Consider the following 57,317-nt stretch of genomic DNA (forward strand, 5'->3'; position numbering starts at 1 on the left):
GTGCTGCTGATCGAGCAGAAGCTCACCATCGCCATGGCGATTTCCGACCGGGCGTTGGTCATGGGGCATGGCAGCATCGTGTTTCACGGTACGCCCGACAGCCTGCGGGCCGACGCGTACATCCGAAAAGAATGGCTGGAAGTGTAAGAAAGTCCCGGAGGTTGTCACCGCTGGGACAAACAGGGGCGGTATTGTGCTTGTACGGTTGCGCAGCCACCCTACAATAAGAAAAAGAACGATCGTACTATTTTTCTGGCGGGGTGCTTAACCCCTGGGGCCGAAACAACTGAAACTTCACTCAAGGAAAGACAACCGCAATGACAACCCATTACGAAGTTCGCGGCACGGTGGCGCTGATCACGCTGAACAACCCGCCCGTCAACGGCCTCGGCTATGCCACCCGTTCCAGCATTACCGACAACCTGCAAAAAGCCAACGCCGACGCGGCCGTCAAATCCATTGTGCTGACCGGCGCGGGCAAGGCCTTTTCAGGCGGCGCCGACATCAAGGAATTTGGCACCCCAAAGGCGCTGCTGGAACCCAACCTGCTCAGCGTGATTCGCGCGGTTGAAAATTCCTCCAAACCGGTGGTGGCGGCCATCCACACGGTCTGCATGGGGGGTGGACTGGAGCTGGCCCTGGGCTGCCACTACCGCATCGTGGCACCTGGCTGCAATGTGGCATTGCCCGAGGTCAAGCTGGGCCTGTTGCCTGGCGCAGGAGGTACCCAGCGTCTGCCGCGCGCAGTGGGTGTTGAACCCGCATTGAACATGATCGTGAGCGGAGAGCCCGTCAAGAGCGAATTGCTGGCGCAGATTACGGGGCAGAAGCTGTTTGACAGGATGGCCGCCTCGCCGGAGTCGCTGACAGAAGAGGCCCTGGCCTTTGCCCAGGCGATTGCCGACACCCGCCCGCTGCCGCTGGTGCGCAACCTGCCGTGCAAGCATCCTGATGGCGATGCCTACTTCCAGTTCGCCCGCAACATGGTCAAGGGCATGGCGAAAAATTTCCCCGCACCGCTCAAATGCGTGGATGCCGTGGAAGCCGCCACCAAAAAGAAATTTGAAGACGGGCTGGCGTTTGAGCGCGAGCTCTTCATCAACCTGATGTGGACACCTGAAAGCCGCGCGCTGCGCCACATTTTCATGGCCGAGCGTGCTGCTTCCAAGATTCCTGATGTGCCGGAAGATACGCCCAAGCGCGAGATCAACTCGATTGCCGTGATTGGTGCCGGCACCATGGGTGGCGGCATCGCCATGAATTTCCTGAACGCCGGCATTCCGGTCAAGATGCTGGAGATGAAGCAGGAAGCGCTGGACCGCGGCATTGCCACCATCCGAAAAAACTACGAAGCGCAGGTCAAAAAAGGCAAGCTCAAGCAGGACAAGTACGAGCAGCGCATGAGCCTGCTCGGCACCACGCTGAGCTACGACGACCTGAAAGACGTCGACATGGTGATTGAGGCCGTCTTTGAGGAGATGGGTGTCAAGGAAAAGGTCTTCACGGAACTGGACAGCGTGATGAAGCCGGGCGCCATTTTGGCCTCCAACACCTCGACGCTGGATGTCAACCAGATCGCCGCTTTCACCAAACGCCCCCAGGACGTGGTGGGCATGCATTTCTTCAGCCCCGCCAACGTGATGAAGCTGCTGGAGGTCGTGCGCGGCGCCAAAACCGGCAAGGACGTACTCGCCACCGTGATGGCGCTCGGCAAAAAGATCAAGAAGACGGCCGTGGTCTCGGGCGTTTGCGATGGGTTTATCGGTAACCGCATGATCGAGCAGTACGGCCGCCAGGGCGGCTTCCTGCTCGACGAAGGCTGCACGCCCGAGCAGGTCGACAAGGCGATTGAAAAGTTTGGTTTCGCCATGGGGCCCTTCCGCATGGGCGACCTGGCCGGCAATGACATCGGCTGGGCCATCCGCAAGCGCCGCTATACCGAAAAACCGGACATGAAGTACAGCAAGACCGCCGACCTGCTGTGCGAAAAAGGCCGCTTCGGCCAGAAGACCGGTGCCGGCTGGTACGACTACGTGCCCGGCAAGCGCGACGCGATCCCGAACGCCGAGGTCGTCAAGATGATCGATGACCACCGCAAGTCACTGGGCATCACGCCGCGCAAGATCTCCGACGAGGAAATCGTGCAGCGCTTGGTGTATTCGCTGGTCAACGAGGCCGCGCACATCCTGGAGGAGGGCATCGCCTCCAAGGCCAGCGATATCGACATGGTCTACATCATGGGTTACGGCTTCCCGGTCCACCGCGGCGGCCCCATGCTGTACGCCGATCAGATGGGCCTCTTCAACGTGGTGCAGAGCATGAACCGCTTTGCGCAGAACCCGCTGGACGACGCAAGTTTCTGGAAACCGGCACCGTTGCTGGCCAGGCTTGCTGCAGAAGGCAAGACTTTCAACTGATGCAATGACATGACTGGCTTCTTCGCCTACGGACTGGCTTCGTTTGTGACGCTGGGTGTCCTGGGGCAGGCGTCCCAGAGCCTGTCCAGTCCGCCATTGAAGACACTGTGCTGGTACATGGCCGCGCTATGCCCTTTTTGGGTCGGCATGGCCGGCATCTTTGTGATCGGTAACTTTGACTCATCCGGTTCGCGATTTGGAGAAGAGTGGGCCTGGGCATGGGGGCTCAGCCACATGGCTTTTTTTGCGCCAACGATTTGTAGCTGGCTTTTGGTCCGGACATTTGCAGGGTCAGCCCCGAAGCTGACCGATTTATTCAAGAAGGGATAACTTTTATGACATCCGCCGTTATTGTTTCCACCGCCCGCACGCCCCTGGCCAAAAGCTGGAAGGGTTCCTTCAACATGACGCACGGCGCCACCCTGGGCGGCCACGCCGTAGAGCATGCGCTCAAGCGCGCCGGCATTGACGCGGCCGAAGTTGACGACGTCATCATGGGCTGCGCCACACCGGAAGGCGCCACCGGCGCCAACATCGCGCGCCAGATTGCGCTGCGCGCCGGTTGCCCCGTCACCGTGTCGGGCATGACGGTCAACCGCTTTTGTTCTTCCGGCCTGCAGACCATTGCGCTGGCAGCCCAGCGCGTGATCGCCGGCGAAGCCGACATTTACGTGGCCGGCGGCGTGGAAAGCATTTCCTGCGTGCAGCAGGAAATGAATACCCACATGCTGCAGGAAAGCTGGTTGGCCAAAAACAAACCCGAGATTTACTGGAACATGCTGCAAACCGCCGAGCAGGTCGCCAAGCGCTACAACATCTCGCGCGACCGCATGGACGAATACGGCGCGCTCAGCCAGCAAAAAGCCACCGCTGCACTCGCTGCCGGCCGCTTTGAAGCCGAGATCGCACCCATTACCGTCACAGCTGGCGTAGCCGATCCGGTGATGGGCCTGACCACCAAACAGGTCACCGTGAGCAAGGACGAGGGAATTCGCGAAGGCACGACCAAGGAAGGCATCAGCGGCATCAAGCCCGCCATCCCCGGCGGTGTCATCGCGGCCGGCAATGCCAGCCAGTTTTCCGACGGTGGTGGCGCGGTGGTGGTGATGCACGAAAAAGTGGCCGAGAAAAAGGGCCTGCAACCGCTGGGCCGCTTCCTCGGCTTTGCGGTGGCTGGCTGCGAGCCCGATGAAATGGGCATCGGTCCGGTTTTCGCCATTCCCAAGGTGCTGGCCAAACTGGGCCTGAAGATCAGCGACATCGACCTCTGGGAACTGAATGAAGCCTTCGCCGTGCAGGTGCTGTACTGCGCCGACAAGCTGGGCATTCCCATGGACAGGCTCAATGTCAATGGCGGCGCGATTGCCGTCGGCCACCCTTACGGCGTTACGGGTCAGCGCCTCACCGGCCACGCCCTGATCGAAGGCAAGCGCCGCGGTGCCAAGCGTGTTTGTGTGACCATGTGCATTGGCGGTGGCATGGGTGCGGCCGGCGTTTACGAAGTCCTCTAAACCGGGCAATCACCATGAATGAAACCCTGCTCCTTCAGAAAGGGCAGGCGTTTCCTGCCTTGCCGCCTTCATGTGTGCCGGGGAGCTCGCCATGAGCCTCAGGCCCACCCTTGATTTCCTGCTTTACCAGTGGCTGGACGCCGAGTCGCTGAACCGGCGCGAACGCTTTGCCGACCACTCGCGCGAGACCTTTGATGCGGTGTTTGACACCTGCGAGCGCATTGCCCGCGAAAAATACGCACCGTTCAATCGCACGGTCGACGCCCAGGAGCCCCACTTCGACGGTGAAAAAGTCATCCTCCCGCAGGCCACGCACGACGCCCAAAAAGCCTATGCGGCCTCCGGCATGCTGAGCGCCGCGCAGGACTATGAGGTCGGCGGCATGCAGTTGCCCTACACCGTGGAAGCGGCGGCCAACGCTTTTTTTGCCATGGCCTCGGTCAGCATCGGCTCGGGCATGTTGACCACAGGCAATGCCAATTTGCTGATGGTGCACGGTACCGACGCGCAAAAGGATGTGTTTGCCAAAAATGAGTTTTCGGGGCGCTTCTCGGGCACCATGTGCCTGTCGGAGCCGCAGGCCGGTTCATCCCTCAGTGACGTCATCACGCGTGCCGTGCCCGATGGCGCAGGCTTTGAAACTGACCCGCTCGGCCCGCGCTATCGCCTCAAGGGCAACAAGATGTGGATTTCGGCGGGCGAGCATGAGCTGACCGAGAACATCATCCACCTGGTGCTGGCCAAGATCCCCGGCCCCGACGGAAAGCTGATCCCGGGAACGCGGGGCATTTCGCTGTTCATCGTGCCCAAGAAGCTGGTCGATCCAGCGGGCCAGCTCACCGGCGTTCGCAATGACGTGGCGCTGGCCGGCCTGAACCACAAGCTGGGCTGGCGCGGCACCACCAACACGCTGCTCAATTTCGGCGAAGGCAAGTACCCGGTGAACGGCGAGGCGGGTGCCATCGGCTACCTGGTTGGCAAGCCGCATGAAGGACTGCGCTGCATGTTCCACATGATGAACGAGGCGCGCATCGGCGTAGGCACGGCGGCGACCATGCTGGGCATGGCGGGCTACTACGCCAGCCTCGACTATGCCCGGAACCGGCCCCAGGGCCGGCCCGTCGGCCCTGGAGGCAAGGATGCTGCCCAGCCGCAAATCCGCATCATCGAGCATGCCGACGTCAAGCGCATGCTGCTGGCGCAAAAGGCCTACTGTGAAGGCGCGCTGGCGCTGGAGCTGTATTGCGCCCGCCTGGTCGACGAACACCATACTGGCGAGCCCCAGGCCGCCGACGACGCGCGCCTGCTGCTGGAGGTGCTGACACCCATTGCCAAAAGCTGGCCCAGCGAATGGTGCCTGGAGGCCAACTCGCTGGCGATCCAGGTGCATGGCGGCTATGGCTATACGCGTGACTTTCCGGTGGAGCAATACTGGCGTGACAACCGCCTGAACATGATCCACGAAGGCACCCACGGCATCCAGGCGATGGATTTGCTGGGGCGAAAGGTGTTGATGGAAGGGGGCAGGGGCCTGCAACTGTTGGGGGCGCGCATCAATGCCACGGTGGAAAAAGCCGCCCAGGTGCCCGAACTGGCAACCCATGCCCATGCGTTGGGCAAGGCCCTGCAGCGGGTTGGCCGCGCCACCCAAGCCGCCTGGGCCAGCGGCAAGGCTGGCGAGGCCCTCGCCAATGCGGTACCCTATATGCAGGGCTTCGGTCATACCGTGCTGGCCTGGGTCTGGCTCGACGTGGCGCTGGCGGCCTTGGCCGTCGATTCTGCAAAATCGCTGGCTGCCACTGTGGGCAGACTGGCGGCCACCCGTTATTTTTATCATTACGAGCTACCCAAAATAGAAGCCTGGCTCCGGGTGGCTGAAACGCGCGACCTGACCTGTGCCGACTTGCCTGAGGAGGCGTTTTAATGGCTTTTTTCAAACCGTCGTCCACAACCGCTTCCAGCAAATCCGTGGCGCGCCTACAAGGCCTGATCTGGGTCCTGATCTATGGCGGCCTGCTGACGCTCGTCCTGGGCCTGTCGGTGGAGCGTACGGATGAGGCACTGGGCTGGTCGCTGGTGGTGGGCGGTGCGGTGGTGGCTGGGCTCGGTTTCATCCTGATCTATGTCCGCTCCAGAATCAAGGTCGGGCCATGATCAGGCACATCGCGATGCAAAAACTCAACGACACCGCCAATGCCCCCGATTTCAAGGCGCGTCTGCACCTGGACACCCGCCGCCAGCTGGTGCCTGGAATGCACGCATTTGAAGTCGCCATCAGGACACCCGGACTGGAAGCCAACTGCGATGTTGTGCTTTACTCAGAGTTTGAAAACAGCGCCGCTTTGACGGCCTACCAAAATCACCCGAACCGTGCTTGATCACGAAGTTCAACAATCAAAGGAGACGACCCATGACTGCCAGCAAGCCCCGTTCCATTCAACAGCTGTTTGACCTCACAGGCAAAACCGCACTTGTCACGGGCGGCTCGCGCGGCTTGGGCCTGCAGATGGCACAGGCGTTGGGTGAAGCCGGCGCCAAAGTCATTTTGAGCTCACGCAAGGCCGAAGACCTGGTGGAGTCCGCAGCCGAGTTGAACGCCGCTGGCATTGACGTCGACTGGATTGCCGCCGACTGCTCGAAGGAAGAAGACATCCGCGCGCTGGCTGATGAAGCCATCAAGCGCCTGGGACACGTGGATATCCTGGTCAATAACGCCGGTGCCGCCTGGGGCGCGCCAGCTGAAGACCATCCGGTGGAGGCATGGGACAAGGTGATGAATCTCAACATCCGCGGTTACTTCATCCTTGCGCAGCACATCGCCAAGCACAGCATGATTGCGCGAAAGTCCGGTCGCATCATCAACGTGGCGTCCATCGCCGGCCTGGGCGGCAACCCGCCCGAGATGACCACCGTCGCCTACAACACGTCCAAGGGCGCGGTCATCAACTTCACCCGCGCCCTCGGTTGCGAATGGGGCAAGTACAACATCACCGTCAACGCGATTTGCCCGGGGTTTTTCCCGAGCAAGATGACCGTGGGCACGCTCAAGGCACTGGGCGAAGAAAAACTCGCCGCCCACGCGCCATTGGGCCGCCTGGGCGATGACGAAGACCTCAAGGGCCTGTGTGTGCTCTACGCGTCAGATGCAGGCAAGCACATCACTGGCCAGTGGCTGGCGGTGGATGGTGGCGTGAGTGTCGTCACGGGCGGCTGATCAGGAGTTTGTGATGAATTTTGGCGCCGAAATCCCCTTCGTCACCCATCTGGGCTTCCAGCTGGAGCTGTTTGAGGGGGGTGAATCTGCCATTGGCTACACGCCGCGGCCGGAACACCTGAACTCGTTTTCCGTCACGCACGGTGGCGCGGTCATGACGTTGCTGGACGTGACCATGGCCACTGCCGCGCGCAGCGTGCAAAAAGACATGGGCGTGGTCACCATCGAGATGAAGACCAGCTTCATGCAACCCGCACCGGGCGACGGCGGCAAGCTCACGGGCAAGGGCCGGCTCATGCACCGCACCGCCACGATGGCGTTCACAGAAGCCACGCTCTACGACGACAAGGGCCGCGCCTGCGCACACGCCACGGGCACCTTCAAATACGTCAAGCGCTTGCCAACGGGGCCTAAAGCCGCCAATGGGCTCAATGCGCCCGTCAGTCCCATCTCGACGGACTGAACTTTTTTGGATGTCAAACCCGGATCAAACCCGGATCAAGCCTTTCAGGAATGGTCGCTGTAAGCTATCAAAAATATAGCATTGATAGAACCGAAAAAATCCTTTCCAGGAGACTCCCATGCCCATCAATCAACAAATCCTGCTGGACAACCGGCCCACAGGCGAAGCCGTTGCCGGTAACTTCAAGCTGGTCAGTAGCGAAACACCCGCCCTGAAGGACGGTCAGGTGCTGGTGCGCCATCATTTTTTGAGCCTGGACCCCTACATGCGGGGTCGCATGAACGACAGCAAAAACTACGCCGCAGCGCAGCCGCTGGGGCAAGTCATGATTGGCGGCACTGCCGGTGAGGTGGTGGAAAGCCGCTCGCCGAAGTTTCAGCCGGGCGATCAGGTCGTCGGCATGGGTGGCTGGCAGCAGTACAGCGTGGTCGATGCCGAACAACCCGGGGCACTGCGCAAGGTTGACACCACGCATGTGCCGCTCTCGTATTACCTCGGCGCAGTGGGCATGCCGGGCGTCACGGCGTACTATGGATTGGTGAAAATCATCGAGCCCAAGGCGGGTCAAACTGTTGCCATCAGTGCCGCGACAGGGGCCGTGGGCAGCGCCTTTGCCGCGCTGGCCAAAGCACGCGGCTGCCGCACCGTGGGCATAGCGGGCGGCCCGGAAAAGTGCCGGTATGCGGAGAAGGAACTGGGCTTTGATGCCTGTATTGACTACAAACAGCACCAGGATGCCGCATCGCTTTCCGCGGCCCTGCGACAGGCTTGCCCCAGCGGCATTGACGGCTACTTTGAAAATGTGGGTGGCATGGTGCTCAATGCCGTGCTGCCGCTGATGAACGACTTTGGCCGCATTGCCGTGTGCGGCATGATCGCGGGCTACGACGGTGAGCCCACGCCCATCACGTATCCGGCGCTGATCTTGCGGAGCCGTCTGAAGGTTCAGGGCTTTATCGTCAGCGAACACATGGAGGTCTGGCCTGAAGCCCTGAAAGAACTCGGCACGCTGGTGGCCACCGGCAAGCTCAAGCCGCGAGAGACCATTGCGCAGGGCCTGCAAGCCGCACCTGAGGCCTTCCTTGGTCTGCTCAAGGGCAGGAACTTCGGCAAACAGCTGGTCAAGCTTATTTAGCCTGTAGCCATCAGGCCAGGAGTCGTGCCATGGACATCACCCATGAAGTCTTCAACCAGCCGGAGCCGTTGGCAGGCTACAACCTGTTCGAAACCAACCGGCCATTGCGCGACGCGCTGAAGTTCAATGCACCGGCACTGGACACCACCGAGCTGGCAGCCCTGGGCGCCACGCTGGGCAGTGCAGAAATGCAAACACATGCGCGGCTGGCAAATATTCATGTTCCCGAGCTGCACAGCCACGACCGCTTTGGCCGACGGCTGGACCAAGTGGAGTTTCATCCGAGCTACCACGAGCTCATGAAATTGGCCACAGGCGCGGGCCTGCATGGCACGCCCTGGGGGAGCCCTCACCCTAGCCCTCTCCCARAGGGAGAGGGGGTAAGCGCGGCGAATTCTCTCCCTCTCCCTCTGGGAGAGGGCAGGGGTGAGGGCTCCCCGCACGTCGAACGCGCCGCTGGCTTCATGCTCTTCACGGAACTCGAACCATCGGTGCTGTGCCCGATTTCCATGACCTATGCGGTCACGCCGGCGTTGCGCAGCAACCCAGCCATCTATGCCGACTGGGCTCCCGGGCTTACCCGCCGCGCCTATGACCCTGAACTCAAGCCATGGCAGGGCAAAGCCGGCCTCACCATGGGCATGGGCATGACCGAAAAGCAGGGTGGCTCGGACGTGCGGGCCAACACCACGCGCGCCGAGCCCGCGGGCCATGACGGCTGGGGAGCGCGTTACACCCTGACGGGCCACAAATGGTTTTTCTCGGCCCCCATGTGCGACGCTTTCCTGGTGCTGGCCCAAACCCCGGCTGGCTTGAGCTGCTTTTTCCTGCCGCGCGTTCTTTCTGATGGCAGCATGAACGCCATCCGTATCCAGCGCCTCAAGGACAAGTTGGGCAACAAGGCCAATGCCAGTTCCGAAGTGGAGTTCGAGGGTGCCCAGGCCTGGCTGGTTGGCGAAGAAGGCCGCGGCATTCCGCAAATTCTGGAGATGGGCACCATGACGCGGCTGGACTGCGCCCTGGGCACCAGCGGCCTGATGCGCCAGGCCTTGAGTCTCGCGCTCAACCACACGTCGCAGCGCAAGGCCTTCGGCAAATTGTTGATAGACCAGCCGCTGATGCGCAACGTGCTGGCCGACCTGGCGCTGGAGTCGGAAGCCGCCACGGCGCTGGCTCTTCGCCTGGCCCGTGCGTTCGACAAGGCCGCTGACGCGCACGAAGCGGTGATGGCGCGCCTGCTCACCCCGATCGCCAAGTTCTGGATCTGCAAGCGCGGCAGCCATTTTGCGCAGGAAGCCATGGAATGCCTGGGCGGCAACGGTTATGTGGAGGAGGGTGGCGCTGGCGTCATGGCGCGCATCTACCGCGAAATGCCGCTTAACTCCATCTGGGAGGGCGCCGGCAACATCATGGCGCTGGATTTGCTGCGCGCCCTGCGCAAGGCCGATGCCGTGGCGGCACTGGAGCATGAGCTATCACCCGCCAAAGGTGCGCACCCGGCGCTGGACCGCCTCGCCACCGCCTTGCCGGCCCGGGTGGAGAACATGGCCACCGAACTGGAGGCCCGCCGGCTGGCGCAGGATGTTGCGCTAGCCGTGCAGGCGTCGTTGCTGTACCAAGTAGCACCGCCTCCGGTGTTCAGCGCATTTTGCGATTCGCGCATTTCCGGCAACTGGGGCCAGGCCTTCGGCACGCTGGCTGCGGGCACCGATTTCGACGGCATCATCGCTCGGGCGATGCCCCGATAGACACAGACAGATCCAGGAGACATCCATGCAAGAGCTGATTCTTCACCACTACCCGACGTCGCCCTTTTCCGAGAAAGTCCGCTTGATTCTGGGCTACAAAAACCTGCCCTGGAAGTCCGTCGTCATCCCGATGATCATGCCCAAACCCGACGTACTGGCGCTGACGGGCGGCTACCGCAAGACCCCCGTGCTGCAAATAGGCGCAGACATTTACTGCGATTCCGCCCTGATCTGCGATGTGCTGGAGCACCTGCGGCCCATGCCCGAGCTCTACCCGGAGCCGAGCAAGGGCCTGGCGCGCATCCTGGCGCACTGGGCCGACCACACGCTGTTCTGGACGTCGATGGCCTTCAACACGCAGCCCAAGGGCATGGCACAGATGTTTGGCAACGCCGGGCCCGACGCGGCCCGAGCCTTTGGCGAAGACCGCAAGGCCATGAGCGCAGGCATGCCGCGCCTGCGCCCGGCTGACGCGGCAGCGGCTTACAGGTCCTACCTGCGCCGGATATCCGACATGCTCGATGACCTGCCATTTCTGCTGGGAGAGGTGCCGTGCATTGCCGACTTTGCGATGTACCACCCGCTGTGGTTCACCCGCGTGCGCACGTCTGTGCTGGCAGACATCCTGAACGCCACGCCCGCCGTGCTGGAGTGGATGGACCGAATGGCCGCCATTGGCCACGGCAGCATGGAGAAATTCAGCTCCACCGAGGCCATCGCCGTGGCCACCGCCTCCACGCCGGCGCCGCTGCATGACGATATTTTTCAAGACGAGCACGGCATCCCCCTGGGCAGCCGGGTGCTGGTCAGCGGCGAGAGCTTTGGCCCCGAGCCCACCGAGGGCGAGCTGATCGCCGCCACTCGCATGCACTTCACCCTGCGCCGCACCGACGAGCGGGCCGGCACGGTTCATGTGCACTTCCCGCGCATTGGTTATTCACTGAAAGCGGCCACACCCGCATGAGCGAGATCACATGGCGATTTGTTCCCTTTGACGCGCTGACCTGCCGGGAGCTGTACGAGGTACTGCAGTTGCGCAGTGCTGTTTTTGTGGTCGAGCAGGCTTGTGTCTTTCAGGACATCGATGGCGCTGACGTCCAGGCCATGCATTTGCTGGGCACGGTGTCCGGCCAGCTGGCGGCCTATGCGCGCTGCTTTGCGGCCGGCGTGAAATTCGCCGAGGCCAGCATAGGCCGCGTGGTCACGCCTGGCTCGCAGCGTGGCAGCGGCGCGGGACACGCGCTGATGCGCCAAGCCATCACGAGCGTGACGCAGCAATGGGGCCCACAACCCATCCGGATCGGCGCCCAGGCGCGGCTGGAGCAGTTTTACCGGCAGCATGGCTTCGTGAAAACGGGGGCGCCTTACAGCGAGGACGACATTCCCCACATCGAAATGCTGCGCCCGGCCTAGGGTCAATATTGTTTAGTTAAGTTATTCACCCTGAATCGGAATGACCAAAACCTTGACCCGCAATCCATGGATCCCGGATCAAGTCCGGGTGACAAACCAGAGGCAAGGGCTTGACTGAACCGTATTGGGCCAAGGTCGATTTTTTAAATTTCAGGTATGAAGGAGCGATAGATGATCACGGATTTCAAAGGCAAGACAGCGGTGCTGACCGGCGCGGGATCGGGTTTTGGCCTGGAGTGCGCGCGCCTGGGCGCCAAACTGGGCATGAACCTGGTGCTTGTTGATGTGCAGCAGGATGCGCTGGACCAGGCAAGCGCCGAGATCAAGGCCACCGGGGCCCAGGTGCTGTCCTTCAGGCTGGATGTTTCCAGTGCCGAACAGATGGAGGCCATGGGCAAGGCGGTATTTGAGCGTTTTGGCGCACCGCATTTTGTTTTTAACAACGCCGGGGTCGGCTCCGGCGGGCTGATCTGGGAGAACACCGTCAAGGACTGGGAGTGGGTGCTGGGCGTCAACGTCATGGGCGTGGTGCACGGCGTGCGCATCTTCACGCCCATGATGCTGAAGGCTGCAGCCAAAGATCCCGCCTGGCAAGGCCACATCGTCAACACCGCCAGCATGGCCGGCCTGCTCAACCCACCCAACATGGGCGTGTACAACGTGAGCAAACATGCCGTGGTCTCCTTGAGCGAAACCCTGTACCAGGACTTGTCGCTGGTGACCGACCAGATCGGCGCGTCGGTGCTGTGCCCGTTTTTTGTGGCCACCGGGATCGGCATGAGTCACCGCAACCGCCCGGCGGAGCTTGCCAGCAACAAGCCCACCAAGAGCCAGATGATCCAGCAGGCCATGACGGGCAAGGCCGTCGGTTCCGGCAAGGTCACCGCAGCCCATGTTGCGCAACTGGTGTTTAACGCCATCGCGGCCAACCAGTTTTACATCTACAGCCACCCCAAGGCCATCCATTCGGTACAGACCCGCCTCGAGGATGTGCTGCAGGCGCGCAATCCGACCGACCCGTTCGCCGACAAGCCTGAAATTGGACAGCAGCTCAAGCAGGCTTTGCGCGCGGCTTGAGGTGGTTGACGAGCTGCGCGCAGCAGGTCAAGGCGAGGCGCCGCCTTGCCGGTTGGCATGCCGGGTTAGTCGGCTTGTATAAAACATTGGCCTGCAGCCTTTGCCAGGATTTTCCGGACTGAGCACTCGTGCCTGGAAGCTTCCATAATCATGATTTATGACAACCGAAGGCTTCGCGCTTTTCGACACCCCCATTGGTCACTGCGGCATCGCCTGGGGCGAGCGTGGGCTGGCCGGCCTGCTGCTGCCCGAGCACAGCCTGGCGCAGACCCGCGCCCGCATGAAGCGCTTGTTTCCGCGAATGCACGAAATGCCTCCTTCGCCCGAAGCCCAGGCCGCGATCACCCGCATCACGGCTCTGCTGAACGGCGAGCGGGACGACCTGAGCGACATCGCGCTGGACATGCGCGATGTGCCGCCGTTTCACCAGCGTGTGTACGAGGTCGCTCGCGCCATTGCGCCGGGCCGCACGCTCACCTATGGTGAAGTGGCCGCGCAGCTCGGCGAGCCGGGCGCCGCCCGCGCTGTGGGGCAGGCCTTGGGGCACAACCCCTTTGCGCCCGTCGTGCCCTGCCATCGTGTGCTGGCCGTGGGCGCCCGCTCGGGAGGCTTCTCGGCCGGCGGTGGCGTGGCGACCAAGCTGCGCATGCTGCAGATCGAAGGCGCACAGATTGGCGGTGCGCCCGGTCTGTTCGACGACGACAGGTCACCCCCGCAGGCGCGTACTCCGGCCGACCCATTGGCCGACAAGCCCGGGATGGGCCAACAACCCAAGTAGGCGCTGCGCGCAGCCTGGCTGGCAACACGGTGGCATCTAGAAGCAATACGGTTCAGTTAAGGACCCGTGAAGCTCCCTCCCCTTCCGGGGGAGGGTTGGGGTGGGGGCCAGCGACGACCAGGTCAGTACGGCGGCCCGATGCCCACGCCGTGAGCCCCCATCCCGGCCTTCCCCCAGCGGGGGAAGGAGATGAGCGGCAATGCACGCGGTGTGCTAACTGAACCGTATTGCATCTAGAAGGGTACAGAATGCGATGACAGGTGGACACCGGAGCACTGCGCTATCCTTGCCTTTATTGCTCTCTATTTCCTGCCCCATTTCCAACCCATTCCCGCTGTTCATTTCATCCCGCCATGACATTCAAATTTTTCCCCACCGTGCTCATTGCGGCAGGCCTGCTGCTTTCGGGCTGCAATGACGCTCCGAACGCAGCGTCGGGCGCAACGGCGGCAAAAGCTGCAGCCACGCCGGTCTCACTAGATGCCATTGCCGCAGAGGCCAAGGGCTTTACCGTCGGCTCAACCCTGAGCACGCGCACCGTGTATGTTTTCTTTGATGCCCAGTGCCCGCATTGCGCCGCCTTGTGGAACGCTGCCAAACCCCTGAAGCCGCAAGCCAAATTTGTCTGGATACCGGTGGGTATGCTGAATTCGTCCAGTACTTCCCAGGGGGCAACCCTGCTGGCGGCCGCTGACCCTATTGCCGCAATGGATGAGCACGAAACCTCGCTTCTCGCCAAGCGGGGCGGTATCAATCCCGGTAGCAACATTGATATGCAAAAGGCCTCGGTGGCAAAGAACACCGAATTGATGAACCGTTTCGGCTTCGCTTCCATCCCGACCATCGTTGGCACGCATGCACAGACTGGCGCCGTGGTCACGCAGGAAGGCGCCTTGCGCACCCCGGCCCTCGCGGCATTGCTCGGCCTCAAGGATCCCGGCGGACAGCCGGCCGCGCCTGCACAGTAAGAACCTGTTTACGATCTATGTGGGGTCGCGTTGGGACGCAATCGGGATGAGTTGCTTGCCAACATCACGCGGCATGGGCTGATGCCCATGCAAGGGATTTGGTGAGCAAATCGCCCGATTTCGTCCCAACCCGCAGGGCAAGTGGATTCTCGGGCGGTCTGCGGCGTTGCAACATCAGCCAAGGCATCAGCCTTGGCCTGGATGTTGCGCCTTGCATCCCATCCCGATAATCCACTTGCGCGACCCCACATAGATCGTAAACAGGTTCTAAGCGCCTGCGGGCGATCAGTCTTCCGCGGGTACTCAGTGGTTGCTGATTTCGCCTTCCCCACTTGACGCCAGTTGCGACTGGTTGGCCCATTCCTCAATCAGGGCCATGTGCGCCACAGCATCTTTTCCCAGTACCAGCCGCACATCGGTGTTGCCCGACAGGTGATTGACTGGCACCACGACCGCATGGCCCCGCAGGGCAAGTTTCAGGCCCTCTGCGGCCTGTTCGTAGCCAGTCCGGTACTGTATTTTGGTGTCCAGCTGCTTAAAAGGACGATCATTGGTCAGCCGGCTCACGGCGATGCCGTACCTGCCAAGCACACCCTTGATTCGTTTGGCCATGCCGGTGATGCCGTTGCCGTTGGCAATCTCGACCCTGGACGGCTTGGTGGCCGCGGCGAGCGCCAGGGCGGAGGGCGTGATCGCCGGCGTAGCAACAGGTGCCGTTGCTGCCACGACCGCTTTTTCGGCCTGCTTTTCTGCAACGACAGGGGACATGACAGGTTTGGGCCTGAGTTCAAACACGTTAGGCACGACCTGCACCACCTCCATGCGCGTTTGCGGCACCGAGGGTGGGATCGCAACCGCAAGCTCCTGCGTTCGCGGTGTGGGCGCGGGCGACGATACCACCGATTCGGCTGGGCGCTGCACTGCGGGTACAGGTATGGAGGAGGGGGGCGGTACGGGGGCGCTGGCTGCCGTCACCAGCATCTCATCCTTGCGGTTTGCAGTGGTGTTTGCAGAGGCCTCTGCCGGCAGCACGCCTTGGGTGCCTATCGCAGCCGGCGTGGATGACAGCGCAATGGCTGGACGCTCACCAAGTTTTGCGAGCTCCACTTTCGCCGCCTGGAGATTGTTGCGTGTCCGCGGGTTTTCCGAATCCAGTACCAGTGCGCGTTGTAGCGTACTCACGGCGGCATCGTAATTGCCCTGCAGATACTGAACATAGCCGAGGTTGTTGTACGGATGCGCAACCGCCGGGTAATCGGCAACAAGTTGAAGCAGCAGCACCTTGGCGTCTTCAAGCCTGCCCTGCTGGGCGTGAATGGCGGCGAGCGCATTGCGTGCCTCCAGTTGCCGGCCATCCAGTTCTACCGAATAAGCATAGGCGGCGCGCGCAAGATCGACATTGCCGCGCTCCTGGTGGTATTTGCCGAGCTGGTAATAGGTCGCCGCCGTCTGGTCGGCCGAATGGCGCACCCGCAACACGGGCTGCATGGCGAGTTCCTTCTGCGTGGGTGGCGCCGCACACGCCTGCAGCAGGCAGGCACCGAGGGCAATGACGATTGGGCGGAGTGTGAACATGATGTAGCTCCTTCTCAAAATTTCTTAATTGCCGCCGCTCATGGTGGGCAGCAGTACGCGGTAAATCTGGATGAATGCAGGCCCCATCAGCACGACCAGCAGGGATGGAAAAATGAAAAAGATCAATGGAAACAGCAGCTTCAGGGCAATTTTTGCCGCCTGTTCTTCAGCGCGCTGGCGACGCTTGGTGCGCAACTGGTCTGACTGAACCCGCAGCGAGTCGGCGATGCTGGTGCCGAAACGTTCAGACTGGATCAGCATGGCGACCAGGGCGTCGACATCATCTACACCGGTGCGAAGCGCGAGGTTACGCAAGGCCTTTTCCTTGGAGCTGCCTGCACGCAGTTCGAGTGTGACCAGCTGAAGTTCTTCGCTCAGCACCGCGCTCTTCAGGCCGATCTCCGCGGCAACGCGGGCGAGCGCCGCGTCCATGGCAAGTCCCGCCTCCACGCAGACGGTCATCAAATCAAGGGCATCGGGAAAGCTTTCGAAAATCTCCCGCTGGCGGCGCGAAATCATGTTCTTAAGCAAAACGTTGGGCAGGTAGTAGCCGATGGCTGCAGCACACAGCAACCAGAACAGCAGCGTATTGGTGCTGTATTTGGCGCCGCCCGTGGTCAGAAGGAAAAACGCAACCAGCGGCAGGCCGGTGGCCAGCGTCGTTTTGGTGGCAAAGTAGATGGCGGGAGCAGAAGGCTGGCGGAAGCCTGCATTCATGAAACGGCTACGGAGCGTTGACATTTCCCAGCCATCACTGGGCAAGGAAAGCTTGGCCAGCGGGCCGCTCAATTTGATGATGCGCGCCACCCATGGGCTGGGTTCGTCGCTGGCAATCGCAGTTGAACGGCCAACGGCGACATCGAGGCGATTCTGCACGGGGTTGGCGGCGAACAGCCGCAGCGCCAACATGACGACACCGAAAACAGCCACAAAAATCAGCCCCAGAAACGCAAGTTGAAGGGTGGTCATGGTGCTTTGGCTCCTGAAAAATCTGGTTTGTTCACATCACACCCGGATACGGATGATCTTGCGCATCACGAGAATGCCGAGCACCATCATGACCACGGCGACAGCGATCATCTTGCGGCCTGCGGGGTCGGTGTACAGCACCTCGAGAAACTGGGGGTTCGTCAGCTGGATCATGAATGCCGCACCGAACGGCAGCAGCGACAAAACCCAGGCAGACATCTTGCCCTCGGCAGACAGCACCCGCACCTGCCCCATCAGTTTGATCCGGTCCCGGATGATGGCGCTGATACTCGTTAACAATTCCGAAAGATTGCCGCCTGTTTCACGCTGGATCAGCACGGCAATCACAAAGTAGCGCAGATCGGTGCTGGGCACCCGCGTTGCCATGTTCATGAGGGCATCCTGCATGGCGATGCCGAAGTTCACTTCGTCAAAAGCGATGCGAAACTCGCCTGCCAACGGATCGTTCATCTCGTCGCCCACCATCTTCAGCGCCGTGGGGAAGGCGTGTCCGGCACGCAAGGCCCGGCCCATCAGATCCAGTGCATCGGGAAGTTGATGCTCGATGCGATCCAGGCGCTTGCGCTTTGCTCTCGTCACATAAAGAAATGGGAGAAAGGCAGCAGCGCCCGCCAGCGCCAGCCGCAGCAGCCAGGGCATGGCGAGGTAACTACAGGCGAAGAAAACAACCAGGAACGCCAGCAGCGCCATGCCGAAGAACTCGCCCACGCTCCAGGACAGCCCCGATTGCTGTAGCAGACGGTCCAGCCTGCCAACACGCGGAATCTCCAGTAAAAGGCGCTGCATGAACGGCGTTCCGCTCAGCAGCCGCTCCTTGGTGATGGAAATGCTTGGCGCATCGCCATGTCCGCCTGCCGACATGACGCGAAGGCGACGCGCCACGCGCTCGGCTTCAGGCCCTTTGGCAGAGTTCCAGCTGAGGTAGAGGCCCTCAACCAGAAGGACCACCGCAATGAAAATCAGCGTGGCAAAAAGGTAGTAAAGGTAGTCCATGGCCGTTCAGTAGTGCTGCCTCAGTGGTATTGCCGTGTGGGGTCAAACAGTTTTTCGGATATCGAGATACCGAACGCCTGCAGTCTCTCCAGAAATCGCGGGCGGACCCCGGTGGCGCAGAAATAACCGATAACGGCGCCGTTTTCGCCTAGCCCCGTCTGCTTGAAGGTAAAGATTTCCTGCATGGTGATAACCTCGCCTTCCATGCCGGTGATCTCCTGGATGGAAATCACCTTGCGCTTGCCGTCGGTCAGCCGTGCCACCTGCACCACCACGCTGATCGCGGAGCTGATTTGCTGGCGCATGGCTTTGGTGGGCAAGGTCGCAACGGCCATGCTGACCATGTTCTCCAGCCGGGTGAGCGCGTCGCGCGAGGTGTTGGCGTGTATGGTTGCCATCGATCCTTCATGGCCGGTATTCATGGCCTGCAGCATGTCAAGCGCCTCGCCGCCACGCACCTCGCCCAGAATGATCCGGTCCGGGCGCATGCGCAGCGCGTTGCGCACCAGTGCCCGCTGGGTCACCTCGCCCTTGCCCTCTATGTTTGGCGGGCGTGTTTCCAGGCGCACGATGTGCGGCTGCTGAAGTTGGAGTTCGGCGGCGTCTTCCACCGTCACGATGCGTTCGGCCATGCTGATAAAACCCGAGATTACATTGAGCATGGTGGTCTTGCCACTGCCCGTGCCACCCGAGATCAGGATGTTGACCTTGGCCTTGCCCAGCCCCTGCAGGATTTCCGCCATTTCAGCCGTAAGGCTCTTGTATTCCACCAGATCGACCAGGCGCAGCGGTTTGGCGGCAAAACGGCGAATCGACATGATGGGCCCGTCAATGGCCAGAGGCGGGATGATGGCATTGACGCGGGAGCCGTCAGGCAGGCGCGCGTCCACCATGGGGCTGGACTCATCAATGCGGCGGCCGACGCGCGAGACGATCTTGTCGATGATCTTCATCAGGTGCGCGTCATCGGAGAATGTCACGTCGGTCAGTTCAAGCTTGCCATACCGCTCCACGTAAACCTGCTTGTAGGTGTTGACCAGTATGTCGGATATGCTGGGGTCGGCCAGCAGCGTTTCCAGCGGGCCAAAACCGAGCATCTCGTTCTGAATGTCGCGCGTCAGGTTCTTTCGCTCGGTCTCGTTGATGACGACGACTTCCTCTTCGAGCAGGCGTTCCACGAGCATCCTCAGCTCATCCCGAATCTGCCCCTGCGAAAGGCGCTGCATGCTTTCCAGGTCGACCCGGTCAAGCAGGGTTTGGTGGATGTGATGCTTCAGTTCCTGATAGGCACGGTTGTCGATGCCGCCCGGACGCTGGCCGGAAAATGGCGCGTTATTGGTCTGAGTGCCGTTGACATTGCCGCCACCACCGTTACCGGTACCCAGACGTTCCCGAATTGAGATGTTCTCTGCATTCATGGCGATATCTCCGTTGACTGGCTAATCCTGAACTCCGTACATCAAGCGCGTTGAAAAACCCGCGAGAACCATCCCTGCGATGCCTGGTCTTCTTCTCCCGCCAGCCATTTGGCAAATTCCTGCAGGGACTTTGAAATCGGGCTGTTTTTCGCGAGCTTTAATATGGGTACTCCCTGGTTGACTGAAGCCGCCGCGGCTTCGTAGTGGTTGGGGATGCTTCTGAAGACCTCCATACCGTAGGCGGCCTCCAGATCCTGCCGCCTGATTTCGCCGCTTTTCTCGTGGCGGTTCACGATCAGATGAATTTTGTCCTTGCGGTAATCGAGAGAGCGAAAGACGTTCAGGAGCCGCTTGCCATCCCGTATGAAGGGCAGGGTGGTTTGCAGAATTGGAAAAATCATGTCGGCCTGGTCCAGCGCGCGAATGCTCACCGCGTCCAGGCTCCGCCCCATGTCAAGCAGGATGAAGTCGTAATGGCGCCTCGCGAGCTTGAGGATCACGTCGATATGCTCGGGCTTCACGTAGCTCGCGTGTGTCGGGTCCTCGGGGGCCGCCAGCACGCCATAGTTCGGATCGATGTTGAGCATGCTCGAGGCAAGAAACGAAGGATCCAGCCTGTGTATTTGCTGGCAGACTTCTGAAAGGGTTACCTGTGGTTTTTGATCAGAGACGAACAGCGAGGCGTCACCGAACTGCAGGTTCAAGTCAATAAGCGCAACCCGCTTTTTTTCCTGCACGGCCAATGTGTAACCCAGGTTGGTCGCCAGGAAGGTCGCGCCGCTGCCTCCCTTGCAGGAAACGAATGCCAGCACTTTGCCGTGGGCTTGGGCGCGACTTTCGATCTTTTCTTCAATGCGTTGAATGGCTGCGACCAGGTCGCCAGCGTTCACGGGCGACGACAAGACCTCGCGCACCCCGGCGCGCATGGCCTGAAGGAGAAACTCGGGCGTATGCTGCTGGCAAAGAAGAATGAATGCCATGCGCGGATACAGGTGGCTCAGGCGCTCAAGCCGCTCCAGGTCACCGCCTTCTACCGATGGTTGGTCCAGCACCAGTACGTCCGGCGACGAAAGGTCGGCGATACCGGCCAGCTTTTCCAGTGTGCCGGAAACGACATCCACTCCGTCCGAGGAGTTACGCTCGCGGAGCAGCCTGGCTATCTCCGTGAGATGTTTGTCGTTCCGGGAGACAACTGCGATTTTCAATTCAAGTCCTTGGCTGTGTAGGCGGGTTGTAATGCATGTCTGCTAGTTAAGTTCAAATCCCATGCTTTCTGCATGCATGATGACAACAGAGGTCGGGAGCCCGATATTCAGAAAACTGAACAGGCTGACCATTGGGCTGTATGTCACGTTGTCTATCGAGACACGCACGCTGTAAATGCAACTGGCTGCTCGGGTGGCGTCTCCACAGGCGGAGAAGTTGTCGCTGGGATCGGTCGGGAATGGGTTGACCACTGCGCCGGTCTTTGTCAGGTAGGTGACGGTGATGTTGGAATCCGCGACTTCATCACCGGCCGGAAGCGATGTACCACCGAACAAGGCGATGTTTTTAATCGCCGGTACCTGGTCAATCCAGCGAACCACAGCCGCGCGTGCGCCACGCCGGGTCACTTCCTGCATGGTGTTGTAAACGTAAAGCATCCGCCCGAACTCGAGGATGGCAAAAAGTATGGTGAAAAAGAGCAGGGAAATGATGGCGAATTCGACAGCGGCAACACCCCCTTGCCGCGTGAATGGGGATGGATGCGCTGATGGATGTGCTGGTGAATGTAAGGTTCGCATTTTTTCACTCCTCACAGCATGTAGCGCATGGTGGTGTGCGGTGAGAGGTTTGCCGTGTACGAAGAACTTCCGCCAAGCAGGAAAGGAATGAACTGACCGATGGTCATGGAGTAGCCAATGATCTGAACCCGCACGCCGCCCGGTGCGGTGCCGTTGGTGCAAGAGGCATCAGCAAAAGTCGCATCGAGGCAAGTCACACTGACGTTTGCAGTCGTGAAATTGGGCACGCCCGCATCTGTCACTGCATTAGCTACTAGTGTTTTTGCATTCGCGACGCCTGGCGTGTCGATAGTGGCCTTGTCTGTGACCGACATCAGGCGCGCGCCATCCCGCGTGGCCTTGGTCAGCGCATCGTAGTACCAGAACGCGCGGCCAAATTCAAAAATTCCGGCGAGGATACTGATCAGCAACGCAAGAATGAGGGCGAATTCCACGGCGGCACCACCCTGCTGGCTGTTGGGTTGCCGTCTCGCTGGAATGGGTTTTGCGGGGATCATTTGGTTCACCGGTACAGCTTGATGTCTGAAATGGGGATCGGCTCCACGAGACCGGCAAATTCACCGTAAACCTTCTTCGGGTTTCCCGTCAGATCCGCCCGCGACTGAAGAAAAAACCGGCCTATTCCTTTAACTGGCAAAGTTGCGCAAGACAAGCCACCACCGCCGATGCCTGCGCAATCGACAATCACCAGTTTCATCAGGCGACGGTTTCGCGTGCCGGGAGGATGTGTGGGGGGGGGCTGGAAGTATCTAAAAGTCGAGCCGGAGGCTGTCTCGTTGTACGGGGAAGCCGAAGTTCCCACGGGGAAAGGCGGAATCGCCGCCGAGGTGGGATAGCCCGCCGTGGCGGAAAGCCCTGGGTTGTAGAGCGTTGGCCAATCAGCTGGTGAAAAGGGCGCTCCCACTGTAAAAGTGGGCGTTGCACCGGCTGCCTGTACCGCGTGGGAGTGCGACCATAAAACGCCAAAGTTGGCTGCGGTTGGTGGATTCCCCGGAAAACCCACCGGTTTTTGCGTGATCGGATCCACGCTGATCGATTGCTGGGTGGGCGCTGGACTCATCCAGTCGGCTGGAGCACTCGGTGGCGACACGGTTGGCGGCAGTGTGTAATCGTATTGTTTGACATTGATGTCTGGCGGCGAAGTCGCCGGGTCGCAGGCAGACCCACCTGGGAACTCATCAAGGCGCGAATTGAATGCTTTTTCAATGGCGCCCGCCGAATAGCCGGTATTCGCATAGACCTGCAAAGTAGAGCCCACAATTGTTGAACTGCCCTGGCAGATAAAAGGCGCGGTAAAGTTTGCGCTGGAATGGCTGGGGTCGCAAGCTGCGGGTGGGCTGTCTACCGGATTGAGCAGCATCGGCACACCGCTTGCGCCCAATGGGCCCAGTTCAGGAATGTTGTAGGTGATGCCACGTCGAAACCCCAGTTCCACCAGTTCGTTGGTACCGGGCATAACGTTTGTCAGGTTCACCGGATCCAGGGCGCAGACACCCAGGGGGGTCACATCAACCACAAAATAGCCAGCAACAGCAAGACCCGATGTACTCACTGTGTCGACGCCTGCGACGCGCATCAGATAAGTGCCAAGCACTTTGAGCCCGGTATCTACCTTGATGAAAGTCTTGCCTTGCGGGGCAGCCTGTGCCGCGGCAACGCTGGACCAGGGGCCGTCCGGGCTGGGACCAAATTCAATGTTCGCCAAGGCCAAGGTCACGTCGGTAGCAAAGTTGTACTTGTTTTTCGCCGATATGGCTTGCGCCTTGCTGACCGCACCGTTGATGCCGGCAGTGGTTTCGTTGAGGTCCTTCGCACCGGCCAGCGCTGCGGCATCGGCGGCGTTCTGCAATTCCGCTTTGGCGATATAGAGATGGCCGAGGTCAAGAACAACGCCGCCCATCGCAAACAGGACGACAACGGTCAGGCCGAAGACGATGGCAACGGCGCCACGTTCACTTTTTCGATATTCCGATGTCGTTTTCATTGCCTTCACCTCCCCAGCGGGGTTTAACACAACGCCCTATTTCCCTACGGTGATGCTCAAAGGGGTGAGCGGTGCAGGCGCCTGATATGACTTCTGGTATTCGTCATAACCGCTCTTGGCTGCCTTGCCGTTCATCCCTTGGACTGGATCGGTATTGCGCGACGCCTCAGGGTTGAGTATTTGCTGCACTTTGAGCAGAGAGACAGACTTGCCAAAATCATGGTCCAGGCGCGGCGTTGGCGACACGCAGCCTGTGACTGCGAGCAAGATTCCGAATAACCCGCAAAAGGTGCAGGCGGTAGAGAGGTGAGTGCGTTTCATGATGGCTCTCCTATTTGACTTCAAAGCCGGTTGCAGAACCATCCGGTTTCTTGTCTTCCGGTGGCGCGGCGCCTTCCATTTTTCCGCCCAGGAAGAACTCGGAGCGGCTGGGCTCGACGTACGGGTCGGTCGGCAGTTTGTAATCTGACGGCAACGGCTTGACCAGGTGCGGGGTCACAATGAAGACCAATTCAGACCTGTCGGTCTGAAAATCGCTGCTGCGAAAGAGCGCGCCAAGCACAGGTACTTCCCCGAGCAGCGGGAAGGCATTGATGTTGGCTGTGACGTTGTTCTTGATCAGGCCGCCGATGGCGAAGCTTTGGCCATCGAATAGCTGGACGGTGGTGCTTGCGCGGCGTGTGGTGAAGGAAGGCAAAATTGCCGTGGTGCTCGAACCAGTGGCCGAAATGCCAACGCCCTGGCGGTTCAAATCCGACACCTCGGGTGCGACCTTGAGGTTGATGCGGCCGCCTTCCAGTACGGTGGGCAGGAACTTCACCGAAACGCCGAATTCTTTCTCTTCCAGCGAGATTTCACCGTTGTTGCCAGTCTTGACCGGGATGAAGATTTTTCCACCTGCCAGAAAGCTGGCTTCCTGGCCACTGATGGCCATGATCGTGGGTTCAGCCAATATCTTGAGCAGGCCATCACCTTTTTGTGCATCAATGGTCAAAAAATTCCCGCTGTTCTTGAAGGCTCCGACACTGCTGGCGGCGCCGGTGAGCAGGTTGGACAGCAAGGTGTAGGTCCAGCTTCCGGTTGTTTTGCGGCCGCCGATGCTGGCTCCCAACTGGTCTGCCAGCGTCTTGGAGACCTCGGCCACCTTGACTTCCAGCATGACCTGCTGCGGCGCAGCGATGGAGAGCATGTTGACGACCTTGACATTGTCGGACTGCTGGCCACCCGTCGAACCTCCCGATGCGCCGCCAGTCTGGCCGCCGCGCGAGCTGCGCTGCACGTAGGCATTGGCGACCGAAAGGATCTGGTCAGCCTTGACCACATCGGAAACCATGCCGGAGAGGATCAGGGTGTCGGCGGCCGTCGTGATCCTGAGATCTTTTTCGCTGGCGAACATCTGATCGAGCCGCGAGCGCAGCGCCACGGTGTCCATGCCGACGGCGATGTCGATGATGGTCGCATCGTTGGCTTTGTTCCAGAGGATGAGGTTGGTGGAGCCAACAGATTTGCCGAGCATGTACAGCTCGCTGGGGTTGAGCAAAATCACGTCGGCGATTCGCGCGTCACCCACGGAAAGCCGTGTTGCCGGGGAGGGCAGGCGCATCAGGGTGGATTTGCCCTCCGAGAGGGTGATTTGCGGCGCCAATTCGACCTTGCCGGTGATCGGAGCCCTCGCTTGAGTGACCACGGCCTTGGGCTGGGCGGTTGCGGCTTGTTTCCCTGGCCCGGAAGTGGCTGTCGGGGGATTTTTCGCCGCGAGATTGCCTGCCTCGATAGCGACCTGGCCATGCGCCAGTGTTGAAGCCGCCATCACGCCTGTTACGGCAAATGCCATGCGAATTAAAGCCGGCCTTGCCTGGGTGCGGAGTGTGCTCATCAAATACCTCCTTCGGGTTTTCTTAAAATTGTTGGGTGCTGCGTTCCAGACCTTTGATCACCTCAACGCGGTCTGGAGTAGTGGGGGCAGGCGCGGCCACCCGCTTTGCTACGGGTCTCACTGCGACCTTCGGCGCGGATGCGGGCCGGACTTCGGGCGCTGGAGCCTTGACATCAAGCAATGTTGTCTTGGTCGCACCTTTTGTATTCACCGGGTTCGGATCGATCTGGTTCCTCAGCACCAGCGAGAGGGAGCCAACGCTGCGTGCCAAATCCAGTTTTTCAGCTTGATCGGGCGTCAACTCGAGGGTGACAGCATTGACGACCTTGGGCTTGGTTTCATCGCGGCTTGATTCCTGGGCAATGGCCAGCACCAGAATGCGTTCCAGCACGATCTTCGAGATGGTCAGGTCCTTGCCTCCGCCGCCTTTTCCTGCTTCGTCCTGGGTATTGACGAGAATGTCCACGAAATTGCCGGGCAGGGCAAACCCGGCTACGCCGACGACGTCATTGACGCGTACCGTCATGGCACGTTTTCCATCGGCAACCACGGCAGAAAGGCCACCTTGTGTACCGGGCGGCGCAAGCTTGCCCTCCATGATGGGTTCGCCGCGCTGGATGCTGGTGCGCGTGACGCGGGTTTCGACCTGTTTGGCATCGGTGATGGCGCCGGGCGGCATGGCACTCGCCGGCCAATCGACCATGCGGACCATCTCCGGGCTCAGCCTGGCGCCGAGACTGATGTCAACAGTGGCAACCGCAACCTTGCTGGTGTCTGCTGAGGCTTGGGCACTGATCCAGCGGGCAGCCACGACGACTGCTCCAAATGCGAGGACGACCGCCACGGCGATCATCACCAATGCACGTGTGTTTCTCATTTCTCACCCCCTCTGTTTAGTCCAACATAGTCCAACATGGTCCATCACCTCTTCATTACCTATTCATTACCTATTCATCACTGCTGTTGATGATTCCGGTATGAGTTCTTTTTTCAGAGCGTTAGCGTCACGAACCCACAAAGTAGTTATTCCAGGCCCAGTCCAACACCCCGGCATCGAGAACAGGCGCCTTTCCGTCATACCGCGCCAGATCGCGAACCTGCGCGAGGATGTCACGCGGATAGCAGGCAAGCAGTGGACGCATTTCCTTGTAATGAAGCTCATTCAGCAGGTAATGGAAGGCCTCTGCTGTGTAGGGCACGTGGAACTCCTCACACACCTGGCGGAATATTTGTTCATATTGCAGCTCTGTCAGCGATCCGACGTGGATCTTGTAGCCCAGCCGCCGCAGGAATGCGCCATCAGCCAGTTGCTCGGGCGGCATGTTTGAAGAGAACACCACAATCACATCGAAGGGAATCTGAAACTTGTAGCCGGTGTGCAGCGAGAGATAGTCCACACGTCGATCCATCGGAACAATCCAGCGGTTCATCAACTCGACTGGCGAACAACGCTGACGGCCCAGATCGTCAATAACGAAAATGCCGTTGTTGGCCTTGAGATGGGGTGGCGCCTGGTAAAAACGCGTGCCATGGTCAAACTGCAGATCCAGCATCTCTAGGGAGAGCTCACCGCCAGTGACCACTGCCGGACGCATGGCACGGACCCAGCGGGTGTCAAGCGGAGTGCGTTTGTCGAGTCCACTTGATTTTTCTGACGCGTCGTTCACGGGCCTGTGCACGATCGGGTCGTAGATCTGCACGACTTCACCATCGACCACAATGGCATAAGGCACCGATATGTTGCCCTTCAAAAGGCCGGTCATGCGTTCGGCCAGGTAGGTCTTTCCGGCGCCGGCAGGACCGTGAATAAAAATAGCCCGCCCGGAGTTGACGGCGGCACCCAGTTGTTCCAGCAAAATGGGACTCACCACAACACCGGTGAAGTCATTGGCCATGTCCTCGCGGGTGATGCACATCTGCGCAACGCTTTGTGCATTGATCTGCGCGTTGTACGCGGCCAGGGTGACGGGAGCGGGGCCGGTATAGGCGTTGCGGCTCAAAAATTCCGCAGCCCTGGCGCGACCAAGGTCGGTGAGGTTGTAGGTGAGGTCCGCATCGGTACCGCTGTCGCCCCGGCGCGTGACTTCACACAGCTTCTCGGCGCGCAGGAACACGATCAGCGGGTCCAGTACGCTGACGGAAAGCTTGAGGTGGGCAGAAAGCTCGACCAGGCGAACCTGCCCGCGCACAAAAAGCATTTTGGCGACAAGCTCGACCAGAAACAAAAAAGGCAGGCCGGTTTCTTCCGGCGTGCGCGGCGCACGGGGCAAGGGAGCAACGGCCGATTCGAGGTTGATCACGGTGTGTTCCGTATTGGCTTCAGCAAGCATTTTTTACTACTCCCTGTTTTTTTGTTGGCACGATTTTTTTGATCGAAAAAAGTATCAACAATTATCAAAATACATATGGAATTACGCGAAAGCGCACTCGCTTCGCATACTCGGCATAAACGGGATCTACGGCAAGGTGTTTTTCTTCCCGGACCAGGCGGACAAACAGGAACCCCAGCGACATCATGTAAAGAAGGAGGTTCCACCACGTGGTGTTTGAAAGGATGTATCCGGTGAATAGCACCAGGTAACTCGCGTACATGGGATGACGCACAAATCTGTACATTCCCTTTGTTTTGATCTTTCGCTTGGCAGCAACGAGCGCATAGCTGCGATTGAGCGAGAGCAAGCCGAAAATCTGCAGGGCGGTGCCGAGGACAACAAGGTACTTGGCTGCTGGCAGCAGTCCCCACGATGCAGGTATGAATAAAAGCGGCGTGAACGTGCCGGCCAGCGCAAAAAACCAGTCCAACGGATCCGTTGAAACGGTGACCGGGGCGCTGCGAAAAACGAAAAGTGCGGCCGACAGCATTTCCGAAACAGAGATCACCACATAAATCCATTCCCCACTGTTTTGAAACGCCAGCATGTGGCGATAGGCAAACAATCCCCACAGCGCGGCCATGACAAATCCGGCCAGCAAGTTAACGACCTTCGAATCGAGCAACTGCTGTGGCTGCCTGGTCCCAAGCCGGTTCGCGGGCGACGCCTGGTCTGAACGAGACACTGGCGCGTCATCACCAGCAAAAGAGATTACTGGCTCTTTGGGATTCATGGTGCGCAACATCAGGTGCGCTGATTTTGTGTTTGTGTTCATACAAAGAGCGCATGCCCGCTGTGCGCCAAAACAAGGTGAATAAAAGTCCCGGCTGCTATGGCAACCGCATAGGGAAGGTTGCCCGCTAAGGTTGGTAGCGCATCTATTCGCGCGCTGCCGCCATGCAAGGCCTTGAACATCGTGTCCACCATCAGGAAGCGAACATTTGCCAGGGTGTGCCGTAAAGCGCCGCTCCACAGTGCGACCGCAATGGCAAGAACGCCTCCAGCGACGAGGGTCGTCAGGACGACATCAACGGCTGCGGCGGGACCGAGAAACCCGCCAACCACGGCCATGAGCTTGACGTCGCCGGCGCCCATGGCGCGCACCATATAAAGGGGAAGAAACAGCCCGAATCCGGCCAGGGCACCCAAGCCCCAGACAGAGGCACTGCCATTGCTAAACAGGAGTTGAATGCCAAGGCTTGCAATGAGGCCGGTCAGCACCAGCCAGTTGGGGATTCGCCTCGACTTGATGTCGAACCAGGCCGCAACGCCGAGCAGGGTCATCAAGGTGACCACGTTGACCTCAGTAAACAGGTCGCCGAACAGGGATAGCGCTTGCGGGGTCATGATGGTCCCTGAGTTAGTGAGGGTGTTCACATGGTGTTTTCAGGGGCAACTGCCGCCGCTGGTTGCCGCCGCCTCAACGCACCTTGAAACCATGTCCCACAAGCCAAGCGTTTTGCTGCCAACCAGTGCTACCGCACTCAAAATGACAACGGTGATCAATGCGCCCAAAAGGGCGTATTCAATGGTCGTGACCGCATCCTCCAGCGGCACCAAGTCGCTCATGAGATGAGTTCTCATTGTTTCGCTCGACCTTTATTATTGAAAAATGCTCCCGGTACCGACTCTCGCCAGGAGCATTTTCAAACGACAACATGAAACCGCTTAACTCGAAGCCAATGCGGTTCCGATAGAACCGAATACTTTCGCAAGCTGGGTTCCGACAATCGTCACGCTGGCAATGATGACCACAGCGATAAGTGCAGCAATCAGGCCATACTCAATGGCCGTTACGCCGTCTTCTTCGCGAATGAATTTCTTGATGAAGTTCATGATGATTTCCTTTTCAGATCAAAGAGTTAACGTTTCCCAAGGTTTGCCGCAAACACGCCTCAGTGGAAGGGCCTGGATGAGCGACATTACTGGCGACCGCCTCGCAGACTTCTCGGTTGTCTTACACCCTGTCCCATCGCCGTGGCGAGGAATGAGGCTTAGATAACCCCCTGAGCGACACCGCTTGCGTAAGAAGCGCGCCTGATGGGCTTACTTCACACTTTGGCGTTGTCTGGGGTCAGTTTGCGCGTTACAAGCAGTTGCGCCAATAGCTTTAATTGGGTACCCTGTTCCCTAGTGTTTTCAGCAATATTTTTTGGACTATGAAGTCAGCATCCATGGCTAGCCGGGCTTGATCTGCTATCAAATTAGGAGGGAAGTAAAGGGATGAAATCGGTAGTAACAAAACGTATCAAATAGACTAAAAAGCAACAATTTTTGTAGGACAGCACGAAATTTCTTTTAATCTTTTCCAGAAACGTAAAAAAATCACACCCATAAAAAAGGCTTTTGCGTTCAAATGGCTGTGTGAAATAGTCACTTCAGTAACAAGACGTATTCTTGACATGAGCCTTGCTGTTTGAGTCAACAGCCGGGCCAAACGGTGAAAGCGAGGGACTTATGGACAACTCAAGCAGGGGCGGCTCCACGTTATCGCCCACACTTGGTGGAGCCTACGGTCAGCCCCAGGCTGCACGCTCATCGCAGGAGGCTACTCCCTCGATGTGGCCCGCTTTTCTGGCAGGCCAGCCTGGCAAGCCGGTACGTGTTGTGCTGATTGATGATGATGTGCACATGCGCAGGGTGATCTCTCATGAGCTGCTGGGTGATTTGCGTACCGATCTGGTGGCCCAGGCTACCAGCATGCGCGAGGGCCGCCGGCTGATCTCGCAGCACGAGTTCGACGTCATGCTGGTTGACCTGAATCTGGGTGACGGCAACGGCCTGGACCTGATCGATCACATGAAAACCGTTCGCCCCCTGGCAGAAGCCGTGGTGATCTCGGCCATGGAAGACGAGCAGCACGCGCTGCGCGCATTTGAGCTGGGTGCCACCGGCTACCTTGTCAAGAACTCCTGGTTCGGAAACTTTCCCCAGGCCGTACTGCAGGTGGTCAACGGCGGCGCGTCAATCACTCCCAACCTTGCACGCAGGCTGCTGCATCGGCTGGAGCACACACAGGAAGCGGTCCGCCAGACTGCGGAGCAGAAAGACAAGCTCTCCGATCGCGAAAAAGAAGTGCTCAAGGCGGTTGCGGCGGGTTACACCAGCGGTGAGATTGGTTTGCGGCTGATGATCAGTTGCCAGACGGTCAACACCCACATCAAAAACATCTACCGCAAGCTGCAGGTTCGCAGCCGGGCGCAGGCCGTCAACTTTGCGGCCCATCGCGGTCTTTTGTAAAGCCCATCATGTTCAACGCGGCGCAACAGGGTCTGGCGCTGGCAGCTGCCGCGATCGGCATACCGCTGGCGTCTTTGGCGCTCAGCGGCTCGCGTAAAGCCTGGCGCCACCATCACAACCCTGTTGATCTGGCCATGGGTACGGCGGCGGGTCTATGGCTGGTGCATTTGCTGGTGACCACGTCCCTCGATTTCGTGGCCGGCAACTTTCCTTCTGTCGAGGTTCCCTCGATTTATGTGGCGCGGCTGGGCTATCAGGCGCTCATGATCGGCGTTGGTTTTTTTCTGTTAACCAGTGCCGGCGTGGCCAGTGTACGGGTGTACCTGTTGCTGGTCGTGCAGGGTGTGGCAGGCGTGGTGGCGCTGCACTGGCCTCATTGGACCGGGGGCGCGCCAGCGCCTGCTTACGAGGCCTGGCTTGCCATCAACCTCCTGTCTGCCATGCTGCTGAGCGCGGCAGTGGCCTGGCGTGTGTACCTGAGCCGCAGTTACGCCGCTTGGCTGGCACTGGCGGGCTGCGTGATTGGCCTGGGCTTGTGCATTGACCAGATAACGCTGGCTGACAATGCTCGGCGCTTTGCAACGATGTCGGATGACTTATATGCGGCTTTTTTGATGGTGATATGGCACTTGATGACGCAGCGCGTGGGATCACCTGAAACGCGCTCGGCCTCGATGCATGATTTTCAGCACAGCACCGGCTTTGAACCTCTCACAGGTTTTGGACCGGCGCACGATGCAGCCGTGGTGGCCCTGGAGCGCCGCCGCATTGCGCAGGACCTGCATGATGGTGTGGGCTCTCAAATCGTGAATATCCTGTCGTCGCTTGACAGCCATGCACCGCAACAGCAGGCCGTGGCGCTGGCGCTGGAGCAATGCCTGGTCGACCTGAAGATGACGGTAGACGCCATTGACAGCGCCGACGACAACGTGCTGGAGGCGCTGGGCCGTTTGCGCTACCGGATCCAGCACACCCTGGACAAGCTCGGCATTCGCATGGTCTGGAAGGTGGATGTCTGCGACGAGCTGGAAGCCGTGCGGGGGGTGCAGGCACAGCAACTGCTGCGGATTGCGCAGGAGAGTCTGTCCAATGTCATGCGCCATGCCCATGCCTCGGTGGTCGAGGTTGTGTGCCGCTTTGTGCCGGAAACGCAGCAGCTGGTGCTGGAAGTGCGCGACAACGGCGAGGGCATTGCCCGTGGCAAGGACGGGCGCCCATCCGGCAAGGGCCTGGAAGGCATGCGCCGCCGCGCCCAATGCATTGGCGGTGAATTGGTGATTTCAAGCAAAACTGGCAGGGGCACCCGTGTGCGCCTTGTCCTGCCGCTGGCAGGAGACCGGATCTTGCCCAAGCCCCAGCCCCTCGCTGTGCGGGATAGCGCGCACGCCCACTGAAGGCCACTGACGCCCCTGACGCCTACTGACAAAGCGGGCAATAGCGAGGGTAATCTCAAGTGTTCAAGTGTCAGCTCGCGCACTGCAGGCTGACAGCCTGCATCGTGTTTCCGGTTTTCGTGTCGAACACCACCAGGTTCACCTGCCGTGCGTGGCCTGGCGCAGGTGCAATGCTGCGAAAGGTCAGCTTTTGCGGCGCCGCGCTGCCAGCCTTGTAGTCGCCGGCCCGCGCGTACTGGCGCACCACAAAATCATGCTTGAGGAATTCACCGGCGTTCTCACCGGCTTGCACCCTGGAGCTATGGCCATGCTCGGTGATGGTCCAGTAGGCGGACCAACTGGCGATCGGTTGCTGTCCGGGGATGTTTGCGGGGAGGTTTGTAACGGGTGTCACGCTGGCTTCGAACTGGTCTGCACCCAGTTGTTGCACGGTGATGCTGGCGCGAGCAGGTTCCCTGGCACTGGGCTGGTTAAGCCAGGCGGACGAGTTGGACCAATTGGGCCAGTCGCGGCCATTGAGCACGACTTGAGGTGTGTAGATGTTGCGCAGATTGTTTCGGGCTGCCACCTCGCGCTGGCGGTTCGTGTAAGCCGGCGCGGCAAAGCGATCGACCCAGCCTATGTAGTCCCAGTAGCCGACATGAAAGGCCTGGATCACCACGCCCTTGTCTTTGAGGCTCGATGCCCATCTATCGGCGGGTGGGCAAGAGCTGCAGCCTTCGGACGTGTAGAGCTCAATCACCGGTGTGATGGTGGCGCCGGAGCTTGCGGCGCATTGGTATTGTGCTGAAAAAGTACTGGAGGCCACCATCAACAGGGCAGTGGTCGTCATGAGTTTTGTAGCGGCCGGCAGCATGGTTTACTCCGTGGTTGAGCTACGCGCCAAACCGAACCTGGCAGAAACCCGTGACCAGCGGCGGTAGCCCTTATTGGTCGCTCATCAAGCCGCTTTCTTACTCCTTCCCGCCTTTGGGGGAAGGTAGGGATGGGGGCTCTGTGGACTTCTTTCAGGCAAAGCATGTGCGCTTGCTGTGCCTTTCGCCCCGTTTTGCGTCGGCTGACAAATGCTTGCCTCGTCTGCCCCCATCCCAACCTTCCCCCAGAGGGTGAAGGAGCCACGAGAGGTTCATCGGCGGTAAAGCCACTCAAGTTTCAAATTCCAATGAAAAAATTGGCTCAAGAGATTGAGTTTTATTGGCGTTAGCAAGGAAGGTTCATTCCTTCTTTAGTGAATTGGAATTAGCTTGAGAAGAACTTGCCTTACTTGAAACTGTACCTGGGTCGACAAGGGTTCTTACATGAACCACGGCCATTTCGTCGGCATAAAGGCGGCGCCAATTGGGAAGGTGATCAAGCAAGGCAACCGCTGGGCTACCAGGCTGTAACAGGGTCCACCCTATCTTGTACTTGGCCAGTAGATCTTCCAGGCCAGCCGACTTTGTCAGGGCGAGCGCATCCAGATACTCCTTAAGAAAATCGTCCTTGTACATGTCGGAACGACCGTCTATGAAGGGCGGAATACCTGCATAAATGAGATAGCCGCCCCAGCCGTTGTAATTGAGCACGGGCCCTTTGACGCCGGCTTCATGAACTGTCCGGATCGCCTTAGCCAGGCTGGTGGAATCTGGCGGTTGCGGTGGGCGGGTATGAGCAATCCATTGGGTAAGTAATAGCAAGAAGCCGAAGGCCAGCATGACTGCCCACTTACCTGCGGGCGTCGCCAGTTTATGGAAAAATCGGTCCACGGTTTCTACGTTCTGCTGGGCCTGCATGGACTGGCGCCACTGGGCTGCAAAAGGTGTCGCAAAAATGAGGGGCGCGAGCAAACCAAGCAACTCGATGTTGCGAACGTGTTTCAAGGCGAGATGCAGCAAGCCGAGAAGCAACAAAAGCCTGATCGGCGGAAGTTTAAAACCCTTGTGTATGACCAGCGCTAATCCACATAGCAACCAAATTTCCAGAGGTTGGAACATGTGAAAATCTGGCGACTGCCATTCACTGATGCGCGCCAATGCATAGCTTTGCTCAAACAGGAATTGCCAAGTGAAAGAAATGCCTTGTATCCCATGGGGTGTGATGAGGGCACTGGTTATTGCAAGGACGATGAATAGGGCCCACGACCTCGCTGTGCTTGCAAAGTAATGTGTGTGTTTGCAGGCGAGTAAGGCTTCCAGCGCAAAAACAAAAGCGAGTGCGAGCCCCAATGTGAAGCCGCCGTGCAAGTTTGCCCACAGTGTCATCACGGGTAGCAACCACAGGCGCGGTGCACGGCCAGATTCACTGGCATGCATCAAACCGACGACCCAAAGCATCATCATCGGCATGGCGAGTATGTGTGGTCGAGCATGCAGGTGACTTGCCGTCATGAAAAGAGCTAAAGCCGCAAACATCACGGCATGAACTGGCTCCAGAGACTTCAGCAAGGTCCGGGTCAGCAGCGCCAAGGCTGCCGCAAACGCTAAAGCCGTGATGGCGACGACACCCGTCCATCCCCCTAGGTCATGGGCACTGGCCAGGAGGACTTGGGACAACCACTCATGTGCCGTCCATGGTGTGTTGGGCATCGTGTGTGAAAACGGATCATGCGTAGGAATGGACCGGTGCTGAAATATCCACTGACCGGTGGCAATATGCAGGTAAGTGTCGTCATCTCTGAGCAGCCCATAGCCGCGCAGAAGAAGGAAACAATAAACCAGCGTCCCAACAATCAGCGGCCAGGAAAAAAGCCAGGCGGCGCGCTGCGCCGGAGTTCCAACATCGACAACAGTTGTGGTTTTTAAATCCATAGAGCAGGCCCCTTGGTATATCGAACCCCTTTCCTCGAAATGTATATCAAGGGCTTGGCGAACGTTCAAGGGACGTTACCCGTGGACTGAAAAAGAATGCTCCCCGGGCGTTACTGTCTTGGCGCTGGTCAATATTTACCTTAGCCGATCAAGGCTGACGGCACGGGTTCGTACAGGTTTGTCCATGGGGGCGGTAAAAGGGTGAGAAACCTCGTGCAACAGGCCTGAGGCCATAAAAAGACCGCTTGCACAAAACTACGCTGCAATCATCCCGAGGGGTCGCTTTGACGGTTCTTATTCAGCGCAGCCTTCAGACGAAGCTCGTGCTCGTGCTCGTGCTCGTGCTCGTGCTCGTGCTCGTGCTCGTGCTCGTGCGCTTGTCGCGCCTTTCGGCCTGCCTTGCGTCTGCTGACAAATGCTTGCCTCGCTGGCCCCCATCCCAACCTTCCCCCATAGGGTGAAGGAGCCAAACCAGCAGAAAGTTGATCTGGTACAAAACAGACCTGCTGAAGGCTCTGGCTACCTGTTTTACTCCTTCCCGCCTTTGGGGGAAGGCGGGGATGGGGGCTCCCCAGGGGGGCGAAGGAGTCAAACCAGGGGAGTGTTGACGCTGTCGTCCGCGTGGCTGTTGTACCCGTCGGCGCGCCGCTCCAGGCGATCTTCGAGCTGGCCCATATAAGCGGCCAGCGCGTTGTCTGACTGTTCGATGCGATCCAGCAAGGCCCGCTGTTGCTGCGCAAAGCGCTCTGCCAGTACAGTGTCTGCGGCCGCCTCGCGTTGCTGGGCGGCGATGGCCTGTACCTCCAGGTAATTGCGCAATTCGGTAAAGCGCGAGGCTTCGGCCCGGTCGGCCAGTTCGCGCTGGGTGTTCAGCTCACGGGCATATCGCCGGGTTTCGAGCAGGTTGGTGCTTTGCATGTAAAGCGTGCTGGCCAGAAAAACAACCGTGGCAACCACCAGCAGCAACAGCATGACAAGGCCTAGCGGAACCTGGATGGTGGTAAAGCCCAGGCTCAACACGCTGACACGGGTGAATTCATCCACATTGAGCGCAACAAATGCTGCCAGCAGGGTAATGGCCAGAATTAACAGAAGGGTGCGTAAACGCATGCGTGTCTCCCGGAGTGGTTGCAAAAACAGTTGTGAAATTTTGTGTCCAGGTCTCCGGTGAGTATGGATGTCCCGACGGTTTTTGGCTGTGGGACAATGCCGACCCTCAGCGTCAGTTTGCGGGCGCTGGCCCGTCCCACACCGGCTCTGGCCGCCGGTGGTCGTCGAGCCAGCCCACATTCATGGCTTTCTCATGGCTTTCGCCCCCATCTTCTTTCTCAACATGCAAAAAATCATCCGCCAGATCGCCACAGAAATCAAAGTCCAGGAGCATCAAGTCAAGGCAGCGGTGGATCTGCTGGACGGCGGCGCCACCGTACCCTTTGTGGCGCGTTACCGCAAGGAAGCCACCGGCGGGCTCGACGATATCCAGCTGCGCGAACTGGAGTACCGGCTGGGCTACCTGCGCGAACTCGAAGAGCGCCGCGAAACGGTTCTCAAAAGCATTGAAGAGCAGGGCAAGCTCACCCCTGAACTACGCGCGGCCATTGAGCTGGCGGCCACCAAACAGGACCTGGAAGACCTGTACCTGCCCTACAAGCCCAAACGCCGCACCAAGGGGCAAATTGCGCGCGAAGCGGGTATCGAACCCCTGGCTGACAGGCTGTTTGCGGATCCCTCGCTGAATCCGGCGGAAGAGGCCGTGGCCTTTGTGAAGGCCGAGAAGAACGAAAGCGGTGACGATTTCACGACCGTGCAGGCCGTGCTCGACGGCGTGCGCGACATCTTGAGCGAGCGCTGGGCCGAGGACGCTGCGCTGGTGCAGTCGCTGCGCAACTGGCTCTGGAGCGAAGGCCTGTTTTCATCCAAACTGGTGACGGGCAAGGACGAGAACCACCCCGACAACGCGAAGTTCCGCGACTACTTTGACTACGACGAACCCATCGGCCGCGTGCCGTCGCACCGCGCTCTGGCTGTGTTTCGCGGCCGCGGGCTGGAGATTCTGGACGCCAAGCTGGTGCTGCCGGAGCCACCCGAGTCCGGCAAACCCACGGGAGCGAAGGCGACCCCTACGGTGTCTTTGGCCGAAGGCAAGATTGCGCTGCACCTGGGCTGGAGCCACAAGATGCGCGCGGCTGACGACCTGATCCGCAAATGCGTGGCCTGGACCTGGCGCGTCAAGCTCAGCCTTTCCCTGGAACGCGACCTGTTTACCCGCCTGCGCGAAGAAGCCGAAAAGGTCGCCATCAAGGTGTTTGCGGACAACCTGCGTGACCTGTTGCTGGCGGCCCCTGCTGGCCCGCGCGTGGTGATGGGACTGGATCCGGGCATTCGCACTGGCGTGAAGGTGGCGGTGGTCGATGCGACCGGCAAGCTGGTCGAGACCGCCACGGTTTACCCGCACGAGCCGCGCAAGGACTGGGACGGCTCACTCCATACCCTGGCCAAGCTCTGCGAAAAGCATGGTGTGAACCTGATCGCCATTGGCAACGGTACGGCCAGCCGGGAGACCGACAAGCTGGCAGCCGACCTGATCAAGCTGATGGCCAAGGTCGAGCAGGCAATTGAAAAGGTTGTGGTCAGCGAAGCCGGCGCCTCGGTCTACTCCGCCAGCGAATTTGCCTCGCAGGAGATGCCGGACGTGGACGTGAGCCTGCGCGGTGCGGCGAGCATTGCGCGCCGCCTGCAGGACCCGCTGGCCGAACTTGTCAAGATTGACCCGAAATCGATTGGCGTCGGCCAGTACCAGCACGACGTGAACCAGAGCGATCTGGCGCGCAGCCTGGACACGGTGGTCGAGGACTGCGTGAACAGCGTGGGTGTGGACCTGAACACGGCCAGCGTGCCGTTGCTGGCGCGCGTCTCCGGCCTGAGCCAGACCGTGGCGAAGTCCGTGGTGCGGTGGCGCGATGCCAATGGCGCGTTCGCCAGCCGTGCCGACTTGCTGAAAGTGACGGGGCTGGGCGCCAAGACTTTTGAGCAGAGCGCCGGCTTTTTGCGCCTGCGCGGTGGCAGCAATCCACTGGACATGACAGGCGTGCACCCTGAAACCTACCCGGTGGTCGAGAAAATCATGGCGCACACCGGCAAGCCGGTCACCGAGCTCATGGGCCGCGCCGAGATGCTCAAAACGCTCAAACCCGAGCTGTTTGCCAACGAAAAGTTCGGCGTGATTACCGTCAGGGACATCATTGCCGAGCTGGAAAAACCCGGCCGCGACCCGCGTCCCGACTTCAAGGTCGCGCGTTTCAATGAGGGCGTGGAAGACATCAGGGACCTGAAGGAGGGCATGACGCTGGAGGGCACGGTGAGCAACGTGGCTGCGTTTGGCGCCTTTGTGGATATCGGTGTGCACCAGGATGGTCTGGTCCATGTCAGCCAGTTGGCCAACAAGTTTGTGAACGATGCGCGTGAGGTGGTCAAAACCGGCGACATCGTCAAGGTGCGCGTGACCGAGGTGGACGTGGCACGCAAGCGCATTGGCCTGACCATGAAGCTGGGCGACGCGCCGCAGAGGCGTGACGGTCCACGCGACAACCGCTTCGAGGGCGCGGCGCGCGGCCAGCAGTCACGTGGCCAAACCCAGGCTGCGCCGCAAAACACGGCCATGGCCTCGGCCTTCTCCAAACTGCAGGGTCAGCGCAAGTAGCTGCGGCGTTTTTGTAGCAGTTGTGCCCCTGAAACAAGGGACGTGCGACTGTGGCTGTAACTGTAGGCAGGGCGTCCGCAAGATTGGCGGTGCCGCACAAGGCACCCGCCGGGCGGCGGGCGCAGATCGCGCACGCCGTGGCTATGATGCTGGCATTACTCAAGGTTTTCGAAATCAGGGGCAATACGGTTCAGTTAAACACCGCAACCCGTTCGGGCTGATCCTGGCCAGGGCGAGCGGCCGAAAAAAAATGATACTGGCTACAGGAGGAGCAGCGTGACAATTGACATCCGTTGGCGATCGGTTTTTTCTTTTGTGGTCGCGACGTGTCTCGTCATCAGCCCCTTTTTAGTGTTTCCTCTGGTGCGAGGCGCTGCTTTTTACGACAACCAGCGATTGATCGAAGTTTTTTGTGGGGTTCTCGCGCTCGCTGTCATCGCTTGTCAGCTGGTGAATGGCTCTTCAATCCCTCTGCTATTCAGTCGCCCGATCGCAATCCTGCTGGTGTTGTTTTTTTTATTCGGATTTGTTTCCAGCAGTACAGCCTATTCGCCACGTCATGCATTTTTTGAGTGGGCAAACTTTCTTTTGCTGCTAGGCGTTGCATGGTTGATTGCGCGGGAGGTCAGCATCAGGAAAGACGTGTTGCTGGACAAGCTTCTCATGGTGTGTGGGCTCGCTTGTGCGTCGTACCTGCTGATAACAATCACCATCTATATCTCAGTGCTCAAAGCGGGCATTCAGCCATTGCCATTGCAGCTTATTGTGGGGTATGACAACTACCGCTTCTTTAATCATGTGCAGACCATCTCCTTGCCACTGCTGGGGCTGCTGGCGGCACGCATGCCTGACCGGGGTCGCCAAGTCATTTGGTGGGTGATCACCGCCTTATGGTGGATGCTTCTTTTTGTGGGCTTCGGGCGCGGCACTCTTGTAGGCCTGACCGTCGGAATAGCCATCGTCTGGTACGCCATGCCCAAGGTTGCTGGCGCCTGGTGCCGTGCCATGGCACTTGCCGGAGTGGCGGGCCTGCTTGCCTATCTGTTTTTCTATGTGGCACTTCCACTGATTCTGGGCATGGAGCCATTCGGTCTTTTCCTCATCAGCGTGGACCGCACTGCGGAAAACCCGACATCGGGACGCCTCTTGCTTTGGGCCCGCGCCATAGCAATGATTCAAGCAAATCCCTGGCTTGGAGTAGGTCCCGCGCATTTCGCGCACTATGGGCGCGGTATACAGTATGAGGCTGCTCCGCATAGCTGGGTGCTACAGATTGGCAGTGAGTGGGGAATACCCGCATTGCTATTGCTGAGCGGGGCACTCGCACTTGCCATGCTGCAGCTTTGGCAACTTCGAAAGGTTATCTCTACCGAAAATCAGGACATGCTCACCGCGTGGCTGGTCACGGGATGGGCCATTTCATTGGATGGTTTGGTGTCTGGGCTCATTGTGTTGCCGACCAGTCAGCTTTGGATCGCCTTGTATGTTGGTTGTGCCTGGGGATGGGCATCCTCACTATCATCAACAGTCAAAACCATTAACTGCCGGCAATCTTTCGGGAGCCGAATCACGATCACATCGGTGGCATTTCTATTAATTTATGCCGTGGCACACGGAATCTGGCACGAGTTGAAAGAAGAAAAATTTCAAAGTAATCGCTATTCAAAAGAGATTCTATATAGTCCCAGGATGTTTCACGACGGGAGTTTTTGAACTTCACCTTGTCGGGTTCTGGTAGCCGATAGGCTCACCCGATCCAGTGGGGCAAGTAAATTCACCCCGCTCGGCAACCTTCGCATGGAGGCGGTGATGGATCTTTAGACGAACCGGCCACGGCGTGAGGCTCGCGGGTTGGTGTTGGGGCGCTTTTACGGGGTAGGGTGCCCAAAACGCAGGTGACGGAAAGAAAGCGGGGAGCGCCGCCTCAATGGCCAGGCTTAAATCAGAAGTGCGGTCGAATCGCTGAAAAGTTTGCACTGAACCGGAAAACACCACAAAATAAAACGCAACGGTCGAACTGTAACTTTTCCAACGGGATATAGCGACGTGCCCCTCAATCTCCAGGTTCTCCAGGTAATTTCGCTCCAGGAACCAGCGAAGCCGCAGGCAGCGAAGCCATGTCCGGGCCCGGGTATCTTGCCGGAGTCGGTGCAGCTTTTTGGTGTCGCTGGCGGGTCCGACACCCGCTATGGGCGGCCTTGATGGCACACAAGCAAGGCACACCGAGCGCGGGGTTCCTTCAGTCCGGACTCCGGGTCGCGAGGCAGCTAGGCATGGCGTGGATGCTTGCCTGGGTCGTGCTTTGCATCGACGCCATTTGGTTGTTGCTTGCGGGGTGGTCGGTTTCCGGGCGTGGCGTCGCGGTGATTGTGTTGGCGGTGGCAGCCTTCCGTGCGCCGCTGATGATCAGCCGCTATGGAAATGATCGGCGCATTCGCACCACAGCGGGGGCTGCGGCGCTGCTCATCATGTTCATGGCAGGAGCGGCGACGCTGAGCTATCTGGTCGTGAGCACAAATGCCCCTCTGGTCGACGCACAACTGGCCGCATGGGACCGCGCGCTCGGCTTCGATTGGCTGGCGATGTTTTCCTGGCTCCAAAGCCACCCGCCGGTACAGGCAGTGCTTCGCTTCGCGTATCACAGCGGGCTGATACAGCTGGTGCTGGTCGTTCTATTCCTCGGCTTCAGTAACCGGCCTGAGCGACTGGAGGAGTTCATGCGCCTGTTCATTGTCGGGACCCTGCTTACGATCCTGCTGTCGGGCCTGCTCCCCGCGGCCGGGACCTGGAAATACTTTGCGCCGGCAGGTTCATTTGACCTCTCGTCCCTGTCGCACTTCGAGCCGCTGCGTGACGGCCGAATGCGCGATATTCCGCTGCGGGAGATGCAGGGCCTGATTGCGATCCCCTCACTGCACACCGTGATGGCCGTGCTGTTTGTCTACGTGATGCGCGGGACCCGGCTTGTTGTTCCCGTGTTCGTCGTCAACTTCGCCATGCTTGTGTCTACCCCGGTTGATGGAGGCCACTATGTCGTCGATGTGCTGGTGGGTGCTGCGCTGGCCATCGGGTTGATTGTGCTTGAGCGTCGTCGCAGCACGCAGCTCGGGGAAATAGCCAAGCCTCTGCCGACAGCGGATTGGGGAGCCGCGCGCCGATGAATACGCCAGCTACCGTGGTGTCAGGCAATCCGTTGCGCCTGGAAACGGCGCAGAGCCGGCAAGTTCGCGTGCTGTGCGCGCTGTTTTTTTTCTCGGGTTTCCCGGCGCTGATCTATCAGCTGGTCTGGCAGCGCGCCTTGTTCCGCATCCTCGGTGTCAACATTGAATCGGTGACGATTGTAGTGACCGCATTCATGCTCGGCCTGGGCCTCGGCGGGCTGGCGGGAGGCTGGCTGTCGAAGCGCCGGGGCCTTCCGCTCCTGCTGCTGCTTGCTGCCATTGAGACGCTGACCGGCGCGTTCGGGCTGTTTTCACTGTCCATTTTCGAGCGCGTTGGCGACCTGGTTCTTGGTGCACCGTTGCCGCTGACCGCGCTGGCAACGCTGTCCCTGGTGGTGGTGCCGACGCTGCTGATGGGCGCTACGCTGCCGCTGCTGGTGGGCCACCTGGTGCTGCGCTCCGGCAACGTCGGCAGTGCGGTGGGGCAACTCTACTACGTCAACACCCTGGGCGCAGGTGCTGCCTGCCTGGTGTGTGCGGTGCTGTTGTTCCCGCTGCTTGGCATGCAAAGCTCGGTACTGATTGCCGTGGCCTTTAACGCAGCGGTTGCGTTGGGGGCTGTCGCGGCGCATGAGGTTGATCGTCGCCGTGTACGTCGCGCGGTCGCGCAACCCGAGCCGTCGCCAGCAACCCATGCACCTCGCACCAGCCTGCCGTTCGGGGTCGTGCTGGCGATGGCGGGCGCAGGGGGCCTTGTTTCGCTGTCGTACGAGATTTTCTTTTTTCGTGCAATGTCCTACGCCAGCGGCAGCAGTTCGTTCGCGTTCGCGACGACGCTGGGCGCCTTTCTGATCGGTCTGGCTTCCGGTGCCCGGCTGGGTGGCGAAGCCTGCGCGGGGCCGGGCGGCGAGGTGTTGATGCGCCGAATGCTGCGCGGCCTGCTCATCGCCAGCCTGGTCGGGTTCGCGTTCCTGCCCGTACTCGCGCACCTGGCGTGGCTGAATGGCGCGATTCTCGGCGTTGGCCTGCTGTTCGTGTACCTGCTGGCACGCCAATGGGGTCTGGTGCTGCCGTGTCTGGCGCACCTCGGCGTTGCCGCCGACGCGCAGGCCGGCATGCGAACCGGGCTGCTGTACCTTGCAAACATCCTTGGTGCTGCATCGGGTTCGGTGCTGACGGGCTTCGTGCTGATGGACCACCTGAGCCTGGTGGAAGTCGGACGGCTGCTCGTCGTTGCGGGGCTGGGTTGCGCGCTTATCCTGGGCTTGGCGATCCCGACGTCGCGTCGCGCCAACCTCGGACGTATGGGCGCCATTGCTCTGGCCGGTGGGCTGGCCGTGCTGACCTTGCCTTGGGCCAGTGACAAGCTACTGGAGGCGCTTCAATGGAAAGGCGGGCCCGAGGCCAAGGTCGCATTCGCACAAGTCGTGGAAAATCGCAGCGGCATCGTCACGGTCGATCGCTCGGGCACTGTCTATGGCAATGGGGCCTACGACGGTCACTTCAACGTCGAGTTGACCCGCGATGTGAATGGCATCGTACGCCCGTATGCGCTCAGCCTGTTCCATGCGGCGCCGCGCGAGGTGTTGATGATCGGGCTCGCGTCCGGATCATGGGCGCAGGTGGTGGCCAACAACCCGGATGTGGCCTCGCTGACGATCGTGGAAATCAATCCTGGCTATGTAGGCCTCGTGGCCGGCAACCCGAGCGTGGCGTCGGTGCTGACCCATCCCAAGGTTCGGCTGGTGACAGACGATGGCCGCCGCTGGCTGCGGATGAATCCCCAGCGGCGCTTCGATGCGATCGTTGCCAACACCACGTATCACTTCCGCGCCAATGCGACGAACTTGCTGTCGACGGACTTTCTGACGATACTCAAGGCGCACCTCAATCCGGGTGGGATCGTGTTCTACAACACCACCGACTCGAGCCGGATCCAGCGCACTGGTTGCATGAGCTTCAATCACGGAGCGCGGTTTACCAACCACCTGCTGCTGTCTTCTACCCCAATAAACTGGGACTTCACACGGTGGCGGCGCACGCTCGAAGCCTACCGCATTGATGGCCGGCCCATGCTTGATCTGTCACGCCCGGAACACGCCGAGGGACTGGAGCGTCTGATGGCGCTCGAAAGTCAGACGCAGCCCGATGCGGTGCACGCCCGGAGCGGCCCGGACGACTGGATTGAGCCCTGTGAGCAAGTTCTGGCGCGCACGACCGGCCAGCCCCTCGTGACAGACGACAACATGGGAACCGAGTGGCGCTATTTGTGGGATAAGCAATGAATACCGCGAAGGGATACCCCTATGGACGTCTTGCCCATGACAGGCTGGCGGCTCCAATAGTGCTCAAATAGGTCCCCAGCCCCATCAGGATTTCTCTGGGGCCGTTATTCGCTATTTGTTGTTGCTATTAATTGCATAGCAGCCTTCATGTCTCACACTGTAGGCGGCATGACAAAACGGTGATACCCGTCAAAGACATCCCATGAGAGCCCTTCGCCTTTACGCCGGTCCGCAGGCTCGCCGGCACATTGAGCAACACGGCCTGCGCCCGCAGGACGTGCGGGTGGTGCCTGCTGCGGCCGGCGGGCCAAAGGGCCTGGTGCTCGGGCCGCTGGACCGTTTTATTTTTGGCGACTGGCTGGTCTCCAGCTCGCAGCCGGTGCATCTGGTGGGTGCCTCGATAGGCGCGTGGCGCATGGCGACCGCATGTCTGAATGATCCGGTGCAAGCCTTCCAGCGCCTGGAGAGTGGCTATATCCGGCAGCACTTTGAGGTGCAGCCGGGCCAGAAGCGACCCAATGCGCAGCTTGTCAGCGAGCAGTTCAGCCAGAGCCTCGAGGACTTCTACGGTGGCCGATTGCAGGAGGTGCTGCAGCACCCGCGCTACAAGCTGCACATCGTGACGTCACGCGGCCGCCACCTGCTCGGGCGTGAGCACCATTTGCGCACCCCGCTCGGTTATCTGGGCGCCTTCGTGACCAACACCGTGCATCGCAAGGCCATGGGCGCATGGCTGGAGCGGGTGGTGTTTTCCAGCCAGGGAGCACCCTTGCCATTTGCCACCAGCGATTACCGGACACGCCAGGTAGCGCTCAATGAAGCGAACTTCAATCCGGCGCTGCAGGCCAGTTGCTCCATCCCCTTCATGCTCAATTCGGTCCACAACATTCCCGGCGCGCCGCCTGGCGCCTACTGGGACGGCGGCATCACGGACTACCATCTGCACCTGAACTATGCTTCTGATTTCATAGCAGGCGGTGAAGATAAGACACGAGCCAAGGGGCAAAACAGCTCTGAACCCTCAGCACAAACCGGCCTGGTGCTGTACCCCCACTTCCAGAAAGCCGTGGTGCCGGGCTGGCTCGACAAGGGCCTGAAGTGGCGGCATAAAGCCACGCATTTTCTTGACAACATGGTGCTGCTTGCGCCCGACCCGCAGTGGATCAAAACGCTGCCCAACGGAAAACTCCCCGACCGGACAGATTTCCTGCACTATGGCGCCGATCTTCAGGCGAGGATGAAGGCGTGGAGCAGGGCGACTGCAGCGAGCCAGCAACTGGCGGATGAGTGGCAGGCCTGGCTGGTGCGGCCGGACATGACACTGGTCAGCAGCCTTTAATTTTCGTCGGCCTGTTGTATTCAAGCCGGTTCAGCTGTTCATCGCCATTGCTGCCAGCGGGATTCTGCATTTCCCGCCCCAGTGGGTATCATGTCCGTAGCGGGGCAGGCGCCGAGGCCGTCCGCGTCAGCGCTGACACTCTTGGCTCCTGACCCCCGACCAACATTCCCCAAGGGGTTGTCCGCCAGCATGTTTCCTATTGAAGGCAATCGATCATGAGCACCCCAACCGATACGACGACCAGTGAAAAACAGCCATCTGCCGAACTGATGGCCATGATTGAACGCCTGATCGCATTTCCGACCGTGTCGCGCGATTCGAATCTTGGGCTGATTGAGTGGACCCGCGATTACCTTGCGCAGATGGGCGTCAAGTCACGGCTGACTTACGATGCGACCGGCAAGAAGGCCAATCTGTTTGCTACGCTGGGCGCGGGCAGTCGGCCGGGTCTGGTGCTGTCTGGGCATACCGACGTGGTGCCGGTCGATGGCCAAGCCTGGGATACTGATCCATTCCAGGCAACGCTGATCGGCGACAAGCTGTTCGGCCGCGGCGTCGCCGATATGAAAAGCTATATAGCCGCTGCGCTGGTCGTGGCGCCGAAATTCCTTGCCGCCAAGGCGGATGCGCCGCTGCACCTGGCCCTGTCTTATGACGAGGAGGTGGGCTGTATTGGCGTGCGCAGCCTGATCAAGGATTTGACGGAGATGGGCCTGAAGACCGCCGGTTGCATCGTCGGTGAACCCACATTGATGCAGCCGATCATTGCGCACAAGGGAACGCACCGCTTTCGCTGCTGCATCACGGGCCGCGAAGCGCACTCCAGCTACACCACGCAGGGCGTCAATTCGATTGAATATGCCGCCCGCATCATTGTCTATATCCGCCAGATGGCGGACCGGCTGGCCCAGCTCGAGAGTCGTGATTATTCGTTCACCGTGCCGTTCACCACGCTGCAGACCGGCACCATCAAAGGCGGGCTGGCATCGAACATTGTGCCCAGGGATTGCGAGTTTCAGTTTGAGGCGCGTACCATGCCGGGCGCCTCAGCGGACCGGCTGTACCAGGAAATCCAGGACTTCGCGGCGACCCTGTTGCCGGAAATGAAGCGGGTCGAGCCGAATGCCGCCATCCAGTTTGACATGCTGGCTTCCGCGCCAGGCATGAGCACGCAAGAAAGCGCAGCCATCGTCAAGCTGGCAGCCTCCCTGGCACGCAACAAACCGAATGGCGCAGTCTCGTACGGCACCGAGGGCGGGCTGTTCCAGCAGGCCGGCATACCCACGGTGATTTGCGGCCCCGGAAATATCGAGCAGGCCCACCGTCCGAACGAATTTGCCACCCTCGAACAAATTGCGCAATGCGAAGCATTCATGCTGCGCCTGATTGAATCGGAATCGGAATCTGATTCGGCACCCGGAAAGACCGTCTGAGCGGCCATTCATCCGGGTGCTGGCAGGTGCTGGCCGCAGGGCGCTGACCGTGGTGCCGGTGTCATGCGCTAAAGCGACGTTTCCAGCATCTCCCTGTATTCCTCGGCACTTGCCAGGCGCGGGTTTGTCTTGTGGCAGTGATCGGCGAGCGCGCCCACGATGACGCGGTCAAACCAGTCGCGCTGCACGCCCATGGCGGCGAGGCCTGTGGGCAGGCCGAGGCGGGCATTCATGTCCTTGATCGCGTCGGGAATGTCACCGCCGGATCGCAAGCCCATGGCACGGGCCATGCGGTCCAGCCGGTGCTCTTTTTGGACTGACTCGGCACTGGCATTGAAACGCACCACCGCCGGCAGGAACATGGCATTGAGCGTGCCATGGTGCAGCCGCGGGTCGACGCCGCCCAGGCTGTGGCTGAGGGAATGGACGCAGCCCAGGCCTTTCTGAAAAGCCATCGCGCCCTGCATGGAGGCGCTCATGAGGTTCAGGCGCGCCTCGCGGTCGCCGCCGTCGCGCGTGGCACGCTCGATATGCGACCAGCCCCGCTCCAGGCCGTCCAGCCCGATGCCGTCGGCCGGCGGATTGAAGGCTGGCGACATAAAGGTTTCCATGCAGTGCGCAATCGCGTCCATGCCGGTGGCGGCGGTCAGCATGGCCGGCAGGCCCAGCGTGAGTTCGGGGTCGCAAATGGCCGTCTTGGGCACCAGGTGCCAGGAGTGAAAACCGAGCTTGCGGTGATCGTCGACGATGATGATCGCGCCGCGTGCCACCTCGCTGCCGGTGCCGCTGGTGGTGGGCACGGCGATCAGCGGAGCGACGCGATCCGAAATCTTCGGGGAACCGCCTTCGATGGTGGCGTAAGTGGTCAGGGGGCCCTCGTGTGTGGCCGCAATGGCCACGCCCTTGGCGCAGTCAATGGCCGAGCCGCCGCCCACGGCGATCAGGCCATCGCAGCCGCCGGCCTTGTAGAGCGCGGCTGCCGCGCGCACCGCCGCTTCGGTGGGGTTGGAGGGCGTCTGGTCGAATACCGTGACCGCGATGCCGGGCAGGGCGTCGAGCGCTTTTTGCAAAATACCTGCCGCTTTGACACCCGGGTCGGTCACGATCAAGGGCCGGGTGATGCCCACGCGCTCGCACTCCTGCTTGAGCAGTTTGACCGCGCCAAATTCAAACTGGATCTGGGTAACGTAGTAAATAAGGGCCATGTTTTGCTGTCTTTCTGCGTTGTACGATGCGGGTGTGATTTTGCAAACTGGTTTAACGTTACTTGATTAACGCTACTTTACTGGCTGGAGGCACACATGAGTTGCAAGCAAACCCTGATCGCGGCCACCCTGATGATCGTCGGCCTTACTGCCGGAGCCGAGTGCCTGAGCGATGCCCAGGTAGGCGACATGGCGGAAAAAATCGCCGCGAAAACCCCGGCCGCCACCCCGGAGGGCCTGAATGAGGCCGACGGTGCATGCAGCCGCGCCAAGCTCAATGCGCTGCTTGAAAAACGCTACGGAAAGGTCATTGGCTACAAGGCCGGTCTAACGAATCCGGCGGTGCAAAAACGCTTCAACCATGACCAGCCCGTCTGGGGCAAGCTGTATCAGGGCATGCTGTTGCCCAGTGGCTCCCAGGTGGAGGCTGCGTTTGGCGCCCGCCCGCTGTTTGAGGCGGACATGCTGGTGCGGGTCAAAAGTGCAGCCATTAACCAGGCCAGGACGCCCATGGATGTGCTGCAGGCCATCGACCAGGTCATCCCTTTTATCGAATTGCCCGATCTGGTGGTCCAGGCGCCGCCCAAACTGAATGGGCCTGCGATCAGCGCCATCAATGTCGGGGCCCGGCTGGGCGTGGCAGGTACACCGCTTGCCGTGCCGGTGACGCGCGCCGAGCGTTATGCAATGCTGGACGCCTTACGTGACATGACGGTGGTGCTGACTGACGATAACGGCGCCGAGCTTGGCAAAGGCGTCGGGGCAGACGTTCTGGAGCATCCGCTCAATGCCGTGGTCTGGCTTGCGGGCGCCCTGGCCAAAGAGGGTCTGGCGATGAAGCCCGGCGAGCTGATCAGCCTGGGCTCGTTTTCGCCGCTGCTGCCGCCTAAACCGGGCCTGAAAGCCACGGTAACTTACCGGGGCTTGCCGGGTGCGCAACCTGTCTGGGTGTCTTTCAAATAATGCGGAATTCGGGCGCCCCCCACACGCTGCTGACGCCCGCCATGCGGGACGTGCTGCGCCGCATGGCTAAGGCCGACCGTCCGCCGTTTCATACGCTCACGCCCCAGCAGGCGCGCGCGGCCTATGCCGCGGGTGCCGATGTGCTGGAGATTCCCGCACCCCGGCTGACGCGGGTGGAGGATTTCACGTTGCCTGCCCGCGATGGCCACACGATTGCAGCGCGGCTGTATGCGCCTTCCAGCGATCTGCTGCCGGTGCTGGTGTACTTTCACGGCGGTGGGTTCACCATCGGCGGGATTGCCACGCACGATGTGCTGTGTCGCCAGCTCAGCCATCTTGCGGGTTGTGCGGTGATTTCGGTCGATTACCGCCTGGCGCCGGAACACAGGTTTCCGGTTGCCAGCGACGATGCCTGGGATGCATTCCACTGGATTGCCACCCATGGCGCCCGCAAAGGCATTGACCACTCGCGCATTGCGGTAGGCGGTGACAGCGCCGGCGGTACCCTGGCCACCATGTGCGCGGTGCTCGCGCGGGATGCGGGTCTGCCTCTGGCCCTGCAGCTGCTGTTTTACCCGGGCTGCGCCGCCCATCAGGACACCCCCTCGCACCACAAGTTTGCGCAAGGCTTTGTGCTGGAAGAACCCCATATCACCTGGTTTTTCAACCAATACGTGCGAAGCCCCGCCGACCGCGACGACTGGCGCTTTGCGCCGTTGAACACCCCCGACGTGGATGGCGTGGCGCCCGCCTGGGTCGGGCTCGCCGAATGCGACCCCCTGGTCGATGAAGGTGTGATGTACGCCGACAGGCTGCGCATGGCCGGCGTGCCGGTGGACCTGGAGATCTACCGCGGCGTCACGCATGAGTTCATCAAGATGGGGCGAGTCATTCCCGAGGCCCGGCAGGCGCATGCCGATGCGGCGCAGGCCATCCGGCGTGCTTTTGGGCAGGTTTCTTAACCGGAATTTTTGGACATGAAACGAGTATGAAACGTCAAGACTTTCGTTTCTTTCACCGCCTGCGTGTGCGCTGGGTGGAAGTGGACATGCAGAAAATCGTGTTCAACGCGCATTACCTGATGTATTTCGATACGGCGATTTCTGACTACTGGCGCGCGCTGGCCCTGCCTTACGAAGAGGCCATGCAGCAGCTCGGCGGCGATCTCTATGTCAAAAAATCCAGCGTCGAATACCACGGGTCGGCGCGCTTTGACGACACGCTGGAAGTGGCGCTCAAATGCGCGCGCGTTGGCAATTCGTCCATGACTTTTTCCGGCGCGATTTTCCGGGGCGACGAATTGCTCGTCACCAGCGAGCTGATTTATGTGTTTGCAGACCCCGCATCGCAAACATCCAAACCGGTACCGGATGCACTTCGCACCTTGCTGAGCCGCTTTGAGGCTGGCGAGGCCATGATTGACGTCCGCGTGGGCGACTGGGCCGCCCTGGGCACGGACGCCGCCAAACTGCGAACCGCCGTGTTTGTGCAGGAGCAGGGCATTGCGCCGGAGATGGAATGGGACGAGGCCGACGGCACAGCCGTGCACGCGGTGGCCTACAACGCAATGGGGCAGGGCGTCGCCACGGGGCGGCTGATCAGGCATGCGAACGGCGTGGGCAAGATAGGCCGCATGGCGGTTCACCGGGTGCTGCGGGGTTCGCATATTGGGCAAGAGATTCTTCGCGCACTGATGGACGCCGCCAAAAGCCGGGGTGATACCGAAATCGTGCTGCACGCCCAGCGCAGTGCCGAAGGTTTTTACCGGCGCCTGGGCTTTGCGCCGCGTGGGGAGCCCTTCGAAGAGGTGGGCATTGCACACCTTGAAATGGTCAGGATGCTTTGATTCGGGTCTGGTAAATCATCCACAAATCGCCAGCAAATCAGCAGCGTTTTGTCTGGATGGTTTTCCGCCTTCGACCACAACTACCAACTCCGACCAGCTCCGACCAGCCTTGCCCATGACAAGGAACAAACGGAAGATAGCCGGCGCATCCCCAGGCCATGGAATTGCGAAACCAGGGTTGGCCCGACCAGCTGATTGACGGGCTGCTCAAGCTGGGCGATCTCTACGCTGCGCAGAAAAAGGAAGAGGCCAGGGCTCTGGCGTCTTACCGGGCCGCCCTTGAGGCCGCACCGAACCATGCGAGGGAAGCGGTCCGGCAAAGAATCCCCGCGGCCTATCTTCCCCGTCTCTAATTTCCCCGTCTCTACCCCATCTCTAATCTCCAGGCTCTAAACACCCGCTTGCAACCAGGTCATCTGGTAGCTGCTGGCCAGCGAATGGCCGGCGGGGTGCCTGGACGCATTGGTCGTGGCTTGCGCGTCTGCCCGGGCATGCGTTCGTTCCTCCACCTGCAGATCCCAGCGCCTTTCGCCTTTGCCTTTGCCTTTGCCATGGCCATGGCCATGGCCAGCGGCGCTGGCGAGCAACACCGTGCTGGAGCGTGTGCCATAAGCGTTTTCGGGAAAATCCACAAAGGCGCTGGACAAGGCCTCCTCAATGAGCAACGGCACGCCGGTTGCAGGAAGGCTGGCAAGAGGGGCGCGCTGGCGATTGTCCAGGGCCGCCCACAGTGGCGCCAGCAGTGCCTCCGGCTGATGCGCATCGGAGCTGGCCGCCAGGGCCGTGGCCAGGGTCTGCTTCAGCTCTATGGTTTTTGGCCATGGCGTGTCCAGTGCCGCATTCGAGAGTCCATAAACGCCCGCTTGCAGCGGCTGGGCATGCCAGCGCGAATTGGCCATGGCCCGGAACGCGGCTGTCTTGTTGGTCACCCAGGTCCACGCATCCCGCTGAAAATCACCCAGCACAAGATTGAATCCGCCGTAGGCTGCACCGTCTTTTTCCAACTCATTGATAAAGTCGCCGGCCTCGCAGTCCGTTTCCAGCCAGCGCATCACCAGCTCACCCCTGGAGCGCGGTGCGGCTTGCGGACGACCTTCGCGTACATTGGTCAGAAACGCCATCCGCCCGCCGGATGTCATGCCCAGCCAGGTTCCACCGGCATGCAGGTCGCGGCCCGAAATGATTTCCTGTCCGGAAGCATTTGTCCAGCGGGCCAGCGGCAGGCTCGGACGGTCCAGATACTCATCGCGGTTGGCAGCGATCACCAGCGGCCAGCGGGCAGAGGCGTTGATGGCAAATGCGATCAGGCACACGGTAAAACCTTTAAATTTCCTGGCGAATCGCGAGGAACAATTCAGATATCTTCGAGCAGCGGGTAGGGCAGTGGCAGCAGTGCCAGCGGCGCACCCGCGGCACTTCCCAGCGTGAGGCGCCCCTCACCCGCATCGGCGGCGGCTGACGTCTGCATAGACACAATGGCATCAAAACCTCCCGAGGGGTTGGCTGCGGAGGCGGCCACCAGACCGCAGGGTTGCTCGGCGTCCGAGGCGTGAAACACCTCTTGTCCGACTGCCGGTACGCCGGTGGTATGTGCCAGGTAGGCCCGCCTTTTCAGCGTGCCGCGAAACTGGCTGCGTGCCACGATCTCCTGCCCGGGGTAGCAGCCTTTCTTGAAGTTCACGCCGCCCACGGATTCGTAGTTGAGCATTTGCGGTACAAAGGCCTCAAAAATCGGCTGGGTGATCATGGCAATACCGGATTGCACCTCCAGCCAGTTCCAGCGTGCAATGTCCAGGGACGAGCCCTCGGGGCGGGGCGAGCCGGCGGGTGCGCACCAGAGCGCGCGCGGCTGGCCGGCACCGGGGTGTAAAAACACCAGGCTGGCATCGCCAATGTCGGACTTTGTCCAGACAGGGCGGTTGCCACCAACGATCAATTCAATGGCATTTCCCGCCACGCCGTACAAGGTGAACTCGGCGGTGGCATCGCTAAGCCTGGCCTTGGCGCGCAGGACGAACATCGACAGGCGCTTGAGTGTGGCCGGCAAAATGTCGCGGCTGCACACCAGCAGGACCTCCTCGGGGCTGCGCTTGAAAATCACAAAGCTGGCCTGCATGCGGCCTTTCGCATTGCAAAAGGCGCCCAGTCGGGCCTCTGAGAGGCTCAATAGGGCCACGTCCTGAGTCACTTGGCCCTGCAGGAACTTCACAGTATCTTCGCCAGCCACACGAATCACGCCCAGGTGCGTCAGGTCGGCCACTCCTGAGACGGACATGGAAATTTCGGTGGCAGTTGTAGACAGGGTCATGGGGGCTGTTGGAGTGGTTGTGGGGATGGCCTGAATTATCATAGCCCTGTGTTCTTGGGTTCCAGTGTGGAAAAGGTAGCCGGGTTGTGCGTCGTGTCTTTACAAGTTTGCTGATTTTGGTATTTGCCGGCGCCCTGCTGTTGTTTGGTGCGGCTTTGTGGTGGCTGCATGAACCGATTCCGTTGCGGCTTGTCCCCGGCACCCAGGTGCTGGACCTCGAAATCGAGCCGGGCACACCCGCCAGTGGTGTTGCGCAGGTGGTAGCGGACAGCGGCGCCCAGGTGCCTGTGGTGCTGCTGCATGCGTGGTTCCGTTTCTCGGGGCAGGCCCGGCAGATCAAGGCCGGCAGCTATGAGCTGGTGCCGGGTACCACACCTCGCCGATTGCTGAGCATGCTGGTGCGCGGCGAGGAAACGCTCAAAAGCGTCACGCTGGTTGAGGGCTGGACTTTCGCCCAGGTCCGTACAGCGCTGCAAAAAGCAGAGAGTCTGGCGCCCGATACGCTCGGGGTGGGCCCGGAAGCCATCATGGAACAACTGGGCCGGCCGGGCCTGCACCCGGAAGGCCGGTTTTTTCCGGACACCTATACCTACGCCAAGGGGGCCAGCGACCTGTCCGTGCTTAAGCGCGCCGCCCGCGCGATGGACAAGCGGCTGGAAGCCGCCTGGGCCCAACGCAATCCGGACACGCCACTCAAAACACCGGCGGAGGCCCTGATCCTGGCAAGCATTGTGGAGAAAGAAACCGGCAAACCTTCCGATCGTCCCCAGATTGGCGGCGTCTTCACCAATCGCCTGCGCCTTGGCATGATGCTGCAGACAGACCCCACCGTGATTTATGGCCTGGGCCCGCAATTTGACGGCAACCTGCGCAAGCGCGACCTGCTGACGGATAGCCCTTACAACACCTATACCCGGGCTGGCTTGCCCCCCACGCCGATCGCCATGCCCGGCAAAGCCGCTTTAATGGCCGCAGTGCACCCGGCGGCGACCCAGGCGATTTATTTTGTTGCCCGGGGCGACGGCAGCAGCCAATTCAGCGCCAGCCTGGACGAGCACAACCGTGCCGTCAATAAATATATACGGGGTCAATAAACATGCATGGCCTGTTCATCAGCTTTGAAGGCATAGACGGTGCGGGCAAGTCCACGCATATTGCAGGACTGGCTGACGCCTTCAGGGCGCAGGGTCGGGCCGTGACCTTGACGCGTGAACCCGGGGGTACCCCCTTGGCCGAAAAGCTGCGCGACCTGGTATTGAACGATGCCATGGATTCGCTGACCGAGGCGCTGCTGATTTTTGCGGCCCGGCGCGACCACCTCGTGCGCGTGATCGCGCCGGCGCTGGTGCGCGGCGACGTTGTGCTGTGCGACCGCTTCACCGATGCCACCTTTGCCTACCAGGGGGCCGGACGTGGTTTTGACCTGGCTGTGCTGGCCACGCTGGAGCAGTGGGTGCAGTCCGACGAAGGGCTGCTGGGCGATCCGGCCGGCAACTTTCCCATGAAGCCTGAAGTCGAGACAGTCATCGAACCTCACCTCACGGTCTGGTTTGACCTGCCGCCCGAAGAAGCCGCCCTGCGGCTGCAAAGCGCACGCGTGCCCGACAAGTTTGAAGCCCAACCGCTGGAGTTTTTCCGTCGCGTGGCGAAAGGCTATGCCGACCGCCAGCAAGGTCATCCGGAGCGCTTTGCCCGGATAAATGCCTCGCAACCGCGCGAGGTGGTCTGGCAGGCGGTGCGGCAGGTCTTTGTTGCCAAAGGATGGCTGGCATGAGTGATGCCAGTGACGCCATCAGTGAGGCAAATACCGGCAATACCGTAAATACCGTGGTCAAAAAAGTACCTCTGGCGCCCTGGCTGCAGACCCAGCTGGAGAGCCTGCTGGCCCAGCGCGGCCACGCCTGGCTGCTCAGCGGCCCCTCAGGGCTGGGCCAGTTTGAGCTGGCGCAGGCACTGGCCCGCGCCTGGTTGTGCGAACAACCCACTCCACAGGGCGCTTGCGGTCATTGCGGTAGCTGCCACGCGGTGGACGTGCATACCCACGCGGACCTCTGCCTGCTGGTGCCTGAAACCCTGTCGCTGGCCTTGGGCTGGCCACTGGACGAAAAAACACAGGACGAGCTGGACAGCAAGAAACGCAAGCCCAGCAAGGAAATCAAGGTGGATGCGGCGCGGGAGGCTGTGTCTTTCACCCAGTTCACGCGTTCGCGCGGCACGACCAAAGTCGTGCTGGTATTTCCGGCCGAGCGCATGAACCACATCACGGCCAACACCCTGCTCAAAACGCTGGAAGAGCCGCCCGGGCCCGTCAAATTCATTCTTGCAACCGATGCGGCCCACCAGTTGTTGCCCACCATCCGCAGCCGCTGCCTCGGCCACAGCATGCTTTGGCCGGATTTTGCGCAGGCCTCTGCCTGGCTCCAGCAAGAGGCTGCCAGCCCGGGCGAAGGCGAGGGCAGTACCAGGAAAGGGGCCCGGCCGGCCGCGTCTCCAGACGCCGCCGATCTGCAAACATTGCTGGTGGCGGCCGGGGGGCGTCCCGCCGATGCCCTGGCCTGGGCGCAGAATGGCGCCCCAAGCGAGGCGGCCCGGCATTGGCAAAGCCTGCCCAGGGCAATGGCTCGCGGTGATGTCAGCGCGCTGGCGAACTGGTCGCCGGCTCAGGTCGTCGATGCCTTGCAGAAGCTCTGCCATGACGTTCTGGCTGTCCGGATGGGCGCAGCTCCGCGATTTTTCAGTACCGAAGACCTGCCGGAGCCGGTTGCCGGCAAACCGGGCAGCACCCCCGCACCCGGGCCGGGTCTTTATGCACTGGCCAGCTGGTCCAGGGAACTGGCCGTCACAGCACGGACCGTGGAGCATCCCTACAACCCGGGATTGATGCTGGAGTCGCTGGCCAGCCGGGCCCAACTGGCGCTCAACTCAAAATAGTCCAGGCCGGGCGGCAAAGGTGGCAACGGCAACTGGCCTCCTGCTCGCCCCACCAGGCGGGGGCCTTGAACAACAGGTCACTGGTTTTATTTGTGCCTGCAAGCGGGCAACACTACACTAACGCCATGAGTACAACACCCTCCGCCAGTTCGCCTGCAGCAGCCACGGCCCGCCCCAGTGTCGTTCAGTTGGCCATCAAGGAAAAGGCGGCACTTTATGCCGCGTACATTCCGCTGTTCAAGGAGGGTGGCGTGTTCATTCCCACGGCGCGCGAGTACAAGCTGGGTGATGATGTCTATGTGCTGCTGACGCTTCCGGAAGATATCCAGCGCTATCCAGTGGCCGGCAAGGTGGCCTGGGTCACGCCGGCGCGCGCGGCGGGCAACCGCACCCAGGGCGTGGGCGTGCGCTTTCCCTCTGACGAGAAATCGCGCCTGCTCAAGATCAAGATTGAAGAAATCCTGGGCGCCCATCTCGCCTCGGACAGGCCGACACAGACCATTTAAACGCCTGCCAGTCGGGGTTTTCAACCTCCAAACCAGCAGGGGTCTTGCGGCCCGCCATATTTTTAATAGTTTTAATAGCTACCTGCGCCCGTTTTGCTGGCGCTTCAGGTGGTTCTCTTCATCAAACGGTTTTTCTGAATGTTCACAGATTCTCATTGCCACCTGAGCTTTCCAGAGCTCCAGGCGCAGTTGCCGCAGATTCGCCAGGCTATGCAGGACGCCCGGGTCGACCGGGCGCTGTGCATTTGCACCACGCTGGAAGAGTTCGATACCGTCCATGGGCTGGCCACCCGCTATGACAATTTTTGGGCCACCGTGGGCGTGCACCCCGACAACGAAGATGTGCGTGAACCCAGCCTTGATGACCTGCTCGAGCGCGCAGCCCTGCCCAAGGTGGTGGGCATCGGCGAAACCGGCCTCGACTATTACCGGCTGGGGGACCGCACCGTGGCCGATATGGAATGGCAGCGCGAGCGCTTTCGGGTACACATCCGCGCGGCGCGG

At 60.4% G+C, this 57,317-nt stretch carries 55 protein-coding genes (2 of these 55 cut by a window edge); 33 read left to right on the forward strand and 22 right to left on the reverse strand.

Going from position 1 to position 57,317, the window contains the following annotated elements; all coding sequences use genetic code 11:
• The 16 genes from AC1DS5_RS10280 to AC1DS5_RS10355 all read left to right on the forward strand — a co-directional run.
• Positions 1-147, forward strand: partial view of an ABC transporter ATP-binding protein gene (locus AC1DS5_RS10280; protein ID WP_477718143.1) — the end only. The gene continues 549 nt to the left of window position 1, outside the view; 147 of the gene's 696 nt are visible here — the last part of the coding sequence; its start codon lies beyond the left edge, outside the window; the stop codon is at positions 145-147.
• A 170-nt stretch (positions 148-317) separates the two neighbouring features.
• The gene (locus AC1DS5_RS10285; RefSeq protein ID WP_477718144.1) at positions 318-2,417 is read left to right on the forward strand and encodes a 3-hydroxyacyl-CoA dehydrogenase NAD-binding domain-containing protein; all 2,100 of its coding nucleotides are present in this window, start codon (positions 318-320) and stop codon (positions 2,415-2,417) included.
• A gap of 9 nt (positions 2,418-2,426) precedes the next feature.
• Entirely contained in the window at positions 2,427-2,747 is a 321-nt protein-coding gene (locus AC1DS5_RS10290; RefSeq protein ID WP_477718145.1) for a hypothetical protein, read from the forward strand.
• A gap of 5 nt (positions 2,748-2,752) precedes the next feature.
• A complete protein-coding gene (locus AC1DS5_RS10295; RefSeq protein WP_477718146.1) occupies positions 2,753-3,928 on the forward strand; it encodes an acetyl-CoA C-acyltransferase in 1,176 nt (391 codons plus the stop codon).
• Between the two features lie 91 nt (positions 3,929-4,019).
• A complete protein-coding gene (locus tag AC1DS5_RS10300; RefSeq protein ID WP_477718147.1) occupies positions 4,020-5,852 on the forward strand; it encodes an acyl-CoA dehydrogenase in 1,833 nt (610 codons plus the stop codon).
• A complete protein-coding gene (locus tag AC1DS5_RS10305; RefSeq protein ID WP_477718148.1) occupies positions 5,852-6,082 on the forward strand; it encodes a hypothetical protein in 231 nt (76 codons plus the stop codon). The genes AC1DS5_RS10300 and AC1DS5_RS10305 overlap by 1 nt, the downstream gene beginning before the upstream one ends.
• Positions 6,083-6,096: 14 nt before the next feature.
• Entirely contained in the window at positions 6,097-6,306 is a 210-nt protein-coding gene (locus AC1DS5_RS10310; RefSeq protein WP_477718149.1) for a Dabb family protein, read from the forward strand.
• 32 nt (positions 6,307-6,338) lie between these two features.
• The gene (locus AC1DS5_RS10315) at positions 6,339-7,142 is read left to right on the forward strand and encodes an SDR family oxidoreductase (RefSeq protein WP_477718150.1); all 804 of its coding nucleotides are present in this window, start codon (positions 6,339-6,341) and stop codon (positions 7,140-7,142) included.
• Between the two features lie 13 nt (positions 7,143-7,155).
• Positions 7,156-7,605 (forward strand): PaaI family thioesterase, encoded by a 450-nt coding sequence (locus AC1DS5_RS10320; protein WP_477718151.1) that lies wholly within the window; start codon positions 7,156-7,158, stop codon positions 7,603-7,605.
• 118 nt (positions 7,606-7,723) lie between these two features.
• Positions 7,724-8,740 carry an NADP-dependent oxidoreductase gene (locus AC1DS5_RS10325; protein ID WP_477718152.1) on the forward strand — a complete coding sequence of 339 codons (1,017 nt, stop codon included), beginning with the start codon at positions 7,724-7,726 and terminating at the stop codon, positions 8,738-8,740.
• A 29-nt stretch (positions 8,741-8,769) separates the two neighbouring features.
• The gene (locus AC1DS5_RS10330; protein ID WP_477718153.1) at positions 8,770-10,488 is read left to right on the forward strand and encodes an acyl-CoA dehydrogenase family protein; all 1,719 of its coding nucleotides are present in this window, start codon (positions 8,770-8,772) and stop codon (positions 10,486-10,488) included.
• Between the two features lie 25 nt (positions 10,489-10,513).
• Positions 10,514-11,452 carry a glutathione S-transferase family protein gene (locus AC1DS5_RS10335; protein ID WP_477718154.1) on the forward strand — a complete coding sequence of 313 codons (939 nt, stop codon included), beginning with the start codon at positions 10,514-10,516 and terminating at the stop codon, positions 11,450-11,452.
• Entirely contained in the window at positions 11,449-11,901 is a 453-nt protein-coding gene (locus AC1DS5_RS10340; RefSeq protein ID WP_477718155.1) for a GNAT family N-acetyltransferase, read from the forward strand. The genes AC1DS5_RS10335 and AC1DS5_RS10340 overlap by 4 nt, the downstream gene beginning before the upstream one ends.
• A 171-nt stretch (positions 11,902-12,072) precedes the next feature.
• Complete coding sequence (locus tag AC1DS5_RS10345; protein ID WP_477718156.1) at positions 12,073-12,978, forward strand: SDR family oxidoreductase; 906 nt, start codon at positions 12,073-12,075, stop codon at positions 12,976-12,978.
• 157 nt (positions 12,979-13,135) lie between these two features.
• Positions 13,136-13,756, forward strand: coding sequence for a methylated-DNA--[protein]-cysteine S-methyltransferase (locus AC1DS5_RS10350; protein ID WP_477718157.1), 621 nt, complete (start codon positions 13,136-13,138; stop codon positions 13,754-13,756).
• A 353-nt stretch (positions 13,757-14,109) separates the two neighbouring features.
• Entirely contained in the window at positions 14,110-14,724 is a 615-nt protein-coding gene (locus AC1DS5_RS10355) for a thioredoxin fold domain-containing protein (protein ID WP_477718158.1), read from the forward strand.
• Positions 14,725-15,027: 303 nt separating this feature from the next.
• Here AC1DS5_RS10355 and AC1DS5_RS10360 read toward each other — a convergent pair whose 3' ends face one another.
• The 16 genes from AC1DS5_RS10360 to AC1DS5_RS10435 all read right to left on the reverse strand — a co-directional run bounded on the left by AC1DS5_RS10360 (position 15,028) and on the right by AC1DS5_RS10435 (position 29,552).
• Positions 15,028-16,299, reverse strand: coding sequence for a LytR C-terminal domain-containing protein (locus AC1DS5_RS10360; RefSeq protein ID WP_477718159.1), 1,272 nt, complete (start codon positions 16,297-16,299; stop codon positions 15,028-15,030).
• 24 nt (positions 16,300-16,323) lie between these two features.
• Positions 16,324-17,268: a type II secretion system F family protein gene (locus AC1DS5_RS10365; RefSeq protein WP_477718160.1), complete on the reverse strand. Its 945-nt coding sequence runs from the start codon at positions 17,266-17,268 to the stop codon at positions 16,324-16,326.
• A 36-nt stretch (positions 17,269-17,304) separates the two neighbouring features.
• The gene (locus AC1DS5_RS10370) at positions 17,305-18,282 is read right to left on the reverse strand and encodes a type II secretion system F family protein (RefSeq protein WP_477718161.1); all 978 of its coding nucleotides are present in this window, start codon (positions 18,280-18,282) and stop codon (positions 17,305-17,307) included.
• A gap of 20 nt (positions 18,283-18,302) precedes the next feature.
• A complete protein-coding gene (locus AC1DS5_RS10375; RefSeq protein WP_477718162.1) occupies positions 18,303-19,700 on the reverse strand; it encodes a CpaF family protein in 1,398 nt (465 codons plus the stop codon).
• Positions 19,701-19,741: 41 nt separating this feature from the next.
• Positions 19,742-20,905: a CpaE/TadZ family protein gene (locus AC1DS5_RS10380; RefSeq protein ID WP_477718163.1), complete on the reverse strand. Its 1,164-nt coding sequence runs from the start codon at positions 20,903-20,905 to the stop codon at positions 19,742-19,744.
• Between the two features lie 42 nt (positions 20,906-20,947).
• Positions 20,948-21,484, reverse strand: a complete 537-nt coding sequence (locus AC1DS5_RS10385; RefSeq protein WP_477718164.1) for a TadE/TadG family type IV pilus assembly protein — start codon at positions 21,482-21,484, stop codon at positions 20,948-20,950.
• 11 nt (positions 21,485-21,495) lie between these two features.
• Positions 21,496-21,981, reverse strand: a complete 486-nt coding sequence (locus tag AC1DS5_RS10390) for a TadE/TadG family type IV pilus assembly protein (protein ID WP_477718165.1) — start codon at positions 21,979-21,981, stop codon at positions 21,496-21,498.
• Between the two features lie 5 nt (positions 21,982-21,986).
• Positions 21,987-23,468, reverse strand: a complete 1,482-nt coding sequence (locus AC1DS5_RS10395; protein WP_477718166.1) for a pilus assembly protein TadG-related protein — start codon at positions 23,466-23,468, stop codon at positions 21,987-21,989.
• Between the two features lie 36 nt (positions 23,469-23,504).
• The gene (locus AC1DS5_RS10400; protein ID WP_477718167.1) at positions 23,505-23,789 is read right to left on the reverse strand and encodes a pilus assembly protein; all 285 of its coding nucleotides are present in this window, start codon (positions 23,787-23,789) and stop codon (positions 23,505-23,507) included.
• A gap of 10 nt (positions 23,790-23,799) precedes the next feature.
• Entirely contained in the window at positions 23,800-25,344 is a 1,545-nt protein-coding gene (locus AC1DS5_RS10405; RefSeq protein ID WP_477718168.1) for a type II and III secretion system protein family protein, read from the reverse strand.
• A 22-nt stretch (positions 25,345-25,366) separates the two neighbouring features.
• Positions 25,367-26,221, reverse strand: a complete 855-nt coding sequence (gene cpaB, locus AC1DS5_RS10410; protein ID WP_477718169.1) for a Flp pilus assembly protein CpaB — start codon at positions 26,219-26,221, stop codon at positions 25,367-25,369.
• A 127-nt stretch (positions 26,222-26,348) separates the two neighbouring features.
• Positions 26,349-27,674 (reverse strand): ATP-binding protein, encoded by a 1,326-nt coding sequence (locus AC1DS5_RS10415; RefSeq protein ID WP_477718170.1) that lies wholly within the window; start codon positions 27,672-27,674, stop codon positions 26,349-26,351.
• A 64-nt stretch (positions 27,675-27,738) separates the two neighbouring features.
• Positions 27,739-28,491, reverse strand: a complete 753-nt coding sequence (locus AC1DS5_RS10420; RefSeq protein ID WP_477718171.1) for a methyltransferase family protein — start codon at positions 28,489-28,491, stop codon at positions 27,739-27,741.
• Positions 28,488-29,093 (reverse strand): A24 family peptidase, encoded by a 606-nt coding sequence (locus AC1DS5_RS10425; RefSeq protein ID WP_477718172.1) that lies wholly within the window; start codon positions 29,091-29,093, stop codon positions 28,488-28,490. The genes AC1DS5_RS10420 and AC1DS5_RS10425 overlap by 4 nt, the downstream gene beginning before the upstream one ends.
• 9 nt (positions 29,094-29,102) lie before the next feature.
• A complete protein-coding gene (locus AC1DS5_RS10430) occupies positions 29,103-29,285 on the reverse strand; it encodes a Flp family type IVb pilin (RefSeq protein WP_477718173.1) in 183 nt (60 codons plus the stop codon).
• A gap of 99 nt (positions 29,286-29,384) precedes the next feature.
• Entirely contained in the window at positions 29,385-29,552 is a 168-nt protein-coding gene (locus AC1DS5_RS10435) for a Flp family type IVb pilin (RefSeq protein ID WP_477718174.1), read from the reverse strand.
• A gap of 723 nt (positions 29,553-30,275) precedes the next feature.
• On the opposite strand from AC1DS5_RS10435, the gene AC1DS5_RS10440 reads away from it, so the two are divergent.
• Both AC1DS5_RS10440 and AC1DS5_RS10445 read left to right on the forward strand, forming a co-directional pair.
• Entirely contained in the window at positions 30,276-30,956 is a 681-nt protein-coding gene (locus AC1DS5_RS10440; protein WP_477718175.1) for a LuxR C-terminal-related transcriptional regulator, read from the forward strand.
• An 8-nt stretch (positions 30,957-30,964) separates the two neighbouring features.
• A complete protein-coding gene (locus AC1DS5_RS10445; RefSeq protein ID WP_477718176.1) occupies positions 30,965-32,350 on the forward strand; it encodes a sensor histidine kinase in 1,386 nt (461 codons plus the stop codon).
• Between the two features lie 70 nt (positions 32,351-32,420).
• On the opposite strand, the gene AC1DS5_RS10450 is transcribed toward AC1DS5_RS10445, so the two are convergent.
• The 3 genes from AC1DS5_RS10450 to AC1DS5_RS10460 form a co-directional block, all read right to left on the reverse strand.
• Positions 32,421-33,182: a DUF1223 domain-containing protein gene (locus AC1DS5_RS10450; RefSeq protein ID WP_477718177.1), complete on the reverse strand. Its 762-nt coding sequence runs from the start codon at positions 33,180-33,182 to the stop codon at positions 32,421-32,423.
• A gap of 382 nt (positions 33,183-33,564) precedes the next feature.
• The gene (locus AC1DS5_RS10455) at positions 33,565-35,136 is read right to left on the reverse strand and encodes a hypothetical protein (RefSeq protein ID WP_477718178.1); all 1,572 of its coding nucleotides are present in this window, start codon (positions 35,134-35,136) and stop codon (positions 33,565-33,567) included.
• 588 nt (positions 35,137-35,724) lie between these two features.
• The gene (locus AC1DS5_RS10460) at positions 35,725-36,246 is read right to left on the reverse strand and encodes a hypothetical protein (RefSeq protein ID WP_477718179.1); all 522 of its coding nucleotides are present in this window, start codon (positions 36,244-36,246) and stop codon (positions 35,725-35,727) included.
• A 223-nt stretch (positions 36,247-36,469) separates the two neighbouring features.
• On the opposite strand from AC1DS5_RS10460, the gene AC1DS5_RS10465 reads away from it, so the two are divergent.
• From AC1DS5_RS10465 to argE, 6 genes are all read left to right on the forward strand, one after another.
• Positions 36,470-38,836 carry a Tex family protein gene (locus AC1DS5_RS10465; protein WP_477718222.1) on the forward strand — a complete coding sequence of 789 codons (2,367 nt, stop codon included), beginning with the start codon at positions 36,470-36,472 and terminating at the stop codon, positions 38,834-38,836.
• A 276-nt stretch (positions 38,837-39,112) separates the two neighbouring features.
• Positions 39,113-40,549: an O-antigen ligase family protein gene (locus AC1DS5_RS10470; RefSeq protein ID WP_477718180.1), complete on the forward strand. Its 1,437-nt coding sequence runs from the start codon at positions 39,113-39,115 to the stop codon at positions 40,547-40,549.
• Between the two features lie 560 nt (positions 40,550-41,109).
• Entirely contained in the window at positions 41,110-41,997 is an 888-nt protein-coding gene (locus AC1DS5_RS10475) for a phosphatase PAP2 family protein (RefSeq protein ID WP_477718181.1), read from the forward strand.
• Positions 41,994-44,282: a spermine/spermidine synthase domain-containing protein gene (locus AC1DS5_RS10480; protein ID WP_477718182.1), complete on the forward strand. Its 2,289-nt coding sequence runs from the start codon at positions 41,994-41,996 to the stop codon at positions 44,280-44,282. The genes AC1DS5_RS10475 and AC1DS5_RS10480 overlap by 4 nt, the downstream gene beginning before the upstream one ends.
• 202 nt (positions 44,283-44,484) lie before the next feature.
• A complete protein-coding gene (locus AC1DS5_RS10485; RefSeq protein ID WP_477718183.1) occupies positions 44,485-45,621 on the forward strand; it encodes a phospholipase in 1,137 nt (378 codons plus the stop codon).
• A 215-nt stretch (positions 45,622-45,836) separates the two neighbouring features.
• Entirely contained in the window at positions 45,837-47,054 is a 1,218-nt protein-coding gene (gene argE / locus AC1DS5_RS10490) for an acetylornithine deacetylase (protein WP_477718184.1), read from the forward strand.
• Positions 47,055-47,122: 68 nt separating this feature from the next.
• Here the strand turns inward: argE and AC1DS5_RS10495 are convergent, their stop codons facing one another.
• A complete protein-coding gene (locus tag AC1DS5_RS10495; RefSeq protein WP_477718185.1) occupies positions 47,123-48,259 on the reverse strand; it encodes an iron-containing alcohol dehydrogenase in 1,137 nt (378 codons plus the stop codon).
• A gap of 96 nt (positions 48,260-48,355) precedes the next feature.
• Between AC1DS5_RS10495 and AC1DS5_RS10500 the strand changes: the two genes are divergently transcribed.
• The 4 genes from AC1DS5_RS10500 (at position 48,356) to AC1DS5_RS10515 (ending at position 51,421) form a co-directional block, all read left to right on the forward strand.
• Positions 48,356-49,222, forward strand: a complete 867-nt coding sequence (locus AC1DS5_RS10500; RefSeq protein WP_477718186.1) for a 2-keto-4-pentenoate hydratase — start codon at positions 48,356-48,358, stop codon at positions 49,220-49,222.
• Complete coding sequence (locus AC1DS5_RS10505; RefSeq protein WP_477718187.1) at positions 49,222-50,184, forward strand: alpha/beta hydrolase; 963 nt, start codon at positions 49,222-49,224, stop codon at positions 50,182-50,184. The genes AC1DS5_RS10500 and AC1DS5_RS10505 overlap by 1 nt, the downstream gene beginning before the upstream one ends.
• A gap of 26 nt (positions 50,185-50,210) precedes the next feature.
• Positions 50,211-51,068: a YbgC/FadM family acyl-CoA thioesterase gene (locus tag AC1DS5_RS10510; RefSeq protein WP_477718188.1), complete on the forward strand. Its 858-nt coding sequence runs from the start codon at positions 50,211-50,213 to the stop codon at positions 51,066-51,068.
• A gap of 158 nt (positions 51,069-51,226) precedes the next feature.
• Positions 51,227-51,421, forward strand: coding sequence for a hypothetical protein (locus AC1DS5_RS10515; RefSeq protein ID WP_477718189.1), 195 nt, complete (start codon positions 51,227-51,229; stop codon positions 51,419-51,421).
• A 36-nt stretch (positions 51,422-51,457) separates the two neighbouring features.
• Here AC1DS5_RS10515 and AC1DS5_RS10520 read toward each other — a convergent pair whose 3' ends face one another.
• Positions 51,458-52,381 carry an NRDE family protein gene (locus AC1DS5_RS10520; protein ID WP_477718190.1) on the reverse strand — a complete coding sequence of 308 codons (924 nt, stop codon included), beginning with the start codon at positions 52,379-52,381 and terminating at the stop codon, positions 51,458-51,460.
• Positions 52,382-52,422: 41 nt separating this feature from the next.
• Positions 52,423-53,376 (reverse strand): CAF17-like 4Fe-4S cluster assembly/insertion protein YgfZ, encoded by a 954-nt coding sequence (gene ygfZ / locus AC1DS5_RS10525; protein WP_477718191.1) that lies wholly within the window; start codon positions 53,374-53,376, stop codon positions 52,423-52,425.
• 86 nt (positions 53,377-53,462) lie between these two features.
• On the opposite strand from ygfZ, the gene mltG reads away from it, so the two are divergent.
• From mltG to AC1DS5_RS10550, 5 genes are all read left to right on the forward strand, one after another.
• A complete protein-coding gene (mltG, locus tag AC1DS5_RS10530) occupies positions 53,463-54,470 on the forward strand; it encodes an endolytic transglycosylase MltG (protein WP_477718192.1) in 1,008 nt (335 codons plus the stop codon).
• A gap of 2 nt (positions 54,471-54,472) precedes the next feature.
• The gene (tmk, locus tag AC1DS5_RS10535; RefSeq protein WP_477718193.1) at positions 54,473-55,150 is read left to right on the forward strand and encodes a dTMP kinase; all 678 of its coding nucleotides are present in this window, start codon (positions 54,473-54,475) and stop codon (positions 55,148-55,150) included.
• Positions 55,147-56,307: a DNA polymerase III subunit delta' gene (locus AC1DS5_RS10540; protein WP_477718194.1), complete on the forward strand. Its 1,161-nt coding sequence runs from the start codon at positions 55,147-55,149 to the stop codon at positions 56,305-56,307. The genes tmk and AC1DS5_RS10540 overlap by 4 nt, the downstream gene beginning before the upstream one ends.
• A 125-nt stretch (positions 56,308-56,432) precedes the next feature.
• A complete protein-coding gene (locus AC1DS5_RS10545) occupies positions 56,433-56,813 on the forward strand; it encodes a PilZ domain-containing protein (protein ID WP_477718195.1) in 381 nt (126 codons plus the stop codon).
• A gap of 138 nt (positions 56,814-56,951) precedes the next feature.
• Positions 56,952-57,317: the beginning of a TatD family hydrolase gene (locus AC1DS5_RS10550; RefSeq protein WP_477718196.1), read on the forward strand. 432 nt of this gene lie beyond the right edge of the window; 366 of the gene's 798 nt are visible here — the first part of the coding sequence; its start codon is at positions 56,952-56,954; the stop codon falls past the right edge of the window.

The sequence above is a fragment of the Polaromonas sp. P4_H1 genome (assembly GCF_056400945.1).

Coding starts and splice junctions, on each gene's coding strand:
- AC1DS5_RS10450 (WP_477718177.1), bottom strand. CDS start 33,182: ATGACGACCACTGCCCTGTTGATGGTGGCCTCCAGTACTTTTTCAGCA.
- AC1DS5_RS10315 (WP_477718150.1), top strand. CDS start 6,339: ATGACTGCCAGCAAGCCCCGTTCCATTCAACAGCTGTTTGACCTCACA.
- AC1DS5_RS10305 (WP_477718148.1), top strand. CDS start 5,852: ATGGCTTTTTTCAAACCGTCGTCCACAACCGCTTCCAGCAAATCCGTG.
- AC1DS5_RS10420 (WP_477718171.1), bottom strand. CDS start 28,491: ATGAACACAAACACAAAATCAGCGCACCTGATGTTGCGCACCATGAAT.
- ygfZ (WP_477718191.1), bottom strand. CDS start 53,376: ATGACCCTGTCTACAACTGCCACCGAAATTTCCATGTCCGTCTCAGGA.
- AC1DS5_RS10360 (WP_477718159.1), bottom strand. CDS start 16,299: ATGTTCACACTCCGCCCAATCGTCATTGCCCTCGGTGCCTGCCTGCTG.
- AC1DS5_RS10515 (WP_477718189.1), top strand. CDS start 51,227: ATGGAATTGCGAAACCAGGGTTGGCCCGACCAGCTGATTGACGGGCTG.
- AC1DS5_RS10540 (WP_477718194.1), top strand. CDS start 55,147: ATGAGTGATGCCAGTGACGCCATCAGTGAGGCAAATACCGGCAATACC.
- cpaB (WP_477718169.1), bottom strand. CDS start 26,221: ATGAGAAACACACGTGCATTGGTGATGATCGCCGTGGCGGTCGTCCTC.
- AC1DS5_RS10310 (WP_477718149.1), top strand. CDS start 6,097: ATGCAAAAACTCAACGACACCGCCAATGCCCCCGATTTCAAGGCGCGT.
- AC1DS5_RS10510 (WP_477718188.1), top strand. CDS start 50,211: ATGAAACGTCAAGACTTTCGTTTCTTTCACCGCCTGCGTGTGCGCTGG.
- AC1DS5_RS10365 (WP_477718160.1), bottom strand. CDS start 17,268: ATGACCACCCTTCAACTTGCGTTTCTGGGGCTGATTTTTGTGGCTGTT.
- AC1DS5_RS10285 (WP_477718144.1), top strand. CDS start 318: ATGACAACCCATTACGAAGTTCGCGGCACGGTGGCGCTGATCACGCTG.
- AC1DS5_RS10460 (WP_477718179.1), bottom strand. CDS start 36,246: ATGCGTTTACGCACCCTTCTGTTAATTCTGGCCATTACCCTGCTGGCA.
- AC1DS5_RS10325 (WP_477718152.1), top strand. CDS start 7,724: ATGCCCATCAATCAACAAATCCTGCTGGACAACCGGCCCACAGGCGAA.
- AC1DS5_RS10375 (WP_477718162.1), bottom strand. CDS start 19,700: ATGAATGCAGAGAACATCTCAATTCGGGAACGTCTGGGTACCGGTAAC.
- AC1DS5_RS10475 (WP_477718181.1), top strand. CDS start 41,110: ATGGCGTGGATGCTTGCCTGGGTCGTGCTTTGCATCGACGCCATTTGG.
- AC1DS5_RS10335 (WP_477718154.1), top strand. CDS start 10,514: ATGCAAGAGCTGATTCTTCACCACTACCCGACGTCGCCCTTTTCCGAG.
- AC1DS5_RS10505 (WP_477718187.1), top strand. CDS start 49,222: ATGCGGAATTCGGGCGCCCCCCACACGCTGCTGACGCCCGCCATGCGG.
- AC1DS5_RS10290 (WP_477718145.1), top strand. CDS start 2,427: ATGACTGGCTTCTTCGCCTACGGACTGGCTTCGTTTGTGACGCTGGGT.
- AC1DS5_RS10345 (WP_477718156.1), top strand. CDS start 12,073: ATGATCACGGATTTCAAAGGCAAGACAGCGGTGCTGACCGGCGCGGGA.
- tmk (WP_477718193.1), top strand. CDS start 54,473: ATGCATGGCCTGTTCATCAGCTTTGAAGGCATAGACGGTGCGGGCAAG.
- AC1DS5_RS10480 (WP_477718182.1), top strand. CDS start 41,994: ATGAATACGCCAGCTACCGTGGTGTCAGGCAATCCGTTGCGCCTGGAA.
- AC1DS5_RS10500 (WP_477718186.1), top strand. CDS start 48,356: ATGAGTTGCAAGCAAACCCTGATCGCGGCCACCCTGATGATCGTCGGC.
- AC1DS5_RS10435 (WP_477718174.1), bottom strand. CDS start 29,552: ATGAACTTCATCAAGAAATTCATTCGCGAAGAAGACGGCGTAACGGCC.
- AC1DS5_RS10355 (WP_477718158.1), top strand. CDS start 14,110: ATGACATTCAAATTTTTCCCCACCGTGCTCATTGCGGCAGGCCTGCTG.
- AC1DS5_RS10390 (WP_477718165.1), bottom strand. CDS start 21,981: ATGATCCCCGCAAAACCCATTCCAGCGAGACGGCAACCCAACAGCCAG.
- AC1DS5_RS10440 (WP_477718175.1), top strand. CDS start 30,276: ATGTGGCCCGCTTTTCTGGCAGGCCAGCCTGGCAAGCCGGTACGTGTT.
- AC1DS5_RS10455 (WP_477718178.1), bottom strand. CDS start 35,136: ATGGATTTAAAAACCACAACTGTTGTCGATGTTGGAACTCCGGCGCAG.
- AC1DS5_RS10465 (WP_477718222.1), top strand. CDS start 36,470: ATGCAAAAAATCATCCGCCAGATCGCCACAGAAATCAAAGTCCAGGAG.
- argE (WP_477718184.1), top strand. CDS start 45,837: ATGAGCACCCCAACCGATACGACGACCAGTGAAAAACAGCCATCTGCC.
- AC1DS5_RS10445 (WP_477718176.1), top strand. CDS start 30,965: ATGTTCAACGCGGCGCAACAGGGTCTGGCGCTGGCAGCTGCCGCGATC.
- AC1DS5_RS10400 (WP_477718167.1), bottom strand. CDS start 23,789: ATGAAACGCACTCACCTCTCTACCGCCTGCACCTTTTGCGGGTTATTC.
- AC1DS5_RS10495 (WP_477718185.1), bottom strand. CDS start 48,259: ATGGCCCTTATTTACTACGTTACCCAGATCCAGTTTGAATTTGGCGCG.
- AC1DS5_RS10295 (WP_477718146.1), top strand. CDS start 2,753: ATGACATCCGCCGTTATTGTTTCCACCGCCCGCACGCCCCTGGCCAAA.
- AC1DS5_RS10405 (WP_477718168.1), bottom strand. CDS start 25,344: ATGAGCACACTCCGCACCCAGGCAAGGCCGGCTTTAATTCGCATGGCA.
- AC1DS5_RS10385 (WP_477718164.1), bottom strand. CDS start 21,484: ATGCGAACCTTACATTCACCAGCACATCCATCAGCGCATCCATCCCCA.
- AC1DS5_RS10340 (WP_477718155.1), top strand. CDS start 11,449: ATGAGCGAGATCACATGGCGATTTGTTCCCTTTGACGCGCTGACCTGC.
- AC1DS5_RS10545 (WP_477718195.1), top strand. CDS start 56,433: ATGAGTACAACACCCTCCGCCAGTTCGCCTGCAGCAGCCACGGCCCGC.
- AC1DS5_RS10350 (WP_477718157.1), top strand. CDS start 13,136: ATGACAACCGAAGGCTTCGCGCTTTTCGACACCCCCATTGGTCACTGC.
- AC1DS5_RS10415 (WP_477718170.1), bottom strand. CDS start 27,674: ATGCTTGCTGAAGCCAATACGGAACACACCGTGATCAACCTCGAATCG.
- AC1DS5_RS10320 (WP_477718151.1), top strand. CDS start 7,156: ATGAATTTTGGCGCCGAAATCCCCTTCGTCACCCATCTGGGCTTCCAG.
- AC1DS5_RS10370 (WP_477718161.1), bottom strand. CDS start 18,282: ATGGACTACCTTTACTACCTTTTTGCCACGCTGATTTTCATTGCGGTG.
- AC1DS5_RS10430 (WP_477718173.1), bottom strand. CDS start 29,285: ATGAGCGACTTGGTGCCGCTGGAGGATGCGGTCACGACCATTGAATAC.
- AC1DS5_RS10485 (WP_477718183.1), top strand. CDS start 44,485: ATGAGAGCCCTTCGCCTTTACGCCGGTCCGCAGGCTCGCCGGCACATT.
- AC1DS5_RS10300 (WP_477718147.1), top strand. CDS start 4,020: ATGAGCCTCAGGCCCACCCTTGATTTCCTGCTTTACCAGTGGCTGGAC.
- AC1DS5_RS10395 (WP_477718166.1), bottom strand. CDS start 23,468: ATGAAAACGACATCGGAATATCGAAAAAGTGAACGTGGCGCCGTTGCC.